This window comes from Streptomyces sp. NPDC036822 (assembly GCF_055609145.1).
The window spans coordinates 114577-169184 of record NZ_JBVJPY010000006.1; the positions used below are offsets into that span (position 1 = coordinate 114577).

General features: G+C 70.9%; 59 protein-coding genes, 4 tRNA genes and 1 pseudogene (2 of these 64 only partly in view). 28 read left to right on the top strand and 36 right to left on the bottom strand.

Features of this window, described 5'->3' with window-relative positions:
• The 9 genes from rpoB to ACZ68P_RS16275 all read right to left on the bottom strand — a co-directional run.
• Window positions 1–526 carry the start of a DNA-directed RNA polymerase subunit beta gene (gene rpoB / locus ACZ68P_RS16235; protein ID WP_471006515.1) on the bottom strand. The gene continues 2957 nt to the left of window position 1, outside the view, so only the first 526 of its 3483 coding nucleotides appear in the window; its start codon is at window positions 524–526; the stop codon falls past the left edge of the window.
• Window positions 527–1069: 543 nt separating this feature from the next.
• Window positions 1070–1453 (bottom strand): 50S ribosomal protein L7/L12, encoded by a 384-nt coding sequence (rplL, locus tag ACZ68P_RS16240; protein ID WP_471006517.1) that lies wholly within the window; start codon window positions 1451–1453, stop codon window positions 1070–1072.
• Window positions 1454–1567: 114 nt separating this feature from the next.
• Window positions 1568–2098 carry a 50S ribosomal protein L10 gene (gene rplJ / locus ACZ68P_RS16245; RefSeq protein ID WP_365715440.1) on the bottom strand — a complete coding sequence of 177 codons (531 nt, stop codon included), beginning with the start codon at window positions 2096–2098 and terminating at the stop codon, window positions 1568–1570.
• Between the two features lie 266 nt (window positions 2099–2364).
• On the bottom strand, window positions 2365–3294 hold the full coding sequence (locus tag ACZ68P_RS16250) for an SCO4651 family lipoprotein (RefSeq protein ID WP_471006521.1): 930 nt from the start codon (window positions 3292–3294) through the stop codon (window positions 2365–2367).
• Between the two features lie 147 nt (window positions 3295–3441).
• Window positions 3442–4170 carry a 50S ribosomal protein L1 gene (gene rplA / locus ACZ68P_RS16255; RefSeq protein ID WP_147980739.1) on the bottom strand — a complete coding sequence of 243 codons (729 nt, stop codon included), beginning with the start codon at window positions 4168–4170 and terminating at the stop codon, window positions 3442–3444.
• A gap of 79 nt (window positions 4171–4249) precedes the next feature.
• On the bottom strand, window positions 4250–4684 hold the full coding sequence (gene rplK / locus ACZ68P_RS16260; RefSeq protein ID WP_030208950.1) for a 50S ribosomal protein L11: 435 nt from the start codon (window positions 4682–4684) through the stop codon (window positions 4250–4252).
• A 158-nt stretch (window positions 4685–4842) separates the two neighbouring features.
• The gene (gene nusG, locus ACZ68P_RS16265) at window positions 4843–5748 is read right to left on the bottom strand and encodes a transcription termination/antitermination protein NusG (RefSeq protein WP_471006524.1); all 906 of its coding nucleotides are present in this window, start codon (window positions 5746–5748) and stop codon (window positions 4843–4845) included.
• A gap of 43 nt (window positions 5749–5791) precedes the next feature.
• Window positions 5792–6079, bottom strand: a complete 288-nt coding sequence (gene secE / locus ACZ68P_RS16270) for a preprotein translocase subunit SecE (protein WP_365715442.1) — start codon at window positions 6077–6079, stop codon at window positions 5792–5794.
• A 103-nt stretch (window positions 6080–6182) separates the two neighbouring features.
• Window positions 6183–6255: transfer RNA gene (locus ACZ68P_RS16275), tRNA-Trp, on the bottom strand.
• Window positions 6256–6514: 259 nt separating this feature from the next.
• Here ACZ68P_RS16275 and ACZ68P_RS16280 point away from each other — a divergent pair.
• Together ACZ68P_RS16280 and ACZ68P_RS16285 are read left to right on the top strand one after the other, a co-directional pair.
• Window positions 6515–7741, top strand: coding sequence for a pyridoxal phosphate-dependent aminotransferase (locus ACZ68P_RS16280; RefSeq protein ID WP_471006525.1), 1227 nt, complete (start codon window positions 6515–6517; stop codon window positions 7739–7741).
• Window positions 7742–7875: 134 nt separating this feature from the next.
• Window positions 7876–8964 (top strand): adenosine deaminase, encoded by a 1089-nt coding sequence (locus tag ACZ68P_RS16285; RefSeq protein ID WP_471006527.1) that lies wholly within the window; start codon window positions 7876–7878, stop codon window positions 8962–8964.
• Here the strand turns inward: ACZ68P_RS16285 and ACZ68P_RS16290 are convergent.
• The 8 genes and pseudogenes from ACZ68P_RS16290 to ACZ68P_RS16325 form a co-directional block, all read right to left on the bottom strand.
• Entirely contained in the window at window positions 8909–9628 is a 720-nt protein-coding gene (locus ACZ68P_RS16290; protein WP_471006529.1) for a hypothetical protein, read from the bottom strand. The two genes, ACZ68P_RS16285 and ACZ68P_RS16290, sit on opposite strands and share 56 nt — an antisense overlap.
• A 65-nt stretch (window positions 9629–9693) precedes the next feature.
• Window positions 9694–9834 (bottom strand): annotated as a pseudogene (locus ACZ68P_RS16295) (TetR/AcrR family transcriptional regulator); the annotation flags it as partial.
• Window positions 9835–9925: 91 nt separating this feature from the next.
• Window positions 9926–10981, bottom strand: coding sequence for a UDP-N-acetylmuramate dehydrogenase (locus tag ACZ68P_RS16300; protein WP_471006532.1), 1056 nt, complete (start codon window positions 10979–10981; stop codon window positions 9926–9928).
• Between the two features lie 130 nt (window positions 10982–11111).
• Window positions 11112–11540, bottom strand: a complete 429-nt coding sequence (locus ACZ68P_RS16305) for a MaoC family dehydratase (RefSeq protein ID WP_471006535.1) — start codon at window positions 11538–11540, stop codon at window positions 11112–11114.
• A gap of 4 nt (window positions 11541–11544) precedes the next feature.
• Complete coding sequence (locus tag ACZ68P_RS16310; RefSeq protein ID WP_471006537.1) at window positions 11545–11997, bottom strand: FAS1-like dehydratase domain-containing protein; 453 nt, start codon at window positions 11995–11997, stop codon at window positions 11545–11547.
• A gap of 84 nt (window positions 11998–12081) precedes the next feature.
• Window positions 12082–12246 (bottom strand): 50S ribosomal protein L33, encoded by a 165-nt coding sequence (gene rpmG, locus ACZ68P_RS16315; protein WP_003956487.1) that lies wholly within the window; start codon window positions 12244–12246, stop codon window positions 12082–12084.
• A gap of 88 nt (window positions 12247–12334) precedes the next feature.
• A tRNA-Met gene (locus ACZ68P_RS16320) sits at window positions 12335–12407 on the bottom strand.
• A 45-nt stretch (window positions 12408–12452) separates the two neighbouring features.
• Window positions 12453–12525, bottom strand: a tRNA-Thr gene (locus ACZ68P_RS16325).
• A gap of 217 nt (window positions 12526–12742) precedes the next feature.
• Here ACZ68P_RS16325 and ACZ68P_RS16330 point away from each other — a divergent pair.
• Both ACZ68P_RS16330 and ACZ68P_RS16335 read left to right on the top strand, forming a co-directional pair.
• Window positions 12743–14011 carry an amidohydrolase family protein gene (locus tag ACZ68P_RS16330; protein WP_471006539.1) on the top strand — a complete coding sequence of 423 codons (1269 nt, stop codon included), beginning with the start codon at window positions 12743–12745 and terminating at the stop codon, window positions 14009–14011.
• Between the two features lie 2 nt (window positions 14012–14013).
• Window positions 14014–14670, top strand: coding sequence for an NAD(P)H-binding protein (locus tag ACZ68P_RS16335; RefSeq protein ID WP_471006541.1), 657 nt, complete (start codon window positions 14014–14016; stop codon window positions 14668–14670).
• A 269-nt stretch (window positions 14671–14939) separates the two neighbouring features.
• Here ACZ68P_RS16335 and ACZ68P_RS16340 read toward each other — a convergent pair whose 3' ends face one another.
• Complete coding sequence (locus tag ACZ68P_RS16340) at window positions 14940–16265, bottom strand: hypothetical protein (protein ID WP_471006543.1); 1326 nt, start codon at window positions 16263–16265, stop codon at window positions 14940–14942.
• Window positions 16266–16463: 198 nt separating this feature from the next.
• Between ACZ68P_RS16340 and ACZ68P_RS16345 the strand changes: the two genes are divergently transcribed.
• On the top strand, window positions 16464–16910 hold the full coding sequence (locus ACZ68P_RS16345; protein WP_471006545.1) for a GntR family transcriptional regulator: 447 nt from the start codon (window positions 16464–16466) through the stop codon (window positions 16908–16910).
• 11 nt (window positions 16911–16921) lie between these two features.
• Complete coding sequence (locus ACZ68P_RS16350) at window positions 16922–17488, top strand: HD domain-containing protein (RefSeq protein ID WP_471006547.1); 567 nt, start codon at window positions 16922–16924, stop codon at window positions 17486–17488.
• On the opposite strand, the gene ACZ68P_RS16355 is transcribed toward ACZ68P_RS16350, so the two are convergent.
• Entirely contained in the window at window positions 17476–17949 is a 474-nt protein-coding gene (locus ACZ68P_RS16355; RefSeq protein WP_471006550.1) for an NUDIX hydrolase, read from the bottom strand. The genes ACZ68P_RS16350 and ACZ68P_RS16355 overlap by 13 nt on opposite strands.
• Complete coding sequence (locus ACZ68P_RS16360; protein ID WP_471006553.1) at window positions 17946–18716, bottom strand: helix-turn-helix domain-containing protein; 771 nt, start codon at window positions 18714–18716, stop codon at window positions 17946–17948. The genes ACZ68P_RS16355 and ACZ68P_RS16360 overlap by 4 nt, the downstream gene beginning before the upstream one ends.
• Window positions 18717–19374: 658 nt before the next feature.
• Here ACZ68P_RS16360 and ACZ68P_RS16365 point away from each other — a divergent pair.
• The 3 genes from ACZ68P_RS16365 to ACZ68P_RS16375 all read left to right on the top strand — a co-directional run bounded on the left by ACZ68P_RS16365 (window position 19375) and on the right by ACZ68P_RS16375 (window position 21277).
• Window positions 19375–19641 carry a DUF6284 family protein gene (locus ACZ68P_RS16365; protein ID WP_471006556.1) on the top strand — a complete coding sequence of 89 codons (267 nt, stop codon included), beginning with the start codon at window positions 19375–19377 and terminating at the stop codon, window positions 19639–19641.
• Entirely contained in the window at window positions 19638–20138 is a 501-nt protein-coding gene (locus tag ACZ68P_RS16370) for a Pycsar system effector family protein (RefSeq protein ID WP_471006559.1), read from the top strand. Before ACZ68P_RS16365 ends, ACZ68P_RS16370 begins: the two co-directional genes overlap by 4 nt.
• A 62-nt stretch (window positions 20139–20200) precedes the next feature.
• Complete coding sequence (locus ACZ68P_RS16375; RefSeq protein ID WP_471007140.1) at window positions 20201–21277, top strand: conjugal transfer protein; 1077 nt, start codon at window positions 20201–20203, stop codon at window positions 21275–21277.
• Here the strand turns inward: ACZ68P_RS16375 and ACZ68P_RS16380 are convergent.
• Window positions 21274–21423: a hypothetical protein gene (locus tag ACZ68P_RS16380; RefSeq protein WP_471001274.1), complete on the bottom strand. Its 150-nt coding sequence runs from the start codon at window positions 21421–21423 to the stop codon at window positions 21274–21276. The genes ACZ68P_RS16375 and ACZ68P_RS16380 overlap by 4 nt on opposite strands.
• A 39-nt stretch (window positions 21424–21462) precedes the next feature.
• Between ACZ68P_RS16380 and ACZ68P_RS16385 the strand changes: the two genes are divergently transcribed.
• The 10 genes from ACZ68P_RS16385 to ACZ68P_RS16430 all read left to right on the top strand — a co-directional run bounded on the left by ACZ68P_RS16385 (window position 21463) and on the right by ACZ68P_RS16430 (window position 29675).
• Complete coding sequence (locus tag ACZ68P_RS16385) at window positions 21463–21837, top strand: DUF6251 family protein (protein WP_471006562.1); 375 nt, start codon at window positions 21463–21465, stop codon at window positions 21835–21837.
• Between the two features lie 75 nt (window positions 21838–21912).
• Complete coding sequence (locus ACZ68P_RS16390) at window positions 21913–22074, top strand: hypothetical protein (protein WP_471006565.1); 162 nt, start codon at window positions 21913–21915, stop codon at window positions 22072–22074.
• Complete coding sequence (locus ACZ68P_RS16395) at window positions 22074–22253, top strand: DUF6257 family protein (RefSeq protein WP_471006567.1); 180 nt, start codon at window positions 22074–22076, stop codon at window positions 22251–22253. Before ACZ68P_RS16390 ends, ACZ68P_RS16395 begins: the two co-directional genes overlap by 1 nt.
• Before the next feature lie 90 nt (window positions 22254–22343).
• Window positions 22344–24416, top strand: a complete 2073-nt coding sequence (locus ACZ68P_RS16400; protein ID WP_471006570.1) for a cell division protein FtsK — start codon at window positions 22344–22346, stop codon at window positions 24414–24416.
• A 149-nt stretch (window positions 24417–24565) separates the two neighbouring features.
• Entirely contained in the window at window positions 24566–24811 is a 246-nt protein-coding gene (locus tag ACZ68P_RS16405; RefSeq protein WP_471006572.1) for a hypothetical protein, read from the top strand.
• Window positions 24812–24970: 159 nt separating this feature from the next.
• The gene (locus ACZ68P_RS16410; RefSeq protein WP_471006575.1) at window positions 24971–25159 is read left to right on the top strand and encodes a hypothetical protein; all 189 of its coding nucleotides are present in this window, start codon (window positions 24971–24973) and stop codon (window positions 25157–25159) included.
• A gap of 86 nt (window positions 25160–25245) precedes the next feature.
• Window positions 25246–26121, top strand: coding sequence for a bifunctional DNA primase/polymerase (locus ACZ68P_RS16415; RefSeq protein WP_471006578.1), 876 nt, complete (start codon window positions 25246–25248; stop codon window positions 26119–26121).
• Window positions 26122–26123: 2 nt separating this feature from the next.
• On the top strand, window positions 26124–27599 hold the full coding sequence (locus ACZ68P_RS16420) for an ATP-binding protein (protein WP_471006581.1): 1476 nt from the start codon (window positions 26124–26126) through the stop codon (window positions 27597–27599).
• A 487-nt stretch (window positions 27600–28086) separates the two neighbouring features.
• The gene (locus tag ACZ68P_RS16425; protein WP_471006584.1) at window positions 28087–28293 is read left to right on the top strand and encodes a helix-turn-helix transcriptional regulator; all 207 of its coding nucleotides are present in this window, start codon (window positions 28087–28089) and stop codon (window positions 28291–28293) included.
• Complete coding sequence (locus ACZ68P_RS16430) at window positions 28290–29675, top strand: tyrosine-type recombinase/integrase (protein WP_471006588.1); 1386 nt, start codon at window positions 28290–28292, stop codon at window positions 29673–29675. The genes ACZ68P_RS16425 and ACZ68P_RS16430 overlap by 4 nt, the downstream gene beginning before the upstream one ends.
• A gap of 179 nt (window positions 29676–29854) precedes the next feature.
• Here ACZ68P_RS16430 and ACZ68P_RS16435 read toward each other — a convergent pair.
• Window positions 29855–29936 (bottom strand) — tRNA-Tyr (locus tag ACZ68P_RS16435).
• A gap of 182 nt (window positions 29937–30118) precedes the next feature.
• Between ACZ68P_RS16435 and ACZ68P_RS16440 the strand changes: the two genes are divergently transcribed.
• From ACZ68P_RS16440 to ACZ68P_RS16450, 3 genes are all read left to right on the top strand, one after another.
• Window positions 30119–30607, top strand: coding sequence for a YajQ family cyclic di-GMP-binding protein (locus ACZ68P_RS16440; RefSeq protein ID WP_365715451.1), 489 nt, complete (start codon window positions 30119–30121; stop codon window positions 30605–30607).
• Between the two features lie 130 nt (window positions 30608–30737).
• Window positions 30738–31241 (top strand): methylated-DNA--[protein]-cysteine S-methyltransferase, encoded by a 504-nt coding sequence (locus tag ACZ68P_RS16445; protein WP_471006591.1) that lies wholly within the window; start codon window positions 30738–30740, stop codon window positions 31239–31241.
• The gene (locus ACZ68P_RS16450; protein ID WP_471006594.1) at window positions 31238–31861 is read left to right on the top strand and encodes an alpha-ketoglutarate-dependent dioxygenase AlkB family protein; all 624 of its coding nucleotides are present in this window, start codon (window positions 31238–31240) and stop codon (window positions 31859–31861) included. The genes ACZ68P_RS16445 and ACZ68P_RS16450 overlap by 4 nt, the downstream gene beginning before the upstream one ends.
• 42 nt (window positions 31862–31903) lie before the next feature.
• Here the strand turns inward: ACZ68P_RS16450 and ACZ68P_RS16455 are convergent, their stop codons facing one another.
• On the bottom strand, window positions 31904–32173 hold the full coding sequence (locus ACZ68P_RS16455; RefSeq protein WP_471006597.1) for a GlsB/YeaQ/YmgE family stress response membrane protein: 270 nt from the start codon (window positions 32171–32173) through the stop codon (window positions 31904–31906).
• A gap of 58 nt (window positions 32174–32231) precedes the next feature.
• Between ACZ68P_RS16455 and ACZ68P_RS16460 the strand changes: the two genes are divergently transcribed.
• Window positions 32232–33473 (top strand): APC family permease, encoded by a 1242-nt coding sequence (locus ACZ68P_RS16460; protein ID WP_471006599.1) that lies wholly within the window; start codon window positions 32232–32234, stop codon window positions 33471–33473.
• A gap of 32 nt (window positions 33474–33505) precedes the next feature.
• Here ACZ68P_RS16460 and ACZ68P_RS16465 read toward each other — a convergent pair whose 3' ends face one another.
• The 12 genes from ACZ68P_RS16465 to ACZ68P_RS16520 all read right to left on the bottom strand — a co-directional run bounded on the left by ACZ68P_RS16465 (window position 33506) and on the right by ACZ68P_RS16520 (window position 45449).
• Window positions 33506–33898, bottom strand: a complete 393-nt coding sequence (locus ACZ68P_RS16465) for a YccF domain-containing protein (protein WP_471006602.1) — start codon at window positions 33896–33898, stop codon at window positions 33506–33508.
• Complete coding sequence (gene htpX / locus ACZ68P_RS16470) at window positions 33895–34758, bottom strand: zinc metalloprotease HtpX (protein ID WP_471006604.1); 864 nt, start codon at window positions 34756–34758, stop codon at window positions 33895–33897. Before htpX ends, ACZ68P_RS16465 begins: the two co-directional genes overlap by 4 nt.
• A gap of 208 nt (window positions 34759–34966) precedes the next feature.
• Window positions 34967–36502, bottom strand: a complete 1536-nt coding sequence (locus tag ACZ68P_RS16475) for an NADH-quinone oxidoreductase subunit N (RefSeq protein WP_471006606.1) — start codon at window positions 36500–36502, stop codon at window positions 34967–34969.
• Entirely contained in the window at window positions 36499–38055 is a 1557-nt protein-coding gene (locus ACZ68P_RS16480) for a complex I subunit 4 family protein (RefSeq protein WP_471007141.1), read from the bottom strand. Before ACZ68P_RS16480 ends, ACZ68P_RS16475 begins: the two co-directional genes overlap by 4 nt.
• Before the next feature lie 27 nt (window positions 38056–38082).
• On the bottom strand, window positions 38083–40074 hold the full coding sequence (locus ACZ68P_RS16485) for an NADH-quinone oxidoreductase subunit 5 family protein (protein WP_471006608.1): 1992 nt from the start codon (window positions 40072–40074) through the stop codon (window positions 38083–38085).
• The gene (gene nuoK / locus ACZ68P_RS16490; protein ID WP_471006610.1) at window positions 40071–40457 is read right to left on the bottom strand and encodes an NADH-quinone oxidoreductase subunit NuoK; all 387 of its coding nucleotides are present in this window, start codon (window positions 40455–40457) and stop codon (window positions 40071–40073) included. Before nuoK ends, ACZ68P_RS16485 begins: the two co-directional genes overlap by 4 nt.
• Window positions 40457–41125 (bottom strand): NADH-quinone oxidoreductase subunit J family protein, encoded by a 669-nt coding sequence (locus tag ACZ68P_RS16495; RefSeq protein WP_471006613.1) that lies wholly within the window; start codon window positions 41123–41125, stop codon window positions 40457–40459. Before ACZ68P_RS16495 ends, nuoK begins: the two co-directional genes overlap by 1 nt.
• Window positions 41122–41841: a NuoI/complex I 23 kDa subunit family protein gene (locus ACZ68P_RS16500; RefSeq protein ID WP_471006615.1), complete on the bottom strand. Its 720-nt coding sequence runs from the start codon at window positions 41839–41841 to the stop codon at window positions 41122–41124. The genes ACZ68P_RS16495 and ACZ68P_RS16500 overlap by 4 nt, the downstream gene beginning before the upstream one ends.
• A complete protein-coding gene (locus tag ACZ68P_RS16505; RefSeq protein WP_471006617.1) occupies window positions 41841–42809 on the bottom strand; it encodes a complex I subunit 1/NuoH family protein in 969 nt (322 codons plus the stop codon). The genes ACZ68P_RS16500 and ACZ68P_RS16505 overlap by 1 nt, the downstream gene beginning before the upstream one ends.
• Complete coding sequence (locus ACZ68P_RS16510) at window positions 42806–44437, bottom strand: NADH-quinone oxidoreductase subunit C (protein WP_471006619.1); 1632 nt, start codon at window positions 44435–44437, stop codon at window positions 42806–42808. Before ACZ68P_RS16510 ends, ACZ68P_RS16505 begins: the two co-directional genes overlap by 4 nt.
• Window positions 44434–45051, bottom strand: coding sequence for an NADH-quinone oxidoreductase subunit B (locus ACZ68P_RS16515; RefSeq protein WP_471006622.1), 618 nt, complete (start codon window positions 45049–45051; stop codon window positions 44434–44436). Before ACZ68P_RS16515 ends, ACZ68P_RS16510 begins: the two co-directional genes overlap by 4 nt.
• On the bottom strand, window positions 45042–45449 hold the full coding sequence (locus tag ACZ68P_RS16520) for an NADH-quinone oxidoreductase subunit A (protein ID WP_471006625.1): 408 nt from the start codon (window positions 45447–45449) through the stop codon (window positions 45042–45044). The genes ACZ68P_RS16515 and ACZ68P_RS16520 overlap by 10 nt, the downstream gene beginning before the upstream one ends.
• A gap of 200 nt (window positions 45450–45649) precedes the next feature.
• Between ACZ68P_RS16520 and ACZ68P_RS16525 the strand changes: the two genes are divergently transcribed.
• The 5 genes from ACZ68P_RS16525 (at window position 45650) to ACZ68P_RS16545 (ending at window position 52575) form a co-directional block, all read left to right on the top strand.
• Window positions 45650–46819: a sensor histidine kinase gene (locus ACZ68P_RS16525; RefSeq protein ID WP_471006628.1), complete on the top strand. Its 1170-nt coding sequence runs from the start codon at window positions 45650–45652 to the stop codon at window positions 46817–46819.
• Window positions 46820–47214: 395 nt separating this feature from the next.
• Window positions 47215–48501, top strand: a complete 1287-nt coding sequence (locus ACZ68P_RS16530) for a sensor histidine kinase (RefSeq protein ID WP_471006630.1) — start codon at window positions 47215–47217, stop codon at window positions 48499–48501.
• Window positions 48502–48656: 155 nt separating this feature from the next.
• Window positions 48657–49316, top strand: a complete 660-nt coding sequence (locus ACZ68P_RS16535; RefSeq protein WP_471007144.1) for a response regulator — start codon at window positions 48657–48659, stop codon at window positions 49314–49316.
• Window positions 49317–49592: 276 nt separating this feature from the next.
• Complete coding sequence (locus ACZ68P_RS16540; protein ID WP_471006632.1) at window positions 49593–51530, top strand: 2-oxoacid:acceptor oxidoreductase subunit alpha; 1938 nt, start codon at window positions 49593–49595, stop codon at window positions 51528–51530.
• Entirely contained in the window at window positions 51523–52575 is a 1053-nt protein-coding gene (locus ACZ68P_RS16545; RefSeq protein WP_471006635.1) for a 2-oxoacid:ferredoxin oxidoreductase subunit beta, read from the top strand. The genes ACZ68P_RS16540 and ACZ68P_RS16545 overlap by 8 nt, the downstream gene beginning before the upstream one ends.
• Window positions 52576–52624: 49 nt before the next feature.
• Here the strand turns inward: ACZ68P_RS16545 and ACZ68P_RS16550 are convergent, their stop codons facing one another.
• Window positions 52625–54608 carry the 3' portion of a protein kinase domain-containing protein gene (locus tag ACZ68P_RS16550; protein ID WP_471006638.1) on the bottom strand. The gene runs 314 nt beyond the window's last position, so only the last 1984 of its 2298 coding nucleotides appear in the window; its start codon lies off the right edge, out of view; its stop codon occupies window positions 52625–52627.

The window sequence follows — 54608 nt, forward strand, 5'->3', positions numbered from 1 at the left end:
AGTCGAAGTAGACGCCCGGCGAGCGGACGAGCTGCGACACGACGACACGCTCGGTGCCGTTGATGACGAAGGTGCCCTTGTTCGTCATGAGCGGGAAGTCGCCCATGAAGACCGTCTGGGACTTGATCTCGCCGGTTTCGTTGTTGGTGAACTCGGCCGTGACGAAGAGCGGGGCGCCGTACGTGAAGTCACGGTCCTTGCACTCGTCGATCGAGTTCTTCGGCGGCTCGAAACGGTGGTCGCGGAAGGTCAGCGACATCGACCCGGAGAAGTCCTCGATCGGCGAGATCTCCTCGAAGATCTCTTCCAGACCCGACTTCCTGGGGACGTCCTGTCCCGACTCGAGAGCTGCCTCGACGCGAGCCTTCCAGGCGGCGTTACCGAGCAGCCAGTCAAAGCTCTCGGTCTGCAGCGCGAGGAGGTTCGGAACCTCGAGGGGCTCCTTGATCTTTGCAAAGGAGATGCGCAGCGGGGCGGTGCTGGCGCCGTTGTTCGTATTGGTCGAGGCGTTGCGCGAGGCGGCCAAGAGGGGGTCCTTCCGAGGGCTCGGACTCACTACGCGCGTACCGGTCCCAAGCGGTGCACAGAGACGGACGTTCCGGACAGAGGCCGAAAGGCCAGGTCAGGGCGGTCGTGTCCACGATGCTTTTGCGAGGGGATGCCCCTGGTGACGGGCAGGGGGCAGCTAACAGGCAGCGCAAAGGGTCAGTGTAGCCACTCGGCTCACTGATGTCCAGGGCGTGCTTTTCTCGACCCTCGTTGTTCTCAACTCCGCGGTACCACGCGCCGTGTGGCGCACCTCGATACTGCCCGTTCCGTCGTCGATCCATGCCTCGGAGACGGATCGTTGTGACGACGCGTCCTGAGAATTGCGCGCTGCGTGCGGTTCGTCAAGGCCCCCCGGTCAGCGGGTGCGCACGGCGAAGATCACCATACTCCGCCACGGACGGGCCTCACGCCCCCCGACGCGCCCGTCCGGGGAACGCCGAAGGGCGACCACCCGGATGGGTGATCGCCCTTCTGAAGGCGCCTGAGCGGCGCCTGAGCGAGTCAGGAGACTCGCGAGGTGTTACTTGACCTCGACGGAGGCGCCGGCGCCCTTGAGGGACTCGGCGGCCTTCTCCGCGGCCTCCTTGGCGACCTTCTCGAGGACGGGCTTCGGCGCACCGTCGACGAGGTCCTTGGCCTCCTTCAGGCCGAGGGAGGTCAGCTCGCGCACGACCTTGATGACCTGGATCTTCTTGTCACCGGCGGCGGTGAGGATGACGTCGAACTCGTCCTGCTCCTCAGCAGCCTCGGCCGGGGCACCCGGGCCGGCGGGGCCGGCGACGGCGACGGCCGCGGCGGCGGTGACGTCGAACTTCTCCTCGAAGGCCTTCACGAACTCGGAGAGCTCGATGAGGGTCATCTCCTCGAACTGGGCGAGGAGGTCGTCCTGAGAGAGCTTCGCCATGATGGGCGATCCTTCCACTAATTCGGCTGGTGCCGATGTACATGTAGGCGGGCGTACTGTCGGCCCGCTGCGACCGTCCCCCCTGGTGGGGAGATGGTCATTGCGCGAGCCGAGTTACTCGGCACCGCCCTGCTCGGCGAGCTTGACGCGAAGCGCTTCCGCGGTGCGGACGAACTTCGACGGCAGCGCCTGGAAGAGCGAGGCAGCCTGAGACTGCTTGCCCTTGAAGGCACCGGCCAGCTTGCTGAGCAGAACCTCGCGGGACTCGAGGTCCGCAAGCTTCTTGATCTCGTCGGCGGACAGCGCCTTGCCGTCAAGGACACCGCCCTTGATGACGAGGTTCGGGTTGTCCTTGGCGAAGTCACGAAGACCCTTCGCCGACTCCACCGGGTCACCGGTGATGAAGGCAGCGCCCGTCGGACCGGTGAACTGGTCGTCGAGCGAAGTGATCCCGGCCTCGTTGGCCGCAATCTTGGTCAGCGTGTTCTTCACCACGGCGTACTGGGCGTTCTCACCGAGCGAACGACGCAGCGTCTTCAGCTGCGCCACGGTGAGACCCCGGTACTCGGTCAGCACGACGGCGCTCGAGCTCTGGAACTTGTCCTTGAGCTCGGCTACCGCGGCAGCCTTGTCGGGCCTTGCCATGAGCGTCGGCCTCCTTCCGGGTGATGAGGACCGCTCAGAAGGGGCTGAACAAAACAAAACGCCCCGGCGCAGGCGCACGGGGCTCAGCTCGACCGGATCGAACGATCCGGGAACTCTTCCACGGTCACCTGCGCGGGTCGCTCGCATCTCAGCGAATCCTTCGGCCGCCGCACCCTCTGACGAGAGAACGGCAACGACCAGCGGTCTTTGGCTTCTACGGAAGAGTACGCGAAGGGATCGGCGGTGAGCAAATCCGCCCGTACGGCTCAGCTCTCGCCGAGGCCGCCCATCATCTCGGCCAGGTCGAACGTGTCCTTGGCCGGCGGGGCCTGGACGGAGGCCGTGGTGCTGTAGTCGGTGTAGTCGGCCCTCACCTGGAGCGTCCCCACGGCCATGGTCATCCCGACGACCATGCGCGACGGGTAGCCGTTGGCGTCGACCCAGACCTCGGTGTCGTAGCCCTTCATGCCGGCCGCCTCGACCTTGGCGAGGAGTTCCTTGCGCTCCTTGTCGGAGAGAACCGCGGACTTCGCCTGGTTGGCGTCCAGCATCTGCTCGACGCTGAGCGTGCCCTTGTAGTGCTGGGTCTCGACGCCGTTGACCTTCTCGGCGCCCACGTGCTTAAGGTTCGGGGACTCCAGGAGCAGCGCGAGCTGCTTGGCCGGGTCCTGGTTCATCTGCCCGAGGCTGCCGTTCATCGGCTTGCGGAGCTCGGCGTCCCCGCTCTTCGCGGCGGCGCCCATGTCGATCTTCATCCAGCGCTTGCCGTCCATCGCGGCGGCCCGCTCGGCACCCATATCCATGTACATGACGTTGTCGAGCATGATCATGCGCATCCGCTCGGGGGCGTCCGGGTCGCCGGCCTCGAGCATGGAGCCCTTCATGGTGATGTCCATGACCCCGGGGTTCCACCCCTGGACACCGGTCATCTCCATGGTGCCGCCGCCTTTCAGGCCGGTCGGCATCGTCATGGTCATCTTCAACTTCGCCGACTTCGCGGCCGACGTCTTCCGGTACGCGGCCTGGATGACCTTCGTGACGGCGTCGTGGCTCTGGAGCTGCGGCTCCGGCTGCGTCTTCGCGGGCGCCTCGGCGGCCTTCCCGCCCCCGTCGCCGTCCTGGCAGCCCGCGACTCCGGCTATGACGGCCACGGCCGTCAGAGAGACGCCCGCGCGCTTCCATGCGGACATGCTCATGAGTCCCCACCCCTTGATCTTCAGTTCGTCGGTCGTCTGCACGGTAACCCACGGCACCGACGAACCCGTACACGAAAAAAACCGGCCCCCCCAGCCCCTCCGAGGAGGGGCTGGGGGGGCCGGTGACCACTCAGTGAGCTAGGACGCTCAGACCGCGGCCGGGTCCTCCTCGACGAGGAGGTTGCGGGTGCGGTTGGAGTCCAGCGGGATGCCGGGGCCCATCGTCGTCGTCAGGGTCGCCTTCTTGATGTAGCGGCCCTTGGCGGCGGACGGCTTCAGACGGAGGATCTCCTCCAGAGCCGCGGCGTAGTTCTCGACCAGCTTCGTCTCGTCGAAGGAGACCTTGCCGATGATGAAGTGCAGGTTCGAGTGCTTGTCGACGCGGAACTCGATCTTGCCACCCTTGATGTCGTTGACAGCCTTGACGACGTCGGGGGTGACGGTGCCGGTCTTCGGGTTCGGCATGAGACCACGCGGGCCGAGGACGCGGCCGAGGCGGCCGACCTTGCCCATGAGGTCCGGGGTGGCCACCACGGCGTCGAACTCGTTCAGGCGGTTGCCCTTGGAGATCTCGTCGATGAGCTCGTCGGAGCCGACGATGTCGGCGCCCGCGGCGATCGCGGCCTCGGCACGGTCACCGGTCGCGAAGACCAGGACCCGGGCGGTCTTACCGGTGCCGTGCGGGAGGTTCACGGTGCCACGGACCATCTGGTCGGCCTTGCGCGGGTCGACACCCAGGCGGAAGGCGACCTCGACGGTGCCGTCGAACTTGGTGGCGGCGGTGTCCTTGGCGAGACGGACGGCCTCGAGGGGGGCGTAGTTCCGCTCCCGGTCGATCTTGGCGTCCGCGCTGCGGAGAGCCTTGCTGCGCTTCACTTCTTCTCCTGTTGGTTCAGGTGTGGAGTCGTGGTGCGGACCAGCGCTGGTCCTACCACTGAGGTCACGAGGGGGGTGATCAGCCCTCGACCGTGATGCCCATGGAGCGGGCGGTGCCGGCGATGATCTTCGACGCGGCGTCCAGGTCGTTGGCGTTCAGGTCCGGCAGCTTGACCGAGGCGATCTCGCGGACCTGGGCGGCCGTGAGCTTGGCGACCTTGGTCTTGTGCGGCTCGCCGGAGCCCTTGTCCACACCCGCGGCCTTGAGGATCAGCTTGGCGGCCGGCGGAGTCTTGGTGATGAAGGTGAAGGAACGGTCCTCGTAGACCGTGATCTCCACCGGCACGACCATGCCACGCTGCGACTCGGTCGCGGCGTTGTAGGCCTTGCAGAACTCCATGATGTTGACGCCGTGCTGACCGAGCGCGGGGCCGACCGGCGGGGCCGGGTTGGCCGCACCGGCGTTGATCTGGAGCTTGATAAGCCCCGTGACCTTCTTCTTCTTGGGAGGCATTGCTCTCTCCGGGTCCTAGTGAGAGTGTTCAGCCCGCCATCCGGTCATCCGGATGGAGGCATACCGCACAACGATAACGGGTATAGACGCGCGGCTAAAAACCGAGCAGGTCAGAGCGGCTGCGAGAGCCACTCTGACCTGGTCGGAAACTGTGTGGGTCAGTTCTTCTGGATCTGGTCGAAGCTGAGCTCGACCGGGGTCTCTCGACCGAAGATCTCGACGAGGCCCTTGACCTTCTTCGAGTCGGCGTTGATCTCGTTGATCGTCGCCTGGAGGGTGGCGAAGGGGCCGTCGGTGACGGTGACCGAGTCGCCGACCTCGAAGTCCAGGACCTGCACCTCGACCTTGCGGGCCGGAGCCGGCTTGCCCTCGGCCTCGGCGGCCTCGCGGGCGGCCTTCTCCTCGGCCTCGGGGGCGAGCATCTTGACGATCTCGTCCAGGGTCAGCGGGTACGGGTCGTAGGCGTTGCCCACGAAGCCGGTGACGCCGGGGGTGTTGCGGACGACGCCCCAGGACTCGTTCGTCAGATCCATGCGGACGAGAACGTAACCGGGCAGCTTGTTCTGCCGGACGTTCTTGCGCTCGCCGTTCTTGATCTGGACGATCTCTTCCTCGGGGACCTCGGCCTGGTAGATGAACTCCTCGACGTTCAGCGAGACGGCACGCTGCTCGAGGTTGGCCTTCACCCGCTTCTCGTAGCCGGCGTAGGTGTGGATGACGTACCACTCGCCGGGCAGGCCGCGGAGCTCGTCGCGCAGGGCCTGGACCGGGTCGACGGGAGCGGCGGGCTCCTCCTCGGCCTCCTCGGCCTCGTCCTCGCCGGTCTCGTCGGCGGAGTCCTCGACGTCCTCGTCGGCCTCTTCGGAGGCGTCCTCGTCGGAAGCGTCCTCGTCGAGGTCCTCGGAGGCGTCCTCGTCGATCTCCAGCGCGGCCTCTTCGGCCGCCTCGCCCGCAGCGGCGTCAGCAGCCTCAGCCTGGTCCTCGTCGGCCGCCTCGACGATGTCGAGCTCGTCCTCAACGGACTCGACAGAATCGACGGGGTCGTTCAGGTTCGGGTCAGACACGGTGGCTGCTTCTTCCTGGATACAGATGGGGTGGAACAAGAAGTCAGCCGAAGACGTACTTGACTGCTTCCTGGAAGCCATAGTCAATCACGGTCACCAGACCGATCATGATGACAACGAAGACAATCACTACCGTGGTGTACGTCGTCAGCTGGCTGCGAGTAGGCCAGACGACCTTGCGGAGTTCCGCGACGATCTGGCGGTAGAAGAGCGCGAGGCGGCCCAGAGGGCCCTTCTTCCCGCGCTTGCCGCCCTTGCGAGTCTTCTTCTGAGACTCCGGCGCTTCGTCCTCGGCATCAGGCATGTCGATGGAGCCCACGGCGTCCGTCACGCTTCTCACCTGATCCCGGGTCATGGCAGTGCCGTGCCGGGTGGATCCGCACGGCGGTGCATCGAAGTACGTACATGCGCACACATCCTGGCGGTGTGTGTAGCAGGGCCGGAGGGACTTGAACCCCCAACCGCTGGTTTTGGAGACCAGTGCTCTACCAATTGAGCTACGACCCTTTGCGGCTTCCCCAACCTACCGCATCGTGAGATGTGGTCGGTGAGGGCCAACGAGCAGTGAGTGTACGTGTTCATGAGCGCTGCGTCGAACAGAAAGCACGTCGGAGGCTCACGGGCCCGCCGGAAGACCTCCGCCGGACCGGCCGTGAGGGGGCCGGGGCGGCCTGCCGGGCCCCGCGTTCGACCGGGAATGACCGTTCCTGTCCGCTCCCTGAAACCTGTGTGCCGGGCCGCGAGAGGGTCTGGGACGATGGGCCGTATGAGCGCTGCAACCCCTCCGACCGAGCGCCGGGTCTCCGCCCGCGTCGGTGCGATCTCCGAGTCCGCGACCCTCGCCGTCGACGCCAAGGCCAAGGCCCTCAAGGCCGCCGGCCGTCCGGTGATCGGCTTCGGCGCGGGTGAGCCCGACTTCCCGACGCCGGACTACATCGTCGACGCCGCCGTCGAGGCGTGCAAGAACCCGAAGTACCACCGCTACACCCCGGCCGGCGGTCTGCCCGAGCTGAAGGCCGCGATCGCCGCCAAGACGCTGCGCGACTCCGGCTACGAGGTCGACGCCTCCCAGGTCCTGGTGACCAACGGCGGCAAGCAGGCGATCTACGAAGCGTTCGCCGCGATCCTCGACCCGGGCGACGAGGTCATCGTCCCGGCCCCGTACTGGACCACGTACCCCGAGTCGATCCGTCTCGCCGGCGGTGTCCCGGTCGAGGTCGTCGCCGACGAGACCACCGGCTACCGCGTCTCCGTCGAGCAGCTGGAGGCGGCACGGACGGAGAGGACGAAGGTCGTCCTCTTCGTCTCCCCCTCCAACCCGACCGGCGCGGTGTACAGCGAGACCGAGACCGAGGCGATCGGCCGCTGGGCCGTCGAGCACGGCCTGTGGGTGCTGACCGACGAGATCTACGAGCACCTGGTCTACGGCGGCGCCTCCGCCGTCTCGCTGCCGTCGGTCATGCCCGAGCTGCGCGACAAGTGCGTCGTCGTCAACGGCGTCGCCAAGACGTACGCGATGACCGGCTGGCGGGTGGGCTGGATCATCGGCCCGAAGGACGTGGTCAAGGCCGCGACCAACCTCCAGTCGCACGCCACCTCGAACGTGAGCAACGTGGCGCAGATCGCCGCGCTGGCCGCCGTCTCGGGCAACCTCGACGCGGTCGCGGAGATGGGACGCGCCTTCGACCGGCGCCGCCAGACGATCGTGCGGATGCTGAACGAGATCGAGGGCGTCCTCTGCCCGACGCCGGAGGGCGCGTTCTACGTCTACCCCTCGGTGAAGGCCCTGCTGGGCAAGGAGATCCGCGGGAAGCGTCCGCAGACCTCGGTCGAGCTGGCCGCGCTGATCCTGGACGAGGCCGAGGTCGCGGTCGTCCCGGGCGAGGCCTTCGGCACGCCGGGCTACCTGCGCCTGTCCTACGCGCTCGGTGACGAGGACCTCGTCGAGGGCGTGTCCCGGATGCAGAAGCTGCTGGCGGAAGCGCGCGACTGACCACACCTCGACGTTCGTGTGTGAGGGGCGGGCCCCTGGTTCTCCGGAACCAGGGGCCCGTTTTTGCGTTCGGGCAAGGTCCCGATCGGGGAAAGGGGCTGTATTCGTCCATTCGGGTGCGGCAAGATCTTTCAATGCTGGCCTCTTCGGCGGGACACCCCCCGCACCCCCCGTACGTTTCCGAGCACGCGTCCCGGCCCGCCTTCCGCGCGATCGACCTGCTGCCCAAGGCGCATCTGCATCTGCACTTCACCGGTTCGATGCGGCCCACGACGCTCATCGAGCTGGCCGACAAGTACGGCGTCCATCTCCCCGAGGCGCTGAGCAGCGGCACACCGCCCAAGCTGCGGGCGACCGACGAACGCGGCTGGTTCCGTTTCCAGCGTCTCTACGACATCGCCCGGTCCTGCCTGCGCGAGCCCGAGGACATCCAGCGGCTGGTCCGCGAGGCGGCCGAGGAGGACGTCCGGGACGGTTCGGGGTGGCTGGAAATCCAGGTCGACCCGACCTCGTACGCTCCCCTGCTCGGCGGGCTCATCCCGGCGATGGAGGTCATCCTCGACGCGGTCGACGCGGCCTCGCGGGACACGGGGCTCGGCATGCGGGTGCTGGTGGCGGCGAACCGGATGAAGCACCCGCTGGAGGCCCGCACCCTGGCCCGGCTCGCGGTGCGGTACGCGGACCGGGGTGTGGTCGGTTTCGGGCTCTCGAACGACGAGCGGCGGGGTCTGGCCCGCGATTTCGACCGCGCCTTCGCGATCGCCCGCGAGGGCGGGCTGCTCGCGGCACCGCACGGCGGCGAGCTGACGGGCCCCTCGTCGGTACGGGACTGCCTGGACGACCTCAGGGCGGCCCGGGTGGGCCACGGGGTGCGGGCGGCGGAGGACCCCCGGGTGCTGCGCAAGCTGGCGGAGAAGGGCGTGACCTGCGAAGTCTGCCCGGCGTCCAACGTGGCGCTCGGGGTCTACGAGAAGCACGAGGACGTGCCGCTGCGGACGCTCTTCGAGGCGGGGGTGCCGATGGCGCTGGGGGCGGACGACCCCCTGCTGTTCGGTTCCCGGCTGGCGGCCCAGTACGAGATCGCCCGCCGCCACCACGCCTTCACCGACGCGGAACTGGCCGAGCTGGCCCGCCAGTCGGTGCGGGCCTCGGCCGCGCCGGAGGACGTCAGGCGGAAGCTCCTCTCCGGAATCGACGACTGGCTGACGGGCCCGGGCGACTGAAGCGGTGCAGGGGCGGGTGGGCCTGGAAACCGAGGTCGATCTCGGCGCGGTCCCCCCGGTGGTCGGGCTCCAGGTAAGGGGTGAGCGAGGCGACCAGGGCGTCATGGCCCTGGCGGGCGCGCTCCCGCAGCGGCCCGAAGCCCGCGGCGGTCTCGCAGGCGGTCGAGGCGGCGGAGAAGACCTCACGGCCTCCGTAGAGGAAGAGCGTGCGGGCGTGGACGGCCGGCCGGAGCCATGCTCCCGCCCGCCAGTGTCGCCGTTCCCGCTCCTCGTGCCAGACGGCGGCGTGTGCGGCGGTGCGCGCCTCGTTCGTACGGAGGGTGAGCGGGGCGCCGGCGCGCAGCCGGGAGCGCAGGGCGGGCCAGGCGGAGGGGCGCAGGCCGGGCGAGCGGTGGACGAGGACGAGGTCGACCGGCTCGCCGGGGGCGTAGGCGCGGGGCAGGCTGTCGCGGAGCGGCACGTGGACGATCGTGTGCGGGGAGAAGGCGGCGAAGGAGAACAGCGCCGCGAGGCGGGAGAGTCCGTCGTGGTCGCCGAGGAGATAGCCCCAGTGCGAGCCGAGCGGGTCGTTGAGGGTGGTGTGCCGCAGGGGTGGCCAGGGCTGGACGATCCGGTACGCGTGCGGTCCCGTACGGGGGGTGAACGCGCGGGCCTTCAGAAGCATCCGGTCAGCGTGGCCGCTCTCGGGCAAGCCCCGCAACGCCATTTGCGTACCACCGCCGCTCACAGTCATACGGCGATCTCGGCGAGGAGCGTGCGGGCGAGGGAGGCGGCGAAGGCGGGGAGGTCCTGGGGCGGTTCCTCGCCGACCTCGGCGTCGTGGGCGAAGGCGCGCGGAGCGCGAGCCCCGCGCAGGAGTGAGGCCGCCGCGAGGGCGTGAGGCTCGTTTACTGAGCCGCATGAAGCCGGGGACCCGCCACGCGGGCACGTGCGCGCGCCGGCCGGTGGGCGCCGCGCAGGCTCAGAGGCTGACGCCGACCGTCACCGGCTCGTTCACCAGCGTGACCCCGAAGGCCTCGCGCACCCCGGCGACGACCTCGCGGGCGAGCGCCAGGAGGTCCTCGGTGGTGGCCTCGCCCCGGTTGGTCAGGGCGAGGGTGTGCTTGGTGGAGATGCGGGCCGGGCCGGAGCCGTACCCCTTGGTGAAGCCGGCCTTGTCGATCAGCCAGGCCGCCGAGGTCTTGACGAAGGCGTCGCCCACCGGGAAGGCGGGCGCCTTCGCGTCCGGGCCGAGACGCTCCTCCACGCGCGCGTGGAAGGCGGCGAACTCCTCGGCCGTGAGGATCGGGTTGGTGAAGAACGATCCGGCCGACCACGTGTCGTGGTCCTCCGGGTCGAGCACCATGCCCTTGCCCGCGCGCAGCTTCAGGACCGTCTCGCGGACGGTCGCCAGCGGCACCCGGTCGCCGACCTCCACCCCGAGGGCGCGGGCCGTCTCCGCGTACTGGATCGGCATGCTCAGGCCATCCGCGTCCTCCAGCTCGAAGCGGACGCGCAGCACCACGTAGCGGTCCGGCAGCCGCTTGAAGAGGCTGTGCCGGTACGAGAAGTCGCACTCCTCGTTCGTCAGCGTCACCACCCGGTGGTCGGCCGTGTCGTAGGCGACCACCTCGGTGACGGTGGAGGAGACGTCCTGGCCGTACGCCCCGACGTTCTGGATCGGGGTGGCACCGGCCGATCCGGGGATGCCGGCCAGGCACTCGATCCCGGCGAGACCGGCCTCGACGGTCCGCTCCACCGCGTCCGTCCAGACCTCTCCCGCGGCCAGCTCCAGCCGGGTGCCGTCGAGCTGGAAGCCCCGGGTGGCGATGCGCAGGGCGGTGCCGTCGAAGCCCTTGTCGCCGATGACCAGGTTGGAGCCGCCGCCGATGACCAGCAGCGGGGTGCCGTCGGTGTCCGCCGCGCGGAGGGTGGCGATCACCTCGTCGTCGGTGGTGGCCGTGACGAGCCGGGTGGCGGGGCCGCCGAGCCGGAAGGTGGTCAGGGGGGCGAGGGGGGCGTCGTGGAGTTCCTGCACGGGCTCAAGAGTACGGGGACGGCCCCGCCGGTCAGGGCGGGGCCGTGCGCGTCGGTGTGGTGCGGGCCGTGGGGCCCGGGGCAGGTGTGGTCGGGGGGCGAGCGGGTCGCGCGGGGCGGGCGCCTTCCCGCTACGCGAGCCTGACCACGGCCCGGGACATGCCCAGGACCTTCTGGCCGGCGGCCATCGCCGTCAGGTCCACCCGGACCCGCCCGTCGTCCAGCTTGGCCGCGACCTTGGCGCTGACCTCGACGACCGCGCCCTCGTCGTCGTTGGGCACGACGACCGGCTTGGTGAAGCGCACGCCGTACTCGACCACGGCGCCCGGGTCGCCGGCCCAGTCGGTCACGACCCGGATCGCCTCGGCCATGGTGAACATGCCGTGGGCGATGACGTCGGGGAGACCGACCTCACGCGCGAACTTCTCGTTCCAGTGGATGGGGTTGAAGTCCCCGGAGGCGCCGGCGTACCGCACCAGCGTGGCGCGCGTCACCGGGAAGGACTGGGCGGGCAGCTCCGTGCCGACCTCGACCTCGTCGTAAGCGATCTTCGCAGCCATGACGTCAGGCCTCCTCGGGCGCACGGGACACGATCTTGGTCCAGCCGGTCACGACGTGCTCGCCGCTCTCGTCGTGCACCTCGCCACGGATGTCGAGGATGTCGTTGCCCGCGAGGGACTTGACCGCCTCGATGGTGGAGGTCACCGAGAGCCGGTCCCCCGCGCGCACCGGCCTGCTGTACGCGAACTTCTGGTCGCCGTGCACCACACGGCTGTAGTCCAGGCCCAGCTGCGGGTCCTCGATGACCTGCCCCGCCGCCGCGAACGTGATCGAGAACACGAACGTCGGGGGAGCGATCACATCGGGGTGACCGAGCGCCTTCGCCGCTTCCTGATCGGTGTAGGCGGGATTCGCGTCACCCACCGCTTCCGCGAACTCGCGGATCTTTTCGCGGCCGACCTCGTAGGGCGCGGTGGGCGGATAGGTCCGGCCCACGAAGGACTGGTCGAGCGCCATGGACTCGATACCTCCTGGATTTGTTGCCGATACAAACGACACGAGGCCGCCCCCTGGTGGGGACGGCCTCGTGTACGAGCCTGATTAGCGAGTCTCGCGGTGCGCAGTGTGCGAGTTGCAGCGAGGGCAGTGCTTCTTCATCTCAAGACGGTCCGGGTTGTTACGCCGGTTCTTCTTGGTGATGTAGTTCCGCTCCTTGCACTCCACGCAGGCCAGCGTGATCTTCGGGCGGACGTCGGTGGCAGCCACGTGAGTGCTCCTTGACGGACGGATGGACGGATGAACGCATAAAAGAGTAGCCGATCGAAGGACCGACCCCACAATCGGCTACCGTGTGTAGCGGTGACCGGACTTGAACCGGTGACACAGCGATTATGAGCCGCTTGCTCTACCGACTGAGCTACACCGCTTTGATGATCCGGATCCCGCCCGAAGGCGGGGGTCCTTCTCACCAGAGCCCCAATACGGAATCGAACCGTAGACCTTCTCCTTACCATGGAGACGCTCTACCGACTGAGCTATTGGGGCGAGCGATGAAGACATTACACGGTCCTCCGCCGATCGCCCAAATCCGTTTCGCCGCCCTCCTCGCGGTCGCGCGCGCGGGGTGATCACTCCTGCCCCGTACGCCACTCGTGGCCTCATCAGTACGACTATTGCGCTCCTCCTCGAAGGGCGGCCGGACCGCCCCTAGGCTCGGCCCCACGCTGCGTGATCTTGATCTTGAGGAGCCTTGAGGAGCCCGATGTCAGCCGACAGCAAGCAGCCCCAGCCGCCCGACGACTGGGCCGCCGACACCGCCGACTCCACCACGCTCCTGCTCTCCAACGCCCGGCTCACCGACGGACGGACCGTCGACGTACGCCTCGGCGGCGGCCGGATCGAGGCCGTCGGCACCGCCGGCAGCCTGACCGCCGTCGGCGCCCGCGTCGACCTCGCCGGCTACCTCCTGCTGCCCGCGCCCGCCGAACCCCACGCCCACGCCGACACCGCCCTCAGCGCCGACACCCCCGGGCCCGTCTCGTACGCCCCCGAGGAGGTGCAGCGCCGGGCCACCGAGGCCGCGCTGCTCCAGCTCGGCCACGGCGCGACCGCGCTGCGCGCGCACGTCCGGATCGGGGACGTCCAGGGGCTCGGCACCCTCGGCGCCGTCCTCCAGGCCCGGCGCTCGCTGCGCGGCCTGGCGGACCTGACGGCCGTCGCCGTGCCCCGCCTCCTCACCGGCGTGGCGGGCGCCGACGGCCTCGCGATGCTGAGGGACGCGCTGAAGATGGGCGCCGGGGTGGTCGGCGGCTGCCCGGACCTCGACCCGGACCCGGCCGGATACGTGGAGGCGGTGCTGGAGCTCGCGGCGGAGCACGGCTGCCCGGTCGACCTGCACACGGACGGTGACGATCCGGCGCGCCTGGCCCGGCTCGCCGCGATGGCCGGCGGACTGCGGCCCGGGGTGACGATCGGGCCCTGCGCCGGGCTCGCCCGGCTGCCCTCCGACACGGCCCGGCGCGCGGCCGACCAGCTCGCGGCGGCCGGGGTGACCGTGGTCTGCCTGCCGCAGGGCGGCTGCGGCGCCACCGAGACGCGCGGCGCGGCGCCGGTCCGGCTGCTGCGGGCGGCGGGCGTGCGGCTCGCCGCGGGCGGCGGGGCGCTACGGGACGTCTCCAACCCGGTGGGACGCGGGGACCCGCTGGAGGCGGCCTACCTGCTGGCGTCCCTGGGGGGCCTGCCGGCACCCGACGCGTACGGCGCGGTGAGCGCGGCGGCCCGGGCCGCGATGGGGCTGCCGGAGGTGCGGGTGGAGGCGGGGTTCCCCGCCGAACTGCTCGCGGTGCGCGGCGAACGGCTCACCGGCGTGCTGTCCCTGGCGTACAGCCGGATCGTGGTGCACCGGGGGCGGGTGGTGGCCCGCACGAGCGCGGTGCGCGAGTACTGCGACTCGGCGGCGGCGCTCGATCTTCCGCGCCAGTCGCGGCCGGATTCGGAGGGCCCTCCGGGCGGTCCCGTCGTACGGTCGTGAGTATGCGCATCGTCATCGCTGGAGGACACGGACAGATCGCCCAACGCCTGGAGCGCCTGCTCTCGGCGGGCGGGCACGAGGCCGTCGGGCTCATCCGCAGACCGGAACAGGCCGACGCCCTGCGCGCGGCGGGCGCCGAACCCGTCGTCCTGGACCTGGAGTCGGCCTCCGTCGACGAGGTCGCCGAGGCCCTGCGCGGCGCCGACGCGGCCGTCTTCGCCGCCGGGGCGGGGCCGGGCAGCTCGGTGGAGCGCAAGGACACCGTGGACCGCGCGGCCGCCGTCCTCTTCGCGGACGCGGCCGAACGGGCGGGCGTACGGCGCTATGTCGTCGTCTCCTCGATGGGGGCGGACGCCGGCCACCCGGGCGACGAGGTCTTCGACGCCTACCTGCGCGCCAAGGGCGCGGCGGACGACTCCGTCCGCTCCCGCGCGGCTCTGGACTGGACGATCCTGCGCCCCGGCATGCTGACCAACGACGCCGGCACGGGCCTGATCCGCCTGGAGGCCCACACGGGCCGAGGCCCGGTCCCCCGCGACGACGTCGCCGCGGTCCTCGCCGAACTCGTCGAGACCCCGGCCACGGCGGGCCTGACCCTGGAACTGGTGAGCGGCTCGGTCCCGGTCTCCGTGGCGGTGAAGGCCGTGGCGGGCGACTGAGGAACGCCCCCGGAAACGAGGAAGGTCCCCGGTGCACGCACCGGGGACCTTCTCTATCGCGTGGCGGCGCCAGGATTCGAACCTGGGTAGGCTAAGCCGACGGATTTACAGTCTTCTGACGCGCACCAAGTGGCAGCGGTACTGACCTGCGCTGCAAGCTCCGGACCTATAGCAGGTCACGGTCGCCGTCCGCACCTCGTCCAGAGAAGGCCACGGCGGAAGCGAGTGACTGCCTCAACGAGACTTGGCAGACTCGCCGTGCTGCAGATCTACTTGGGAGCACGGTACCTCCCAGACGCAGCTCTCAAATCGGAACGAATTTCACTAGCTGTTCGAGTGCCATCCTGCACAATCCTCAGGGCCTTGAAGAGTTCGACCGTGTCGATCACTAGCCCTCCCGCCTGCCCAAATGCAGCGACATCCTCCTCCTTTCCATGGAGTACAGGTTGACGCGTCGACGGGTCCCGCTTGATGAACTGGTTGACGATGTACCAGCAGGCATCCGGATTGCGGTTATTTCTGGCCGCATATCGCATATTGAACCGAATGAACTGCGCGATCCCTTCGGTTTTTGCACCCTTGCCGTATCCCTTCACTTCTCCCAAACACGCCCACCCAGGAGCATCCGGATCACTGATATGCAAATCCTCCAGATGATCGTCCGAGGCCGCGCTTTGGTCGGCGTCTTCCACGAGAAAGCCAATCTCTCCCAGTGCGGCGATAACAGCCTCCTTGAGCTCGTCCGACTGCGCAGTCAAGAGCGCCCTCTCGTAGCGGTCAGCCGCCTGGCGAACCTCACGAAGCTCCGCTGCGATGCGCGCCTCCTCTGTAGCCAACCGTTGGAGTTCGGCCTCTCGACGGCGGCCGATATCGGCAATCTCCGCAACCAGTTTCACCTCCCGGGGCACAAGCCAGGCCGGTGTCTGGGACCAATCAGGCACACCAGGAAAGCGGTCTGGAGCGAGCTTGTGCCACTCCGCCAAGGCAGCCCTCACCCATGCAACAAAATCTGGCGCGTCATGGGGGATAAGCCACGTCTCTGCCGCATCACCCCTGGGGTATCGACCGGCCAGAACATGGTTGTCAGGCGTCTGAATGAAGGGCGCAATGTCCGGGGCTGGTGCGGGGGCCCGCGGGGGGACACAAAAGAAGTGCTGATGACTCTCACGCACCTTCATGACAGGCTCAAGCTGCTCATGAGTGAGGATGGAAATCCTTTCAGGCAGATTGCGGACCCTCATGATTTCTTGTGAAATCAGTCCCGAGAACACAACAACTCTCGAATTCCAAGCTTCGCGCCTCTCGATGTCAATTGAATAGGGGCTCAATTGTGCGCGATACACGACGCTAATATGTTCGGCAAGCGCGATGACGACACGACTGCGAGCGTGATCGTATTTCCCCAGCGCATCGTCCGTGACGAGAACGTCCCATTCCGCCTGACGAACATCTCTCAAGCTTTCGATGTGCTTGACTGTGGGGCAGAGATCGGAAAGCTCTGCGACTAGTTGCGGAGAATCCGCAAACCCTTTGATGAGCATCCGAGGGCGAGCGGCGGTATTGATAATCCCACCAGGATGTACCAGGTCAGCCATAAGGTCCTCCTGTATCCACGCGACGGAGCACTAGTCTGCCTACCTCCCACGGACCGCGCCCCGGTTTTCCGCTGAACCGGCCAAACACTCAACAGCCTTGCGACGGCATCACGCTGTACCCGTCCGATGCCTGCTCGGTTCCCGGCACCCATGGGAACCTGTACCGCAGGACTTAACAGCGACGTTCGAGGAGCGAGTGTGTCGGATGCCAGTCCTCGCGGAACATATTTGGTCGTCTCGGAGGCACTCCGCAGGGGGATCAAGGCAGGCAAGATCACTGACGCGCTACCGTCAGAGGCTGAACTCATGGGAAGCCATGGCGTCTCCCGGAACACGATCCGTCGCGCTCTCAAGGTCCTCGAAGCCGAAGGCATCGTGGAGTCTGCGACCGGAATCGGCTGGCGCGTGGCCCGGGGCGGAGACCGTCGTACCCTCGCCGAGCGCATGACCGATCTGATCGCCGAAGACTCGCTGGCCGTCGGCGACCCGTACCCGTCCGAGGCAAGGCTCTGTGAACGCTTCGGCGCTTCACGGACCGCCGTGCGCCGTGTCCTTGCCCTGATGGAGGGAACGGGCCTAATCAACACGGTCCAGGGCAAGGGCCGTACGGTACGTTCCCTCCCGGCTTCCTCGGGGCAGCCGTAACCTTGGCACGCATGGGGCTTACTGCGTGGGCGTACTCGCTCTCCGAATCGCTGCTGTCCGAGCCGTTGCCGCGTCGGTGGGCGCACTCCCTGGGTGTCGCCGGGCGGGCTCGCTCCTTGAGCCCGATTCTCGGCAGGGACGCTGAGCTGCTGGAGGCCGCCGCCGTTCTGCACGACGTCGGCTACTCCCCCTCCATCGCAACTACGGGCTTTCACCCCCTCGACGGGGCCCGGTTCCTGCGGGACCAGGAGAACGCCGACGAGCGGGTCGTGCGGCTCGTCGCTCACCATTCCTGCGCGCTCCTCGAGGCCGAGGAGCGCGGGCTCCGGCATGAACTGGAGACAGAGTTCGAGTTGGAGCGGCCCGAGCTGGTGGACGCGCTCATCGTGGCCGATATGACGACGACGCCGACTGGCGAGCACACGACGCCGGCCGCGCGGCTGGACGAGATCGTGCAGCGGTACGGCCCGGACACGATCGTGGGCCGGTTCATCCAGCGGGCGGCGCCGGAAATTTACGCCGCCAATGAGCGGGTGGAAGGTCGGATGGCCGCCGCGGCCGGCAATCAGCCGATGTAGGGCTCACGACGTGACTTGTCCAGGCCGTGCTGGATGCGCAACCGCATGGACGGGTGGATGTCGAGGGCATCGAGGTCCGCTGGGTCCACCCAGCGGACCTCTTTCGACTCGCTGCTCGTACGGAGAGAGCCATCGACCGGGTGGGCCCGGAAGCAGATCGAGAACTGTTGCCGCACCTCACCGTCGTCGTACGCGAGGACGTGCTCAGGGTCGGTGTAGAGCCCGACAATGCTGTCCACCTCGACCTTGATCCCGGTCTCCTCCTCGACCTCCCGCACGGCAGTGTCACTGATCCGCTCGCCGATGTCGTGGCCACCCCCGGGGAGCGCCCACAGGTCGTTGTCGGTTTTGTGGATCAGCAGGATCCTCCCGTCACCGGCGCGTACGACGACCGTGACCGAGGGCACGACCGAGTTGGCCTTCGGGGCGTCCGGGTCGCGGAAGTAGTCGATGCGGCTCATTCGTCTGTCCCTCTCAGGTCCGTGGGCGAGGAGACGCGCCGGGCGCTCTCCCAGACTCGTTCGACACTCTCAGCGTAGGCGTCGAACAGTTCGCCACCGGGGACGCGCTGGATGTGCAAGACCGGCGCCATGTACGCGCCCACGCCGTACAGGTGGCCGTTGGCCAGCATCTCGTCATCGGCCCGGTAGATGGAGTTGTAAAGCGTGGTGGAGTGGAGCCGGAACTCGACGCCGGGGAGCCCGAACAACGGCGCGTAGTTGACCAGCGCGTTCCGAATCTTGCTCGCCATCGCGCCACCGATGCCTTCGTCGGCTCCACGGACGGCGACGGCGGCAGAGTCGGGGTCCCCGAGCATGAAGCGGACCGGAACGCCGGCAGCGGACTTCTCCTTGACCACCTGGTGGAAGGCGGCGTCCTCGGTCAGCCAGAACCCGGAGTACACGAGGACATCGAACTGCCGCGTCGCTCCCGCGTAGAGCTGCGGCCAGAGCCGGTTCGGTACGACCGATCGGTGCGGGTACAGCTTGACCAGCTCCGCGCCGCCCGCTTCCGCGACCTCGGCTGACGTCCGCTCCTCCGGCCACAGGTACGACATCTCCCGCTGGAGGAGCGAGGCCGTCGCGTACTTGAAGCGACGGTACGGCTGGCGCTTGGGCTCATTGATCCAGCGCTCCACTGTCTTGGCCGAGACCCCGAGCCGCTCCGCGACCTGATCAAGGGTCATACCGCTTTCGATGATGGCGCCGCGCAGCCGCTCATTGGCCATGTCGTGCTCTCCCCCCCCCGACGGGACGACTTGGGACGACTTCACCGTAGCGAGTCGTCTCGGAGTCGTGCATCCACGAAGTCCAGCGTCTGCCCTGATCAGGCCACGCTTGGGACATCAAGCGGAACGGACTCGCGACATCGCCCGACGCTAAGGGACTTGACGACGCGAATCCTCCTCCCCATGATGAGGAACAGGTAATACATGTACCTCAACGGACTGTGGTCCGTCGCGAGGTGCTGCGCACGAGCAGAGGGCGGGGACGCTGCAATCCCGCTAAAGGCCAGGTAGGACGCAATGGGCTTCGGCCCGACTGGCGAGGTGGCCCGGCGACCGCGAGCAACGGCCGGAGAGTGGGGACATAGGTCCCCCTTGCAGTGCTTGTACCCGTCCGACCGACCTGAAGGGGGCTCGATGTACCGACGAAGTACCTGGGTGCCACCGGCGCGCTAAACCGGCACGCCGGCCGCGACCACCGCGTCTTTTGAGCACCGCAGTCCTTGAGCTGCGGCCGGTTGCCTCCCCCGCCCGTCCGGCCCTCGGGTCGTACGGGCGGGGTGGCGGGGAGCCGGATAGCTGGTTCCTACGGCGTGAGCCCCCGGAGCGGTAACTCCGGGGGCTCTGTTCGGGCCGCTCTCTTGGAAGGGAACACGACCCAATGAAGTTCATCGCTGCACTTCAGGCCGTTGTTACGGCCACCGGGTTCGACGGTGAGCCGTCGGACGCGGAGCTGGACGCGATCGAGAGTGAGATGCCGCTGATCCTGGCGGAGGTCGAGCTGCTCGACGTGCAGATCATGACCATCGATCGGCCGGCCACCGAGCTGGACACCCGCCGGATCCGCAGGGCCCGAAACCGGGTCATGGCAGCCCGCCGGGACCTGACCAACCGCGCTGGGATGGCGCAGTCGGGCGGTGCCGCATGAGCACCCTCCCCGACGTTCCGCTCACGCCCGAGGCGCGGGTGGAGGCGAACCTGACCGCCGCGCACGCGGAGGTGAAGGCGGAGATCGCCCGCACCGACACCAAGGCATCGCTGCTCCTGGCGTTCGACGGCGCGGCCCTCGCCGCGTGCTGGACAGCCGTCACCGGCCTCCGCCTCCCCACGGCCACGCTGGTCGTGGCCGGGGGCGGGGTCGCGCTGCTGGTGGGCGCCGCCGGCGTGCTGCTCGCGGTGGTCCGCCCCCGGCTCGGCGGCCCTGCACCGGTCGGCTTCCCCCGCTGGGCGACGCTGACGGCCGAGGAGATCCGCACGGAGCTGCGCGGCGATCACCGGCCGCAGGACATCGCGGCCCTGGCCCGGATCGCGGTGGCGAAGTTCGCCCGGCTCCAGCGGGCCGTGGACCTCACCCGCGTCGCTGGTGTCGCGTTCGCGCTCGCCGCCGTGATCGCCCTGGCGGCGCGGATCGGCGGTGCGGCGTGAGTACGCAGACGCGGGAGCTGTCCAAAGCGCAGCGGATCGTCCTGGCGGCCGCGTTCGTGCCGATGGCCGGCACCGGTGTAGCGGGCGGGATCGGGACGTTCTCCAACATCGAGGCCGCCTACGGGCGGGGCACGGCGGTGGGTGCGGTCGCGGCCGGCGAGGGCGCGACCGCCGTCCTGGCGATCGTGCTGCTCGGGCTGACGATGCTGGGGCAGTCCTCCCCGCGCGTGATCCGGGCCGGGTTGTGGGCTCTGCCTGCCGCCGCCTCGGCCATGTCCGCCACCGCCGCGACCGGCCCCGGCGAGATGGTCATCTACGCCCTGACCCCGATGGGCATGACCGCCTCCGCTGAGGGCGCCGCGTTCCTGGCACGCAGGATCGTGGTCTACCGCGACGGCCGCGATGCCGAAGCCGAAGCACACGCAGCGGCGATCGTGCAGTCACTCGCCTACCACCAGGCCATGGCAGCCAACCACCCCGACGAGAAGGTCCGGCGCAAGTCAGAACTGGAGTCGTGGAAGCTGGCGAAGAAGGGCGGCACCGGCGACCTCTCCTTGGGGAATCGGCTGCTCGACGTCCAGCGTGAGCGGGTCACCGCAGGAGCCGATGCGGCCCTGGCAGCCATGTTCGGCGCCACGATCGACGCCCCCAACGTCGTGGACCGTTCGGCTCCGGTCGTGGAGCTGGAGGTCGACCGGTCTACCCGACCGATCGACTCCGCGAATGCGGAAGAATCTACCCAGTCCACAACGGAACGGTCTATCTCTGACCTGCCCGTACCGGCCCTGAAGCCCGCCCCGGTCGACCCCGTCCCGGCCGAGGAGGAAGAGTCCACCCCGGCCGCTCCCGACCGCTCGACTGGTCGGGCCGTAGTCCATGCGGTGGCGGCCGAGCAGGCGCCCCGCCGCCGGGCGACCGGTCGGGTCCCTGCCGCCGCAAAGTCGACTCAGCCCCGGCGCACGAAAGACGAACTGCTCGCCGAGGCACGGCAGCTCACCGAGGCGTGGCCGGCCGAGCAATTGACCGCCGACCGCATCCGGCGGGCGGTCCGCACATCGCCGGAAAAGGGCCGGTGGCTGCGCGAGGCCCTGCGCGCTGAGCGAGGCGGGGCCACCTCCACCGCGCCGCATGGTGCCTAGCCGAACAAGGCGTCGGCGATCTCTTCCACCCAGTACCGCACCTGGTGCCGCCGGCGGCAGAACCGCTTCGGACGCCTCCACCGGCGGCCGTCGAGCGGTCGGTGGCACTGCTTGCACTGCTTCACACGCGTCTGTCGTTCCCCCATGGCCGTGACTCTAGCGGCCCCTCTGACCAGGGAGAACCCGTGAACAACCTTCCCGAGCCCGCGCCCGTGGTGCGGCTCCCCGACGGCACCCACGTCTACGCCGACCACCTGCCCGCCCTCCACGAGCCGGCCGCGCCGCAGGTGGTCCACCAGCACATCCACCAGGCCGCCCCGGACCGCACGGTGCAGCGGCTCGCGCTCGGCTCTGGAGTCGGCGCCGGCGCGGTCGCCGCCGGGGTCTACTTCGGCCCGCTGCTCGTTGGCGCGCTCACCGCGATCGCCGCGAACCTCGCGATCCTCGCGTTCCTCGCCGTCGCCCTCGCGTGGGGCGTCGTGTCGGTCGTGAAGACCGTGGGCGGCACGGACGGCAAGGCCGCCGCCAAGAGCGTGCGCAGGGCCCGCCGCCGTCGCTGACGGCTGCCTGTCCGCCCCGGATACCCGGGGCGGGCGGGGAGCCGGACAGCCCGGCCCCGGAAGGGAACGTCCGCTGTGACCAGCAACGAGTACCGCGAACGCGCCGAAAAGGTCCTGGCCGCGCAGGTCTACCGCGACCAGTGGCCCGGGATCGTCGCGGAGGCCGCCGTGTGGGCCCAGCTCGCCCTCGCCGCCGCCCTCACCGAGACCGCCGAGCTGAAGGCGGAGGGCAAGTGATGGCCGATCACCCGAAGCTGACCGCCGGCGAGCACGCCCGGATCGCGTGGAACGTCGCCCGCATGGCCAAACGCTCCCTCGCCGGGGAGAACGTCCACCAGCGCGACCTGGAACGCAAGGTCGAGCGGGTCATCGACAAGGCGCGTAAGCGCGCCGAGGAGAACGCCAAGCGCAAGTAGCTGTGCCCCGGGGCGGCCGACAGCCGCCAAGCATCCCGACCGCCCCGGGCCCATCCCTCCGCCCCTATCGAGCAGCAGGAGAACCCCAGCATGACCGATACGCCCGTGGCCGCCCACCTGCGGCCGGTCCCCGACATGGACGAAGAGACCGCCCCGGCCCCGGTGGCGGTCGACAACCCGGCCCTGCCCGAGCCGAAGGTGACCATCGAGAAGCGCAAGCCGGTCCTGGCCGGATGGCTGACCAACCGGCGTGACTTCCTGGCCACCGCCCGCCACACCGGCGCCAACGTCGGCTACGCGGCCCTGTTCCACGGCGTACGCCTGCCCGTCTACGCCGGACGCCTCACGCTGATGTCCCCGCGGGGCGCCTGCCGGTTCATCGCCTCCACCAACCGGTGGGTGTGGGACCGCGAGGCCGCGCCGCTGCGGGACTACGCGGTGCGCACCGAGGACGTCGAGGAGTACATGCGCCTGGCCAAGCTGCGGGCCGGCCGCATCCGGCTGCGCGGCCTGGTCACCCTCGTGGCGGCCGTATTCGGTGCCTCCTTCGCCCTATGGCTCTACGTCGTCGCCCCCGCCTACCTGTACGCGTTCGCCGCCGGCGGCGTCCTCCTCCTCGGCTTCGCAGGTCAGCAGCCGGACGCCCCCGTGGTCGGCCCGGCCGTGCTCAAGACCGAGATCCAGAAGCTCACCGGGTCCATCGTGCTCCGGGGTCTGGACTCGATCGGCAACGCGAAGATCTCCGCCGCCATCAAGAAGGGCGGCGACATGAACGGGCTCCGGTTCGTCTCCGAGATCGTCCGGGACGGGCCCGGATACCGCGCCGACCTGGACCTTCCCTACGGCGTGACACCCGAGGACATCATGGAGGCCCGCAAGCCCCTCGCCTCCGGACTCCGCCGCAAGACCGGCTGCGTATGGCCCTCCCCGGACGCCGAGCAGCACGAAGGACGCCTCGTGCTGTGGGTCGGGGACAAGCCGATGAACGAAACCACGAAACCGGCCTGGCCGCTGCTGAAGACGGGCACGGTCGACCTGTTCAAGCCGGTCGTGTTCGGCAACGACCAGCGCATGCGGGACGTCTCCGTGACCCTCATGTTCGCCGCGATCGTCGTCGGCTCCATCCCCCGCATGGGCAAGACGTTCCTGATGCGGCTGCTCCTCCTCATCGCCGCACTCGACCCCCGCGCGGAGATCCACGCGTTCGACTTCAAGGGCACCGGCGACTTCGGCGCCCTGGAACCGGTCTGCCACCGCTACCGCGCCGGCGAGGAGGACGAGGACATCGACTACGTCCTGGCCGCGCTGCGCGAGCTGAAGGAAGAGCTGCGGCGCCGGGCGAAGGTCATCAAGTCCCTGCCGCGCTCGCGCTGCCCGGAGTCGAAGGTCACCCCGGCGCTGGCCGACGACAAGTCCCTCGGGCTGCACCCGATCGTGGTCGGGTTCGATGAGTGCCAGGTGCCCTTCGAGCACGAGGAGTACGGCAAGGAGATCGAGGCCATCTGCACGGACCTGGTCAAGCGCGGTCCCGCGCTCGGGATCGTGGCCATGTTCGGCACCCAGCGCCCCGACGCCAAGTCCCTGCCCACCGGCATCTCCGCGAACGCGGTGCTGCGGTTCTGCCTGAAGGTCATGGGCCAGCCCGCCAACGACATGGTTCTCGGCACGTCGATGTACAAGTCGGGGTACCGGGCAACGATGTTCTCCCGCTCCGACCGGGGCATCTGCTGGATGGCCGGCGAGGGAGACGATCCCCGCATCGTCGCTTCCGCGTTCGTCGATGCGGTCGCCGCCGAGCAGGTCGTGGGCCGCGCGCGTCAGGCGCGTGAGGAGTACGGCAACGTCACCGGCCACGCCATCGGCAAGGGCCCAGACAAGACCACCGGATCCGACGTTCTCGCCGACGTCCTCGACGTCATCGCCGACGGGGAGAAGGCCGTGTGGTGCGAGCGCATCGCGACCCGGCTCGCCGCACTGCGCCCCGACACCTACGCGGGGTGGAAGGGCGAGAACGTCACCGCCGCACTCAAGCCCTGGGGCATTAAGACCGGACAGGTCTGGGGCACCACCGACGACGGTAAGGGCGCCAACCGGCGCGGCATCGACCGAGCCGACATCACCGCCGCCATCACACGCCGTAACGCCGATCGGGCCGCCGCCTGACCCCAGCACCACCGCTAGACCTAGCACCCGCCGCTGCTAGGTCTAGCACTCTCGCTAGCACCCCAAGGTGCCGCTGACCTGCGAACTAGCGTCTAGCGACCCACCTGCGAAAACCCCCGCCCCGCCCCCTGGAGAGGGAAGGACCGCTCATGCTCGCCGCTAGCACCCTGCTCCTGCTCGGCATCCTTGCCGGTTACGCACTGTTGTGTGCGGCCTCGCCGTTCGGCACCTGCCGCACCTGCGAGGGCGTCGGCGCCAAGCTCCGCCTCGACCGCAATGGCCGCGTCAAGAAGGTCAAGCCCTGCCGCCGCTGCAAAGGCCACGGCAAGCGACTGCGCCTCGGCCGCCGCCTGACCAACCACAGCCGCGCCGTCCACCGCGACGGCACCCGCTGACCCCGGACACCAAGCAGCCGACGGCGCACGTCATGAGACGTACCCCGCTCCGTGCAGGAGCTAGGCGGACGCGCCGTCGGCTATGCCCCGAGCTTGTCAGCACCCGGGGCCCGCGCAGCCTACACACCCGCCCCACCCAGTGATCAAGGGAGTTTCGGCATGGCCATCACGGTCTCGCTCGTCGCCCTGTTCGGGCTCGTCCTGTTCTTCCTCCTGCGCTCCGGCAGCCTCGGCCCCGGTGCTGCGTTCACCGCCGCCGGGTTCGGCTTCTTCCTCGCCTCCACCGGAGCCGCCGAACCCATCAACCAGCTCGCCACCGCCGTCGTACAGGCCATCCCCCACCTCTAGGCACGCCAAAGGGCGGCCCGCGTCTCGCCAAAGCCTCGGGCCGCCCTCGCCTGCCAGCACCATCTACAGAACTGGAGACACCCAGCATGACCCATGCGACCTCGATCCGGCGAGACGCCCGGATCGGCCGACACATCGACGTCGCCCTGGCGCTCGCCGCTGACGGACTGCCGGTCCTGCCGCTGCGGGCGGGGAAGGTGCCGTTCGGCAACTGCCGCACATGCACCGCCAACGCGTGCGGCGGACGGCCGAACATGAAGACCCCCGGCCCCTGCGCCTGCTCCCTGCCGTGCCACGGTTGGGCCGCCGCCACCACCGACCCCGCCGTCCTGTCGTCTCCGGCGTGGACGGCCGCGTGGCAGCACGCCGAGACCGTTGCCTACCACCCGGGCGGCGCCGGCGTCACTGTGGTCGACCTGGACGACACCGACGCCATGGTGTGGGCACGCGAGAACCTGCCACCGACCCGGACCGTCCCGACAACGCGGGGCGAGCACTGGATCTACCGAGGCGCGATGCCCTCCGCCAACGGTGTCCGGCCGGGCGTGGACATCAAGTCGTCCATGGCCTACGCCCGGTGGCTCGGCCCCGGAAGCGGCGCGATGACTTCGCTTCCGGCGGTCGTCCGCGCCCTGATCGTCAAGGCGCCTGCCGTCGTCCGCCTGACGCGGTGCACGGTCACCGTGCCCGCGCCGGCCGGGGGCGGGCAGTGCCCCCACCGCTCTCCAGTGTTCCTGGAGCGCGGTATCGCCATGGCGGAGCAGCGCATCACCGACGCCACCAGCACGGTGCACGCCACGGTGTACCGCACCTTCCTGGCGGTGCTGTCCGCGCACGGCCGATGCGGCTGCCTCACCGAGCCGCACATCGACCGGCTGTTCACCGCCGCGCAGGCCAAGGGCGAATCCGCCCGGCACTGCACCGACGCCTGGACCAACGCCCGCACAGCTCTGGGGATGTGACCATGTCCGACGACGAGAAGACCCCGGCCCGCGAGATCATCACCGACTACGCGCAGGAGCATTTCCGGTACTTCCGCACCGCCGACGGCACCGTCTACGCGCAGAGGAACGGCCACCCCGTCGCCCGCCCGATCCGCTCCCAGGGGACGACGGGCAGCCACCGGCAGGAACTCATGGTCGGGCTGTTCAAGGACGGGTACGGCGTGTTCAACGGCACCGCGCTCAAGGAAGCGCTCGACCTGATCGAGGCCTTGGCGCTGACCGAGGACGTGCAGCCGGTCCATATCCGCGTTGCGCCCGGGTTCGACGGCGCGACGTGGCTGGACCTGGGGCGCAACGATGGACAGTCCGTCCGTATCCACCCCAGCGGCTGGGACATTACCGTCCCCGACCCCCGCGAGGTGTGCTGGCGGCGCACCCAGCTCACCGGGGAGCTGCCCCTGCCGGCCAAGGACACCAGCGGCAAGGGCATCGATCTGCTGATGCGGCTGTGCAACTTCGCCAATGCGGAGACCGAGTGCTTGGCCATCGCGTGGCTGATCGGCTGCCTCGGGCCGTCCGTGCCCGTCCCCGCACCCTTCCTCACCGGCCCCCAGGGCGCGGGCAAGTCCACTGGCGGGCGGATGCTGGTGCGGATCATCGAGGGTATGAGCGGGGACCTGCGACGGGCACCGAAGGACGAGGAGAACCTGATCGCGGCTGTCGCCGCCGGATGGGTCACCGCTCTGGACAACCTCTCCCACATGACCCCCGACCTGTCCGACGCCATGTGCTGCATCGTCACCGGCGCCGAAAGCGTCAAGCGTGCACTGTTCACCGATGGCGACGTCGTCCGCTCGCGCTACCGGCGCCCGATGCTCCTGACTGGCATCGACGTCGGGGTGATCCGCCCCGACCTCGCCGAACGACTGCTTCCGCTGCGCCTGGAGCGCCCCCGGGTGCGGCGGACCGAGGCGGAGTTGTGGGCGGAGTACGACGAAGCCCTGCCGGTCATCCTCGGCTCGCTCCTCGACCTGACGGTCAAGGTCCGCGCCGCCCAGGCCGATATCCCGACCGATCTGCGGATGGCCGACTTCGCGCACCTGTGCGCGCAGCTCGACGCCGCGACCGGGCTGGGGGCGCTGGACGCCTACCGGGCCAGCCTGGACGATCTCAACGACGACGTCATCGAGGGCGACCTTCTGGCGCAGACCGTCCTCAAGCACGCCGCCGGCCTCACCCCGGGAGCGGAGGTACGGATGACGTCCTCGGAGTGGCTGCACGCCCTCACCGCCCTCTACAGCGGCGAGGAATGCCGTCCCCTGCCCAAGGGGTGGCCCACCACCGGCAAAGTCCTCTCCGACCGACTGAAGCGTCTCCAGCCGACGCTCGCCGCCCGGGGCGTTTTTGTCGACTGGGGCCGCACCAACACCGCCCGCTATGTCGAAATGACCCGCCGCGCCGCCCCGGCCCCGGAGCAGCCGAACCCGATGTTCTGACCCGACCCGCCGCGACGGCTCACGCACAAGCAAGAGGAGCACCCCAGCCCGCCCAAGGGGTGCTCCTCTTGCTGTTCGGCGGCTCGCCGCCGCCCAACGGACGCGCCGCGAAGCGGCTCCCCTTTCACGCCCTGAGCCGCGCACAACCACAGACACCAACCCCTTCTCTTTTCCTAAGAAGGGAAGCGCTGCGTCACCCGCGTCACCGGCACACGCCGGACGGCCCATGACCTGCGGCTCCACCAGTGACGCAGCGGCCTCGTGCCGCGTCACCCCACGTCACCCGCGTCACCAGTGACAGACGCAGCGACGCTCCGGTGACACATGCCCCGCCCCTCTGCGACACACAAACCCACAGGTCAGGCGCGCGAGGGACGCAGATGACGCAGTGACGCAGAAATCCCCACCTCGGACAGGCGCAGGCCTCCGCGTGCCCCGAGGCGACAACCGACCAACACCCCGACTTCTCGTCCCGAGGAGGGACACGATGGCCCGCTCTCCCCGCCGCCGTCAGCCTGCTGACGAGCTGATCCCTCTCACCGACGTCCTCGCCGAAATCGGCATCACCCGAGCCACCTACTACCGCTGGCGCAACCGCGGCTACGGCCCCGAGGTGAAGCGCCTTCCCAACGGGCACCTGCGGATCCGCCGCAGCGCGCTCGACGCCTTCCTGAACGAACTGGAGACTGCGTGACCGACTGGAGCTACACCGTACGGATCTGGAGCATCCGCAAGCGGCCGTACCGCAAGCCGTACCAGCTCCGCTGGCAGGTCGGTACGAAGCCGTTCTCCGAGTCCTTCCTAACGCTCGGGCTCGCCGAGAGCCGGCGGGCGCAGTTCATCACCGCGACGCGCGAGGGCGAACCCTGGGACGCCGAAAGCGGCCTGCCCAAATCGATGGTGCAGAAAGCCAAGGACATCTCCTGGTACCAGCACGCCAGGAACTACGTGCAGATGAAGTGGGACCACTCCCCCGCCTCCACGCGCCGGAATCTCGCGGAGGCCATGGCCACCGTGACGCTGGCGCTGGTGAAGGACACGAAGGGGATGCCCGACCACAAGGCCGTGCGCCGCGCTCTGTACACCTGGGGTTTTAACGTGAACCGCTGGAAGGAGGAGACGCCGGAGGACATCGCCGGCCTGCTCGCCTGGGTGGAGCGGAAGTCCGTCCCGACATCCAGCCTGGCCGACCGACTGCGCGTGCGGCGGGCACTGGACGCCTGCGCCCGCCGGCTGGACGGCAAGACGTCTTCGGGGGCGGTCATCGCCCGGAAGCGGGCCATCTTCCACCAGGCACTCGGTCTCGCCGTGGACTCGGAGCTGCTGAGCGAGAACCCCCTCACCGCGATGAAGTGGAAAGCCCCGGAGAAGGTCGAGGAGGAGGTGGACCCCGAGGCCGTGCCGGACCCGGTGCGAGCCGCCGCGCTCCTGGCCGCCGTACGGAAGCAGGGAGCCCGCGGGCGTCATCTGGAAGCGTTCTTCGGGTGCATCTATTACTCGGCCGCCCGGCCTGGCGAGCTGGTCGGGCTGCGGCTTCTGGACTGCGAGCTGCCCCGGCGCGGCTGGGGTGCCATCCGGCTCCGCGAGAGCCGGGCCCGCTCGGGAAGCTCCTGGACCGACACGGGCGAGGCACACGACCAGCGCGGCCTGAAGCACCGGACCCGGAAGGCCGTCCGGCACGTGCCGATCCCGCCCGAGTTGGTGGCCATGCTCCGCTGGCACGTCACCGCGTACGGCACTCACGCGGACGGCCGGCTGTTCCGTACGGCCCGGGGTGGCATGGTCCAGGAGAGTGGCTACGGCGAGGTCTGGGCGAACGCCCGGGCCGAAGTCCTGTCGCCCTCCGAACAGGAAACCAAGCTGGCCAAGCGCCCGTATGACCTTCGTCACGCGGCCGTCTCGACCTGGCTCAGCTCGGGCGTCGAGCCGCAGCTCGTCGCCCAGCGCGCCGGCCACTCCACGGGTGTCCTCTTCCGGGTCTACGCGAAGTTCCTCAAGGGCGGCGACGAGGCGGCAAACGCCAAGATCTCCGCCCGGCTGAATCAGCACCGGGCCGGTGGGCCGGCCACGGCCTGAATCGCTCTGCGCCGTCGGAGCAGGTGAGGCGCGCGGACGCCCGTCCACGGGTCGTCCACAACGCCTGGTAGACCCCGTGATCGGGCGGCATACGGCGAGACAGTTGGGCCTTGTCACACTTACACAGCAGAACGGCCCCTGATCAGCGTTTCCGCAGATCAGGGGCCATTCTTATCGCGTGGCGGCGCCAGGATTCGAACCTGGGTAGGCTAAGCCGACGGATTTACAGTCCGCTCCCATTGGCCACTCGGGCACACCGCCATGGGATGTCGCTGCCGGGAGCCGCTTTTCGGCGGTGCTCCGTGGCAACGACGTAAACGATACCTGATGCGCGGGGGTGGTCCGCCACCGGATTGATCAGCGGTTCGGGCGGGTGCGGGTGACTAGGCTTGCCCCGTACGTCCACGCAACCGCAACGCATTCGACGCAAGGAGCCACACGTCATGGCCGACTCCAGTTTCGACATCGTCTCCAAGGTCGAGCGGCAGGAGGTCGACAACGCCCTCAACCAGGCCGCGAAGGAGATCTCGCAGCGCTACGACTTCAAGGGCACCGACGCCTCGATCTCCTGGCAGGGCGAGAAGATCCTGATGCAGGCCAACGGCGAGGAGCGGGTCAAGGCGATCCTGGACATCTTCCAGACGAAGCTGATCAAGCGCGGGATCTCGCTGAAGTCGCTGGACGCGGGCGAGCCGCAGCTGTCCGGCAAGGAGTACAAGATCTTCGCGTCGATCGAGGAGGGCATCTCCCAGGAGAACGCCAAGAAGGTCTCCAAGGTCATCCGCGACGAGGGCCCCAAGGGCGTCAAGGCGCAGGTCCAGGGCGACGAGCTGCGGGTCAGCTCGAAGAGCCGGGACGACCTGCAGGCCGTGCAGGCGCTGCTCAAGGGCAAGGACTTCGACTTCGCGATCCAGTTCGTGAACTACCGGTAGGGCGCCGGGAGGAGCGGCCGACGGGGCGGTCGGCAGGGCCCCGACCTGGGCGTCCGAAAACCGCCAGCGCCGCCTCGGGGCGCCTCGCAGACTGGACGGCGGATCGAGCGTGCGAGGAGAGGAAGCAGCCATGACGCCGCAGAGCGTGTACGCCCGTTTCGACAGCCCTCTCGGGGAGATGCTGCTGGTCGGCCGGGTCGCCGAGGACGGTTCCACGCGGCTCGCGTCGCTGTCGCTGCCCGGGCAGAAGGGTGCCGTCGCCGTCGAGGACGGCCGGCGGCACGCGCCCGAGCGGTTCGTGGGGATCATCGGGCAGCTGGGCGAGTACTTCGCCGGGCGGCGGGACCGTTTCGACCTCGTGTACGAGCGGAGCGGTACGGAGTTCCAGCGGCGCGTCTGGCGGGCCCTGGAGGACATCCCGTACGGCTCCACCGTCTCGTACGGGGACATCGCGCGGACCGTCGGGGTCTCCGGGGCCGGGGTGCGGGCGGTCGGCAGCGCGATCGGGCGCAATCCGCTGCTGGTGGTGCGGCCGTGTCACCGGGTGATCGGCGCGGATGGCAGCCTGCGCGGGTACGCCGCCGGCCTGGAGCGCAAGGAGCGGCTCCTCGGGCTCGAGGGCGCGCACGTGTGACCGAGGGGCTGTTCCCGCGCGAGCGGGCCGTGGTCGCGCCGGGCGCGGTGCACGTGCCCGGGTGGCTGTCGCCCGCCCGGCAGCGGGAGTTGGTCGCCGCCTGCCGGGAGTGGGGGCGCGGGCCCGTCCCGTACCGGCACACCGTGCTGCCGGGCGGCGGGGTGATGTCCGTGCGGTCGCTCTGCCTGGGCAGGCGCTGGGAGCCGTACCGCTATCTGTCCGACGTGGCGGTCGAAATTCCGGACTGGCTGGCGGAGTTGGGGCGGGAGGCGCTGGTCGAGGCGTACGGGGAGCACGGCGGTTTCGCGCCGGACACGGCGCTGGTGAACTTCTACGACGCCGGCGCGAGGATGGGGATGCACCAGGACAAGGAGGAACGGTCCGGGGCACCCGTGGTGTCGTTGAGCCTGGGGGACAGCTGCGTGTTCCGGTTCGGGAACACCGAGAGCCGTGGACGGCCCTATACGGACGTGGAGTTGGTCTCCGGTGATCTCTTCGTCTTCGGCGGCCCGTCGCGCTTCGCGTACCACGGGGTGCCGAAGGTGTACCCGGGGACGGCCCACCCCGGGCTTGGCCTGACCGGGCGGCTCAACATCACCCTGCGTCACACGGGTCTGTAGGGCCGCGCCCGGGCGCGCGTGGCGGCGGCGGTACGCGCCGACTCAGCGCGAGCGCGAGTGGCCGAAGAGGATCCGGTACGCGATCAGCAGGACCAGCGCGCCGCCGATGGCCGAGAGCCAGGTGGCGCCGTCGTAGAACTCCGTGGAGATCGGGCGGTCCAGGAACCGCGTGGAGATCCAGCCGCCGACGAAGGCGCCCGCGACCCCGATGAGGGTCGTGCCGATGAGGCCGCCCGGGTCCCTGCCGGGCAGCAGGATCTTGGCGATGACGCCGGCGAGCAGGCCGAGAACGATCCAGCTGATGATGCTCATGCCAGGAAGGACGCCCCTGCGACCGGGTCCGGTTGCGGAGCTCACTAGGGTGCGTCGCATGACACAGGAACTGCGGCGGTCGCTCGGGGTGTTCGACGCCGTCGTGATCGGGCTCGGGTCGATGGTCGGCGCCGGGATCTTCGTGGCGCTCGGGCCGGCGGCGGGAGCGGCCGGGTCCGGGCTGCTTCCGGCACTGGCGGTCGCCGCGCTCGTGGCGTACTGCAACGCCATGGCGTCGGCACGGCTCGCGGCCCGTCATCCGGCCTCCGGTGGCACCTATGTGTACGGCCGGGAACGGCTCGGCCCCTTCTGGGGGTACCTGGCCGGCTGGTCGTTCGTCGTCGGCAAGACGGCGTCGTGCGCGGCGATGGCGCTGACGGCCGGGGCGTATCTGTGGCCCGAGCAGGCCCACGCGGTGGCGGTCGCCGCCGTGGTGGCGCTGACGGCCGTGAACTACGGCGGGGTGCGGAAGTCGGCGCTCGTGACGCGCCTGATCGTGGCGTTCGTGCTGGCCGTCCTCGCGGCGGTGGTCGTGGCGTCCGCCACGTCCGGTGCCGGGGACTTCGGGCGGGTGGCGCCCGGCGCCGACATGACGGCGGGCGGCGTCCTCCAGGCGGCCGGGCTGCTGTTCTTCGCGTTCGCCGGGTACGCGCGGATCGCCACGCTCGGCGAGGAGGTGCGCGATCCGGCCCGTACGATCCCCCGGGCCGTGCCGCTCGCGCTCGGCATCGCGCTCGTCGTCTACGCGGCGGTGGCGGTGTGCGTCCTGGCCGTGCTGGGACCGCAGGCGCTGGCGGCCTCCCCCGCCCCGCTCGCGGACGCGGCGCGCGCGGCCGACGCGGACTGGCTCGTGCCGGTGGTGGGTGCGGGGGCGGCCGTCGCGGCCCTGGGCTCGCTGCTGTCGCTGATCCTCGGGGTGTCCCGTACCACGCTGGCGATGGCGCGGGACAGGCACCTGCCGGTCGCGCTCGCCGCCGTGCACCCCCGTTTCGAGGTCCCGCACCGGGCGGAGCTCGCGGTGGGTGCGGTGGTGGCCGTGGTGGCGGCGACGGCGGACGTGCGGGGCGCGATCGGCTTCTCGTCCTTCGGCGTGCTGGTCTACTACGGCATCGCGAACGCCTCCGCCTGGACCCTGGGCCGGTCGCACCGGCCGCTCGCGGCGCTGGGCCTCGTGGGGTGCGCGGTGCTCGCGTTCGCCCTGCCGTGGCCGTCGGTCGTGGCCGGCGCGGGGGTCGTCGCGGCCGGCGCGCTCCTCTACGCGGTCACGGCGGCGCGGCGCGGGCCGGGCCAGGTCGCGTAGAGCCCTGGACGCTTCCCGGCCGGACGCGGGTCCTATCGGGCCACGAAGGGCTGGTCGGTGGGGACGATCTCCTTGCCGAGGGGCAGCAGCGAGACCGGGACCAGCTTGAAGTTCGCCAGGCCCAGCGGGATGCCGATGATCGTGATGCACAGCGCCACACCGGTGACGATGTGGCCGAGCGCCAGCCACCAGCCCGCGAGGACCAGCCACAGGACGTTGCCGACGCACGAGGGCGCGCCCGCGTCACGGCGGTCGACGACGGTGTAGCCGAAGGGCCAGAGGGCGTAGACGCCGATCCGGAAGGCGGCGAGCCCGAAGGGGACGCCGATGATCGTGATGCACAGCAGGACGCCGGCCAGTACGTAGCCGAGGAACATCCAGAGGCCGCACAGGATCAGCCAGATGATGTTGAGGACGGTGTTCACGGGCGACGACCTGCCATCTGCTCGAGTCGGGCGATGCGCTCCGCCATCGGCGGATGCGTCGAGAACATCTTGGTCAGCCCCTGCCCCGGCCGGAAGGGGTTGGCGATCATCATGTGGCTCGCGGTCTCGATCCTCGGCTCGGGCGGCAGCGGAAGCTGCTTCGTCCCCGCTTCGAGCTTGCGCAGGGCGCTGGCCAGGGCGAGCGGGTCGCCGGTGAGCTGGGCGCCCGAGGCGTCCGCCTCGTACTCCCGGGAACGGCTGATGGCGAGCTGGATGACGGAGGCGGCGACGGGCCCCAGGATCATGATCAGCAGCATGCCGAGGAGGCCGGGCCCGTCGTCGTCGCTGGAGCGGCCGACGGGGATCAGCCACGCGAAGTTGACCAGGAAGAGGATCACGGAGGCGAGCGCTCCGGCGACCGAGGAGATCAGGATGTCCCGGTTGTAGACGTGGCTCAGTTCGTGGCCGAGGACGCCGCGCAGCTCGCGTTCGTCGAGGATGCTCAGGATGCCCTCGGTGCAGCACACGGCGGCGTTGCGCGGGTTGCGGCCGGTGGCGAAGGCGTTGGGCGCCTGGGTGGGCGAGATGTAGAGCCGGGGCATGGGCTGGCGGGCCTGGGTGGAGAGCTCGCGCACCGTCCGGTACAGGGCCGGGGCCTCGAACTCGCTGACCGGCCGGGCCCGCATGGCGCGCAGGGCCAGCTTGTCGCTGTTCCAGTAGGCGTACGCGTTGGTGCCGAGCGCCACGACGAGCGCGACGATCAGTCCCGTACGTCCGAAGAAGCTGCCGATGACGATGATGAGGGCCGAGAGCCCTCCGAGGAGGACGGCGGTCCTCAGCCCGTTGTGCCGGCGGTGCACGGTACGCCCTCCAAGTGGTGCGGCAGGGGAACCCTTTGCCTGGTGCTGGTCCACTCGTCCAGTGGACCCTCCCGTACGGGTCAACGCCAGGCGGGAGGCGCGGGTTCCCCGGGCCGTACCGGGGGGCGGTGTGGGCCGTTCGGGTGGCGGACGCCGAGGCGGGCGCGGGCCGGGGCGGCCCGCCCCGTGGTCCGGGGCCGTCCCGGCGTCAGAAGAGGCTGTTCGCCGCGAAGCGGAGGGCGATCTGCGGGTAGCCCGAGAGCACGACGCCGGCGACGGCGGTCAGGGCGATCGCCGCGGTCAGCGGGGCGGGGACACGGAAGCGGACCGGTTCGCTCCGCGGCGCGCGGAAGAGGAGCGCGGTCCACCGGAGGTAGTAGAAGAGGCCGATCACGACGTTCACGCCCATGACCACGGCGAGCCAGCCGAGGCCCGCGTCGACGGCCGCCGAGAAGACGGTGACCTTGGCGAAGAGGCCGATGATGCCGGGGGGCAGGCCGGCCAGGTTGAGCAGGAAGAAGCCCATGACGAGGGCGGTGAGCGGCCTGGTGGCGTACAGGCCGCGGTAGTCGGCGATCCGGTTCTCGGGGTGGCTGCGGGCGACCAGCGCGGCCACCGCGAAGGCGCCGAGGTTCACGACGGCGTACATCAGGGCGTACGCGACGGTGGCGCCGATCTGGTCGTCGCTGGAGTACGCGGCGGCGGCGATCGGCACCAGGAGGTAGCCCGCCTGGGCGACGGAGGACCAGGCGAGCAGCCGGACCGCGCTCCACGCGCGCGTGGGGGCCTGCCGCAGGGCGGCGACGTTGCCGACGGTCATCGTGAGCGCGGCGAGGACGGCGAGGGCCGGGCCCCAGACGTCCGCGTACGAGGGGAACGCGACGACGGTCACCAGGATGAGGCCGGTGAAGCCGACGGCCTTGCCGACCACCGAGAGGTAGCCGGCGACGGGCAGCGGGGCGCCGACGTAGGTGTCGGGGACCCAGAAGTGGAAGGGGACGGCGGCCGTCTTGAAGGCGAAGCCGACCAGGGTGAGGACCACGCCCGCCTCGGCCAGGGTCTGGAGCTGTCCGGGGACGTCGTCGAGGCGCTGGGCGATCTCGGTGAGGTGGAGGGTGCCGGTCGCCGCGTAGACGAAGCTGACGCCCAGCAGGGTGACGGCGGTCGCGGTGACCGAGGAGAGGAAGAACTTCAGCGCGGCCTCGCTGGACATCCGGTCGCCGCGGCGCAGGCCGACGAGCGCGAAGGCCGGAAGGGAGGCCACCTCCAGGGCGACGACCAGCGTGGCGAGGTCGCGGGAGGCGGGCAGCAGCGCGGCTCCGGCGGCCGAGGAGAGCAGCAGGAACCAGTACTCCCCCGCCGGCAGCTTCTCCTTGGTGTCCGAGAGCGAGAGCAGGGCGGTCAGGAGCGCCCCGCCGAGCACCAGGAACTGGATGACCAGGGTGAAGTGGTCGGCGGTGTAGCTGCAGCCGGCGAGGCCGGCCGCGTCCTGCGCCACGCCCGCGGCCTCCGCCGCCCCCGGGGTGAGGCAGAAGGTCGAGCGGTCGCCGGCGCGCAGCGGGACCAGCAGGGCCATCGAGACGACGAGTCCGGCGATCGCCGTCCAGCCGAGGAGCTGCTTGTGCTTCGCGGGGACGAAGAGGTCGGCGACGAGCACGACGAGCGCGACCACCGCGGTGAGGGTGGGCGGCGCGATCGTGAGCCAGTCGACGGACTGGACGAGGCTCGCGGCTGTAGGGGTCACTGCTTGCCTCCGGCGAGGAGCTGCTGCACGGCCGGGTCGGTGAGGCCGAGGAGGACCGCGGGCCACAGGCCGGCGAGGACGGTGAGGGCGACGAGCGGGGTCCAGGCGGCGAACTCATAGCCCTGGACGTCGGCGACGACGACCGTCTCGTCGTCGGCGCGGGGCGCGCCCATGCAGACGCGGCGGACGACGACGAGGAGGTAGGCGGCGGTCAGGAGCGTGCCGAACGCGCCGATCGCCATGAAGGTGAGGAAGGCGGGGCGGCTGAGGCCCTCGGCCGGTTCGAAGGCGCCGAACAGGGCCAGCATCTCGCCCCAGAACCCGGCGAGGCCGGGCAGGCCGAGGGAGGCGACGGCGGCGAAGGCGAGCAGGCCGCCCAGGCGGGGCGCGCGGCCGTAGAGGGCGGCCCCGGTGGCGCCGGCGAGGGTGTCGAGGTCGGCGGTGCCGTAGCGGTCCTTGAGGGCGCCGACGAGGAAGAAGAGCAGGCCGGTGATGAGGCCGTGGGCGATGTTGGCGAAGAGCGCGCCGTTGACCCCGGTGGGGGTCATGGTCGCGATGCCGAGGAGCACGAAGCCCATGTGGCCGACGGAGGAGTACGCGATCAGCCGCTTGAGGTCGCCCTTGTTGCCGGTCCTCGCGAGGGCGAGGCAGGCGAGGGATCCGTAGATGATGCCGGCGACGGCGAAGGCGGCGAGGTAGGGCGCGAAGACGCGCATGCCGTCGGGGGCGACCGGCAGGACGATCCGGACGAACCCGTACGTGCCCATCTTCAGCAGGACGCCCGCGAGGAGGACGGAGCCGACGGTCGGGGCGGCGGTGTGGGCGTCGGGGAGCCAGCTGTGCAGGGGCCACATCGGGGTCTTCACCGCGAGCCCGACTCCGATCGCGAGAACGGCGGTGACCTGCACGGACGTGGTCAGTCCACGGCCGTTGTCAGTGGCCAGTGCCACCATGTCGAACGTGCCCGCCTTCAGGCCGATGAGGAGCAGGCCGAGCAGCATGACGACGGAGCCGAGGAGGGTGAAGAGGATGAACTTCCAGGCGGCGGCCTGCCTGCCCTCGCCGCCCCACCGGGCGATGAGGAAGTACATCGGGATGAGGACCATCTCGAAGGCGAGGAAGAACAGCACGAGGTCGAGGACGGCGAAGGTCGCCAGGGTGCCGGACTCGAGGACGAGCAGCAGGGCGACGAAGGCCTTCGGGGACGGGCCCGCGGGCATCTTGAAGTAGCTGTACAGCGCGCAGAGGAAGGTCAGCAGCGCCGTCATGACCAGGAGGGGGAGGGAGATGCCGTCGACACCGAGGTGGATGCGCACGTCGAGTGCGGGGATCCAGCTGATGTCCGTGCTCGCCTGCATCCTCGACGGCCGGTCGTGGTCGAAGCCGAGGGCAAGGGCGATCGTGGCGGCCAGGACGACGCCGGTGACGGTCACGCCGTGGCGGAGCACGGCTTGGGCGGGTGAGGCGCCCTTGAGTCCGGGGGGTGCCGGCAGGAGAGCGGCGGCGGCGCCGACGAGCGGCCCGGCGACGATCAACGCGAGAAGAAGCTGCATCACGGATTCGCTGATATCGATCACGGCTCACGCTCCGGCGGCGACGAGGACGGCGGCGATCGCCAGGACGACGGAGCCGGCGAGCAGGGCGCTGAGGTAGGTCTGCACGTTGCCGGTCTGGGCGCGGCGGACCAGCCATCCCAGCCAGCGGGTGCCGGTGCCCGCGCCGCCGACGTAGGTGTCGACGACCTCGCGGTCCAGGAAGCGGACCAGGGAGGCGCCGGCCAGGACGGGGCGGACGAAGAGGGCGCTGTAGACGGCGTCCAGGTGGAAGCCGGTGGCGGCGTGGCGGTGCAGCGGGCCGAGGAGGACGCGGCCGGGGTCGGCGGGGTCCTGGGCGGAGGCGACGTCGCCGTAGGCGGGGGCGTGGGTGGCGATGGCCTCGGCCTCGACGAGCCCGGCGTCGCCCTCGGGGTGGGCGGCGACGGCGCCGAGCGGGGTGCGGGCCGCGAGGGCGCGGGTGCGCTGCCAGACCGCGAAGGTGATCAGGCCGCCGGCGACGGCGAGGCCCGAGCCGACGACGGCGGTGGTCACGGTCGGGGTGAGGGCGTGGCCGTCGAACCAGTCGTCGAGGTACGTGACGGAGAGACCGAACCCGAGGGAGGGGACCGCGAGCACCCACAGGACGGTGGTCATGGTGAGCGGCTGGCGGCCGTGGTCGGGGGCCTCGGCCCCGCGGCCGCGGAACGCGAGGAGCCAGAGGCGCGTCGCGTAGGCGGCGGTGAGCAGGGCGGTGATCAGGCCCGCGACGAGGACGGTCCAGCCGGCCCCGGCGGGGGCGACGGTCCGGTCGCCGAGGGCGGTGTGCTCGGCGGCCACGAGGACGGCTTCCTTGGAGAAGAAGCCGGCGAAGGGCGGGATCGCGGCCAGCGCGAGGAGGGCGATGGTCATCGTCCAGTAGGCGTCGGGGACCCGCTTGGTCAGGCCGCTCATCCGGGACATGGCCGAGAGGGAGTTCGTGCCGGCCGCGTGGATGACCGCGCCGGCGGCGAGGAAGAGCAGCGCCTTGAAGGCGCCGTGCGAGATGAGGTGGAAGACGGCGGCCCCGCGGTCGGCGACGGCCAGGGCGCCGGCCATGTAGCCGAGCTGGCCGATGGTCGAGTAGGCGAGGACCCGCTTGATGTCGTCCTGGGCGAGCGCGGCGAGCGCCGAGCCGACCATCGTGATCGCGGCCATCACCGCGAGCACGGTCAGCGCGGCGGCGGAGGCGGCGAAGACGGGGAGGAGGCGGGCCACGAAGTAGATGCCGGCGGCGACCATCGTCGCCGCGTGGATCAGGGCGGAGACGGGGGTGGGGCCGGCCATGGCGTCGGGGAGCCAGGTGTGCAGGGGGAACTGCGCGGACTTGCCGGCGACGCCGGCGAGGAGCAGCAGCGCGATCAGCGTGGGGTGTTCGAGCCCGCCGGCGGCCACGGTGGCGAGGATTCCGCCGATCCGGAAGGTGCCCGCGTCGATGGCGAGGGCGAAGAGCCCGATGAGGAAGGGGACGTCGCCGAGCTTGGTGACGAGGAACGCCTTGAGGGAGGCGGCGCGGGCCTCCGGGGTCTCCCAGTAGTGCCCGACGAGGAAGTACGAGCAGATGCCCATGATCTCCCAGCCGACCAGCAGCACCATCAGGTCGCCGGAGTAGACGACGAGGAGCATGGCGGAGGTGAAGAGGGAGACAAGGGAGGCGTACGAGGGGTAGCGCGGGTCGTCGCGGAGGTAGCCGGTCGAGTAGATCTGCACGCAGGTGGCGACCACACCGACGAGGACGGCGGCGAGGGCGGCGAAGCCGTCGATGCGCAGGGCCAGGTCGATGGGGACGGAGCCGGTCGGGGTGAGCTGGGTGGCGGCCTCGATGGTCCTGCCGCCGCCCTGGCGGACGGCGACGACGACGGCGAGGACGGCGGCGGCGAGGGCCGGCAGGACGGCGAGGGGGCGGACGAAGCCGGGCGCGGTGCGGCCGAGGAGGAGACCGGCGACGGAACCGAGGAAGGGCAGGAGGGGGACGAGGACGGCCAGGGTCGTGGTGGTCACGCGGTGGCCTCGGCCTTCTCGTCGCCGGACGCGGGGGCCTGGATGCCGGTCCGGGGGCTGTCGGTCTCGGGTCCGGTGGGCTCGGCGGTGTCGCGGAGGCGGTCGACGTCCGAGGTGCCGCGGTTGCGGTAGACCATCAGGACGATGGCGAGACCGATGCCGATCTCGGCGGCGGCGATGGCGATGACGAACAGGGTGAGGGCCTGGCCGGCGTGCAGGGTGTCGCGGAGCCAGACGTCGAAGGCGACCAGGTTGAGGTTGACGGCGTTGAGCATCAGCTCGACGGACATCAGGACCAGGATCGCGTTGCGGCGGGCGAGGACGCCGTAGAGGCCGACGCAGAAGAGGAGGGCGGCGAGGACGGCGGGGTAGGCGAGGTGCATCAGTTCGCGTTCCCGTCCTTCTGCGTGGTCTTCGAGGGCGCGGTCCTCGTCGGCGGGGTCGCCGTGGGCCGGCTCCTCGGCGGCGGGGTCTTCGCGGCACGCCGGGCGGCGCCGTTCGGGGCGGCCGGGGTGTCGGTGTCCCTGCGGGAGAGCACGATCGCGCCGACCAGGGCGGCCAGGAGAAGCACCGACAGGGCCTCGAAGGGCAGCACCCAGTGGCGGAAGAGGATCTGCCCGGACACCGCGGTGGAGCCCTGGGCGGGTCCGTCGAGGTCGATCCAGGTCGTACGGAACGCGTCGACGACGACCCAGACGAGCGCGGCGGCCGCGGCGAGGGCGACGACGAGGGCGACCGGCCGGTTGCCGGAGTCGGCGTCCGGGGAGCGGCCGATGGGGGCCTTGGTGAGCATGAGACCGAAGAGGAGGAGGACGACGACGGAGCCGACGTAGATCAGCACCTGGACCCAGGCGATGAACTCGGCGGTGAGGAGGAGGTACTCGACGGCGATGCCGCCGAGCGCGACGACCAGCCACAGCGCGGCGTGGACGAGCTGCCGGGTGGTCACCGTGATCAGGGCCGCGCCGAGGGTGACGAGACCGACCAGCAGGAAGGCGATCTCGACGCCGGAGGGCGAGAGGAAGCCGGGGTGGGCGGCGGCGAGGTTCACGCCGGGCCTCCCTCGGTGGGGCCGGAGGGGCCGGAGCGGCCGGGGGCGTCGGGTCCGGGGGGCCCGTCCTGGGGCGCGGCGCCGGTTCCTTCCGCGGTCTCCGGGGCCGCCGGGGGCTTCGTGGCGTCCCCGTCGTTCGTGGCGCCCGTGTGCTGCGCGGCCTGGGCGGCTTGAGCCGCTTGGGCGGCGGCCTCGGCGGCGGCCTGCTTCTCGACGGCCTTGCGGGCGGCGGCGATCTCCTTCGGCTCCTCCGCGCCGGGGTCGAGCGCGGGCGGCTCGGGGACGGTCCACATCCACTCGCGGAGCTTGTCCCGCTCGTGGGTGAGTTCGTGGATGTCCGTCTCCGCGTACTCGAACTCCGGCGACCAGAACAGGGCGTCGAAGGGGCACACCTCGATGCAGATACCGCAGTACATGCAGAGCGAGAAGTCGATGGCGAAGCGGTCGAGGACGTTACGGCTGCGCTCGCGGCCGCCGGGGGTGGCGGCCGGGACGGTCTCCTTGTGGGAGTCGATGTAGATGCACCAGTCGGGGCACTCGCGGGCGCAGAGCATGCAGACCGTGCAGTTCTCCTCGAACAGCCCGATGACCCCGCGGGAGCGGGGCGGAAGCTCGGGCTGCGCGTCCGGGTACTGGGCGGTGTGGGCGCGCCGGGTCATCGTGCGCAGGGTGACGGCGAGGCCTTTCGCCAGGCCACTGCCGGGGATCGGAGCCATCAGACGATCGCCACCTTCACGATTCCGGTGAGCGCGATCTGCGCGAGGGCGAGGGGGACGAGGGTCGTCCAGGCGAGCTTCTGGAGCTGGTCCTCGCGCAGGCGGGGGTAGCTCACGCGCAGCCAGATGACGACGAAGGCGAGGAGCGCGGTCTTGAGCAGGGTCCAGACCCAGCCGAGGCCGTCGGCGCCGAAGGGGCCGTGCCAGCCGCCGAGGAAGAGGACGGTGGTCAGACCGCAGAGGACGACGATGCCGGCGTACTCGGCGAGCAGGAAGAGCGCGAAGCGCAGGCCGGTGTACTCGGTGTACGCGCCGAAGATGATCTCCGAGTCGGCGACGGGCATGTCGAACGGCGGGCGCTGGAGTTCGGCGAGCCCCGCGACGAAGAAGACGAGGGCGCCGACGATCTGCCAGGGCAGCCACCACCACTCGAAGGCGTCGAGGATGCCGGGGAGGGAGACGGTGCCGGCGGCCATCGCGACGGAGGCGGCGGCGAGGAGCATCGGGAGCTCGTAGGCGAGCAGCTGGGCGGCGGTGCGCAGTCCGCCGAGGAGGGAGAACTTGTTGGCCGACGCCCAGCCGGCCATCAGGCTGCCGAGGACGCCGACGCCCATGACGGCGAGCACGAAGAAGATGCCGGCGTCGACGAGCTGACCGACGGCTCCCTCGCTCGGGCCGATGGGAATGGCGAGCAGGACGAGCAGGTACGGGAGGAGGGCGACGGCGGGGGCGAGCTGGAAGACGCGGCGATCGGCGTTGGCCGGGACCACGTCCTCCTTCTGCGCGAACTTCACGCCGTCCGCGACGAGCTGGGCCCAGCCGTGGAAGCCACCGGCGTACATGGGGCCGAGGCGGCCCTGCATGTGGGCCATGACCTTGTGCTCGGTCTGCCCGACGACGAGGGGCAGCACGAGGAACACGGCGAAGACGACGAGCAGCCGGAGGGCGACGTCGAGTGCGTCGTTCACGCGGGATCGCCTCCGGCGGGGTGGTCGGTGTCTGCGCGCTCGCCCGGGGGGCGGCGGGTGGGCTCGGAGCGGGGGCCGTGGGGACCCTCGGACGCCGGGCCGGAGGAGCCGTCCGGGCCCTCGGACGCCGGGCGGGAGGGGCCGTCCGGGCCCTCGGACGCCGGGCCGGCCTCCGTGGTCGGGGCCGGTCCGCCGGGCTCGGGCTCGGCGGTCGGCGGTGTGGCGGTCGGCGGTGTGGCGGTGGCCGACTCAGCGGCCGGCGGGCCGGCAGCCGGTGCAGGGCCGGCGTCGGCCGGCGGCTCGGCAGCCGGGGCGTTCTCGGAAGCCTGCCCGGCAACACGGTCCGGCGCCGTCCGACTCTCGGGAGCCTGCTCGGCAACACGGTCCGGCGCCGCCGGGCGCTCGGAAGCCTGCTCGGCGGCGGTCTCCGCTGCCGGTCCGGCCTCGGAGGCCGGGCGGGACTCGGGCGCCTGCACCGCGTCGGCCTCGGGAGCCGAAGCGCCCTCGGAAGCCTGCTCGGCGGCGCGGTCCGGTGTCGCTTGCGGCTCTGCGGATGTCGCGGCCTCGGGGGTGGCGGGGTCCGGGGCGAAGGCGGGGCGGGCGTGGTGCCAGGGGGCGTCCGTGCTGCGGGTGCGGGGTGGCGGGGTCGGGGCGGGGGCGGACTGGCTCGCCGAGCCGTCCGCGGCGCTGCGGGAGCGGCGCGGGGGGCGCGGCGGGGCGGGCGTCTCCTCGCCGGCCGTGGGCTCCGCCGCCTCGGCGCGCTGCGTCGCCGAGCCCTCGCTCACCGAGCGGGACCGACGGACCGGGCGGGCCGCCCCGCCTTCCGGACCGGCCGCCTGGCTCGCCGAGCCCTCCGATACCGAGCGGGAACGGCGCGGCGCAGCCGCCTCGGAAGAGGACGGCGACACTTCCGGACCGGCCGCCTGGCTCGCCGAGCCCTCCGATACCGAGCGGGAACGGCGCGGCGCAGCCGCCTCCGGACCGGCCGGCTGGGGCTCGGGGGTGGGGCGAGGGGTGCGGGCGGGGCGGGGGGTACGGGCGGGGGCAGGGGGGAGCTGGCCCTTGAGGGGGCCCCAGTCGTTGGGGTCGGGAACGCCCGGCGGGAGCATCTGGCGGCGCTTGGGGCCGCCGTGCTCCGACTCCCCCGGCTCCTTCGCGCCCGGCCACGCCTTGGCGACCCGCGCCGCCAGGACGAAGTCCTTGCGGAGCGGGTGGCCCTCGAAGTTCTCGGGGAGCAGCAGCGGAACCAGGTTCGGGTGGTCGGTGAAGGCCACGCCGAACATCTCGTGCGTCTCGCGCTCGTGCCACTCCGCACCGGCGTAGACGTCCACCGCCGTCGGCAGGGACGGGGCCTCGTGCGGGACGGTCGTACGCACGAGCAGGCGGCGGACGGAGCCGGCCTCCAGGGCCACGACGTGCGCGCAGACCCGGAAACCGGTGCCCGGCTCGTCGACCGCGCTCAGCCAGTCGAAGAAGGTGCAGCCCAGCTTGTCCCGGGCGATCTCCAGCGCGGCGATCCACGAGCCCACCGGCACGTCGACCGTCAGCAGGTCGTACGCCCGTTCCGCCGTCGCCTCCTCGCCGAAGACCTCGGTGACGGAGTCCGGCAGGGTGTCGTACGCGTTCACTTCTCACCGCCCGGCGGGGTGACCAGGCCGCTGGTCAGCTGGCCCACGGAGGGGCCCGAGTACCGCTCGCCCAGGGACTCCCGGGCGATCTTCTCCTGGAGCTTCAGGATTCCCTGGAGCAGCGCCTCCGGCCGCGGCGGGCAGCCGGGGACGTAGACGTCGACGGGGATGATCTGGTCGACGCCCTTGGTCACGGAGTACGAGTCCCAGTACGGGCCGCCGCAGTTCGAACAGGCGCCGAAGGAGATGACGTACTTCGGCTCGGGCATCTGCTCGTACAGGCGTCTCACGGCGGGCGCCATCTTGTCCGTCACCGTGCCGGAGACGATCATCAGGTCGGCCTGGCGCGGGCCGGGCGCGAAGGGGATCACGCCGAGGCGGATGAAGTCGTGGCGGGCCATCGACGCGGCGATGAACTCGATCGCGCAGCAGGCGAGGCCGAAGTTGAAGACCCAGAGGCTGTAGCGGCGGCCCCAGTTCAGGACCACCTTCATCGGCTCGGGGGCGAGCCGGGCGAGGGGGCCCAGAGTGGGGGCCGGCAGCGGCGTCGGTCCCTGCGCCTGCGCCTGCGAAGCGGCCCGGGCGGTCTGGGCGGTCTGCGGGGTCACGTCCATGACAGGACGCCCTTCTTGTACGCGTAGAGCAGTCCCACGGCCAGGAAGCCGAGGAAGACGAACATCTCGACCAGCGTCGTCGCGCCGTAGCCGGGCGCCGCGAAGATCGTCGCCCAGGGGAAGAGGAAGATGGAGTCGACGGCGAAGATGACGTACAGAAAAGCGTAGACGTAGTAGCGGACCTGGGTGTGTGCCCAGCCCTCGCCCACCGGGTCGACGCCGCACTCGTACGTCAGCAGTTTCTCGGGCGTCGGCGCGACGGGCCGCAGCAGCCGGCCGGCGCCGAAGGCGACGGCGACGAAGAGCACGCCGAGAACGGCGAGCACCCCGACGACGGAGTACGTCTGGAAGTAGTCCGCCGCGAGTCCCGCCCGTACGGTCGGATCCGGCACGTCCACCCCTCGCTCCCTGCCCGTGTCGACGATCTGTACGCACGGGAGTCTAGGCCCTGTTAAAGAGCAGGTAAGCGGTCGTGTCAAGGAGTGGGCGGCGCGGCGGCCGGGGTGGGGCCCGGGGAATCCGGGTGGGGATATCCCTACCTGGGCTCACCCACGAACCCCATGGCGTGGCCGGACCCCCGACCGGCAGGCTGGGGGCCATGAGCGTCGACACCGATAGCCCCGACAGCGACAGACTGCCGCCCGCGCGCCTCACCTACGGCCGGCAGACCTGGAGGGAGGTCTCCTTCCTCCTCGTCAATCTGCCGTACGCCCTGGTCGGCTTCGTCTACACGGTGGTCTCGGTCCTCCTCGGCGTGGGCCTGTCCGTCACCGTGATCGGACTGCCGCTCCTCGCCCTCGGTCTGGCGGGGGCGCGTGTGATCGGCCGGGCCGAGCGGGCCAGGGCCCGTGCGCTGCTGGGGGTCCGGGTGGACGAGCCCAGTCCGCTGCCCCGCCGGCACGGTTTCCTCGCCTGGCTGTGGACGACGCTGAAGGATCCGGTCGCGTGGCGGACGGTCCTGTACGGCTTCATCCGGCTGCCCTGGGGCGTCCTGACGTTCGCGGTGACGCTGGTGGCGCTGATCGTGCTCTGGCCCGTGCTGCCCTTCATCGCGCGGGGTCTGACCAACGCCGACCGGGCCATGGTCCGCGGTCTGCTCTCGCCCTCCGACGAGCTGGAGCGGCGGGTCGCCGAGCTGGAGTCGGACCGGGGCGTGGTCGTGGACACGGCCGCCGCCGACCTGCGCCGGATCGAGCGCGATCTGCACGACGGCGCCCAGGCCCGGCTCGTGGCGCTCGCCATGGGGCTCGGCCTGGCGAAGGAGAAGCTCCTCGAGGACCCGGAGGCGGCGGCCGCGATGGTCGACGAGGCGCACGGCGAGGTGAAGCTGGCCCTGCAGGAGCTGCGCGACCTGGCCCGTGGCATCCACCCGGCGGTCCTCACCGACCGCGGCCTGGACGCGGCCCTCTCCTCCATCGCGGCCCGCTGCACGGTCCCGGTGACCGTGACCGTCGACCTGGACCGGCGCCCGGCCGAGGCCATCGAGGGCATCGCGTACTTCACCGTCTCCGAGCTGCTCCAGAACGTGTCCAAGCACGCGCGGGCCCGTTCCGCCTCGGTGGAGGTCTGGCGCCGGGGCGACCGGCTGCTCCTCCAGGTCCGCGACGACGGCCGGGGCGGGGCCCGGCTGGACGGCGGCACGGGGATGGCGGGACTGGCGGAGCGGCTGGGGGCGGTCGACGGGCTGTTCGTCCTCGACTCTCCCGAGGGCGGCCCGACGACGGTCACGGCGGAGCTGCCATGGCGGGAGCGGTCCGCCGTCTCCTGAGCGCGTCAGCGGTCCGCCGTCTCCCGAGCACCGGCGGCCCGGGCGAGCTGGGGCCGGAGGCGCGACCACCTCGGGCGCCACAGCCCGGGAGCGCCACGGCCCGGGGCACGAAGGTCCCGGAGCGCCACGGCCCGGGGGCCTCGGCCTCGGAACGCCACAGCCCGGAAGGTAGGGGAAACCCCCGTCTGAGGACGCCCACTCTCCTCATGGTCCGGCGCGTCCCGGACCGGAAGTCTTGAGCCAGGGGGACGGGGCGTCTGCCGAGGACCCCGGCCCGGGCCCGCCGGGCCCGAAAGCCAGGTCCCGCACGCCCGACCCCACGGCCCCACCGCCCGGCCCGACCGCAAGGCCCGCCCCACCCACCGACCTCTCCCGAGCAGAAACGGACATCAGCGATGGCCACCCCTCGTCTCCCCGCCGCGATCCGCGCGCCGTTCGAGGCCCGTACCTGGCGCGAGTTCGGCTACCTGATGCTCGGGCTGCCCCTCAGCGTCCTGTACTTCTCCCTCTCGATCGCCATGGTCGCGGCGGGCGCCGGTCTGCTGATCACCTTCCTGGGCATCCCGGTCCTGGCCGGCGGGCTCGCCATGTGCCGGGGCTTCGGCGCGGTGGAGCGGGCCCGGGCGCGCGGTCTGCTCGGGCTGCGCGTGGGGGCGCCCGAGCCCGTGCGGGGCCGTACGGGCGGGGCGATGTCGTGGATGGGGGCGACGCTGAAGAGCGGGGCCTCCTGGCGGCACCTGCTGTACGCGGTCCTCCACTTCCCGTGGGCGGTCTTCGCCTTCTCGGTGTCGCTGGCGCTGTGGGCCTGGGGCTGGTCCCTCTTCACGTACCCGCTGTGGCAGTGGGTGTTCCCGATGTACGCGGGACAAGACGGCCTCCAGCTGTACGGCGACGGAACGCACGACTTCTATCTGGACTCGCCCTTCGAGATCGCGGTCACCAGCGCCGTCGGCCTGCTCTTCGTGCTGGTCGGGCCGTGGGTGATCCGTGCGCTGGCCGCCATGGACCGGCTGATGGTGTCCGGCCTGCTCGGCCCGTCCCGGCTGGCGACCCGGGTCACGGAGCTGGAGTCGGACCGGGGCGTGGTCGTGGACACGGCCGCCGCCGACCTGCGCAGGATCGAGCGGGACCTGCACGACGGCGCCCAGGCCCGGCTCGTGGCCCTCGCCATGGACCTGGGTCTGGCGAAGGAGAAGCTGGCCGAGGACCCGCGGGCGGCGGCGCGGATGGTCGAGGAGGCCCACGGCGAGGTGAAGACCGCGCTCCAGGAGCTGCGCGACCTGGCCCGGGGCATCCACCCGGCGGTCCTGACCGACCGGGGCCTTGACGCGGCCCTGTCCTCCCTCGCGGCCCGCTGCACGGTCCCGGTCTCGGTGGAGGTGGATCTCCCGGCCCGCCCGGTCCCGGCGATCGAGGGCATCGCGTACTTCACCGTCTCCGAGCTGCTCCAGAACGTGTCCAAGCACTCCGGGGCGCGACGCGCCTCGGTGGAGGTCTGGCGGTCGGGCGACCGGCTGCTGCTCCAGGTCCGGGACGACGGCCGGGGTGGCGCGGACGTCGCCGTGGGCCGTGGTCTCGCCGGGCTGACGGAGCGGCTCGACGCGGTCGACGGCATCCTGGCGGTCGACTCGCCGGGCGGCGGTCCGACGACGGTCACGGCCGAGCTGCCGTGGCGGGCGTGAGACCCGCACCCGATCCGGCCGCGAGGCCCTGAACCCGATCCCGCTCCCCCGCGTCCCTCTTCCTGCGATGCTGGAACCGCATCGGAAGATCGCACCATCGCAACATCGGAACTGAGGGCGGCGGGGTCGTGGGCGTGGAAGACGTGTCGGACAGAGTGCGGGTGGTCATCGCCGAGGATTCGGTGCTGCTCCGGGAGGGGCTGACCCGGCTCCTGACCGACCGGGGGCACGAGGTCGTCGCCGGGGTCGGGGACGGCGAGGCGTTGGTGAAGACCGTGGCCGCGCTCGCCGGCGAGGACACGCTGCCGGACGTGGTCGTCGCGGACGTGCGGATGCCGCCCACCCATACGGACGAAGGCGTACGGGCGGCGGTGCGGCTCCGCAAGGAGTACCCGGGGGTCGGGGTGCTGGTCCTCTCGCAGTACGTGGAGGAGCAGTACGCGACGGAGCTGCTGGCGGGTTCGAGCCGGGGCGTGGGCTATCTGCTGAAGGACCGGGTCGCGGAGGTCCGCGAGTTCGTCGACGCGGTGGTCCGGGTCGCCAGGGGCGGTACGGCGCTGGATCCGGAGGTCGTCCAGCAGCTGCTGGGCCGCAGCCGCAAGCAGGACGTCCTCGCCAACCTCACCCCGCGCGAGCGGGAGGTGCTGGGCCTGATGGCGGAGGGGCGGACGAACTCGGCGGTCGCGAAACAGCTGGTGGTGAGCGACGGTGCGGTGGAGAAGCACGTCAGCAACATCTTCCTGAAGCTGGGGCTCTCGCCGAGTGACGGGGATCACCGCCGGGTACTCGCGGTGCTGACCTACCTGAAGTCCTGAGGAGCTGACACCCTGTCAGACAGGGGGAGCGAAAACGGCACCCCGGGGCGTGAAAATAAACGGAGCGTGACGCTCCAGCAACACAGCGGGAGTGACAGAACGGCATAATCCAGGGCAAGAGGGCGTCTCACGAAGAGGTCCACCATGCGAGAAGTCCCGGGAAGGCCCACCTCACCGTCGTAGGGTGGGCCACGGGACGACCGGTCGCCGGCCGTCCCCCGAGCCTTCTCCCGCCTCTGGCGGAGAAGACCCTTGCCGCGAGGGAGGTCCAGTTCAGTGACCAGCCAGGTCAGCAACGAGGCCGGTGAGGCCCTGGTCGGGGAGCAGCGCAGCGCCCCGGCGGCGCCCCACCACGGCACAGACAAGGAAGTACGCCGACTCGATCGGGTGATCATCCGCTTCGCGGGCGACTCCGGTGACGGCATGCAGCTCACGGGTGACCGGTTCACCTCCGAGACGGCGTCCTTCGGGAACGACCTCTCGACGCTGCCGAACTTCCCCGCCGAGATCCGCGCCCCCGCCGGCACGCTGCCGGGCGTCTCCTCGTTCCAGCTGCACTTCGCCGACCACGACATCCTGACCCCGGGCGACGCCCCGAACGTCCTGGTCGCGATGAATCCGGCCGCGCTGAAGGCCAACATCGGGGACGTGCCGCGCGGCGGCGAGATCATCGTCAACACCGACGAGTTCGCCAAGCGCGCCATGGCCAAGGTCGGCTACGACACCTCGCCTCTGGAGGACGGCTCGCTGGCCGGCTACCGGGTCCACCCGGTGCCGCTGACCACGCTGACGGTCGAGGCGCTCAAGGAGTTCGGCCTGTCCCGGAAGGAGGCCGAGCGCTCCAAGAACATGTTCGCGCTCGGGCTGCTCTCGTGGATGTACCACCGGCCGACCGAGGGAACCGAGACCTTCCTGCGGCAGAAGTTCGCCAAGAAGCCGCAGATCGCCGAGGCGAACGTGGCGGCGTTCCGGGCCGGCTGGAACTTCGGCGAGACGACCGAGGACTTCGCCGTCTCCTACGAGGTCGCCCCGGCGACCACGGCCTTCCCGCCCGGCACGTACCGGAACATCTCCGGGAACCTGGCCCTGTCCTACGGCCTGATCGCGGCCTCCCGGCAGGCGGACCTCCCGCTCTACCTGGGCTCCTACCCGATCACGCCCGCGTCGGACATCCTGCACGAGCTGTCCCGGCACAAGAACTTCGGCGTCCGCACCTTCCAGGCCGAGGACGAGATCGCCGGCATCGGCGCCGCGCTCGGCGCCGCCTTCGGCGGATCGCTGGCCGTCACCACCACCTCCGGCCCCGGCGTGGCCCTGAAGTCCGAGACCATCGGCCTCGCGGTCTCCCTGGAGCTGCCGCTGCTGATCGTCGACATCCAGCGCGGCGGCCCGTCGACCGGTCTGCCCACCAAGACCGAGCAGGCCGACCTGCTCCAGGCCATGTACGGCCGCAACGGCGAGGCCCCCGTGCCGATCGTGGCACCGAGGACGCCCGCCGACTGCTTCGACGCGGCCATCGACGCGGCCCGCATCGCGCTCACGTACCGCACACCGGTCTTCCTCCTCTCCGACGGCTACCTCGCCAACGGCTCCGAGCCCTGGCGGATCCCGGACATCGACGAACTGCCCGATCTGCGCGTGCAGTTCGCCTCCGGACCCAACCACGAGCTGGCGGACGGCACCGAGGTCTTCTGGCCGTACAAGCGCGACCCGCGCACCCTCGCCCGGCCGTGGGCCGTGCCCGGCACCCCCGGCCTCGAACACCGCATCGGCGGCATCGAGAAGCAGGACGGCACCGGGAACATCTCGTACGACCCCGCCAACCACGACTTCATGGTCCGCACCCGCCAGGCCAAGACCGACGGCATCGAGGTCCCGGACATCGAGGTCGACGACCCGGACGGCGCGACGACCCTCGTCCTCGGCTGGGGCTCCACCTACGGCCCGATCACGGCGGCCGTCCGCCGGCTGCGCCGCGCGGGCCGCCCCATCGCCCAGGCGCACCTGCGCCATCTCAACCCCTTCCCCCGCAACCTCGGCGACGTGCTGAAGCGGTACGACAAGGTGGTGGTCCCCGAGATGAACCTGGGGCAGCTCGCCACGCTCGTCCGGGCCAGGTACCTCGTCGACGCCCGCAGCCACACCCAGGTGAACGGCATGCCGTTCAAGGCCGAGCAGCTCGCCACGGCACTCGAGGAGGCCATCGATGACTGAGTCACTCCTGAAGCTCGTGCCCAAGGCCGAAGCCGCCCAGTCGATGAAGGACTTCAAGTCCGACCAGGAGGTGCGCTGGTGCCCGGGGTGCGGTGACTACGCCGTCCTCGCCGCCGTGCAGGGCTTCATGCCGGACCTGGGACTGGCGAAGGAGAACATCGTCTTCGTCTCCGGAATCGGCTGCTCCTCCAGATTCCCGTACTACATGAACACGTACGGGATGCACTCGATCCACGGCCGCGCCCCCGCCATCGCCACCGGGCTGGCGTCCTCGCGGCGCGACCTGTCGGTCTGGGTCGTCACGGGCGACGGCGACGCGCTGTCCATCGGCGGCAACCACCTGATCCACGCCCTGCGGCGCAACGTCAACCTCAAGATCCTGCTCTTCAACAACCGGATCTACGGCCTGACCAAGGGGCAGTACAGCCCCACCAGCGAGGTCGGAAAGATCACCAAATCGACGCCGATGGGGTCGCTCGACGCCCCCTTCAACCCGGTGTCGCTGGCGATCGGCGCGGAGGCGTCGTTCGTGGCGCGGACGGTGGACTCCGACCGCAAGCACCTCACCGAGGTGCTGCGCCAGGCCGCCGACCACCCCGGCACGGCGCTCGTGGAGATCTACCAGAACTGCAACATCTTCAACGACGGCGCCTTCGAGGTCCTGAAGGACAAGCAGCAGGCCGAGGAGGCCGTGATCCGCCTGGAGCACGGCCGGCCGATCCGCTTCGGCGCCGACCTGGCCAAGGGCGTCGTCCGCGACCCGGCGACCGGCGACCTGAAGGTCGTCGCGGTCACCCCCGAGAACGAGAGCGCCGTCCTCGTCCACGACGCCCACGCCACCTCCCCGACCACCGCGTTCGCGCTGTCCCGCCTCGCGGACCCGGACACGCTGCACCAGACGCCGATCGGGGTGTTCCGGTCGGTCGAGCGGCCGGTGTACGACACGCTGATGGCCGACCAGCTGGACGCAGCGATCGAACAGCACGGCAAGGGCGACCTGGGCCAGCTGCTGGCGGGCAACGACACCTGGACCGTCATCGGATAGCGGCGGCGGGTACGTCCCGAGGGGCGCGGCAGCTCGGCTGCCGCGCCCCTCACGTCTTCTTCTGCTCCTGCGCCGCCTTCTCGAACTGCCCGAGGAAGCGCGGGACCCCGCGCTCGACCCGGTACAGGAACATCTCCTTGGTCTGCGTGAAGAAGATGGGGTTGGAGCGGTCGAAGCCGTACGTCTTGGTGATGCCCTGGTAAGGGAACACCCGCAGCCTCTCCCGTACGGCGCCCCGCTCGATGCCCTGGTGGGTGTCCACCAGCTCCCGCAGCGCGTCGCCGAGGCCGAGGACCACGTCGTACGCCTCCGCCGCGTACCGCTCGACCGGCGCGGAGGACGCCAGGCCCCACCGGGCCCGGTACGCGGCGGTGAACGCCTTGGCCTTGGGAACGAGGGCCGGGTCGACGTACGTGGTGCCGAAGTACCAGCCCTCGGCGGCCGGACCCGCGACGGAGAGGAATTCGGGGCCCAGGGCGTACTCGACGCTGCCGCGCAGTCCGGTGTAGCCCTGGCGCGCGAGTTCCCTCGCGCAGAGGCCGGCCCGGCGCGGGGAGGCGCCCGCGTAGAACACGGCGTCGGGGCGGGTGGCGAGGGCCTCGCGGACCGCCGGTGCGAAGTCCTCGCCTGCTGCCGGCACCCGGTGCTCGGTCGTCGTCCCGTCGATCTCGGGCATGGTGCTCCGGATGGACTTGACGGTCCGCCAGGCGAAGTCGCCCGCCGCGCGGTCGTGGACGACCGCCATCCGCCGGGCGCGTCGGACGATGACCACGCTGACGTACGGCATGAGCAGCATGTCCTGGTGGACGCGCAGCTCACGGTAGGTGGGGGTGGTGGTCTGGCCCCCGACGTCAACCTGGTCGACGCCGACGGCGACGTTCAGCAGGGCCACCCGGTTGGAGTGGTACGTCCCCGCGCCGGCGACGACGGTCTCGCGGCTGGTCGGGCCGACGACCGCCATGACGGCGGCGTCCCCGACGAAGGCCTTCGCCGCCTCGGCCGCGCGGCGGGGATCCCCGGCGTCGTCGCGCACCGTCAGCGACAGGTCGAAGAGCCGGTCGGCGCGGGCGTTGAGGGTCTCGACGGCGAGCCGCACCCCGCGCTCCTGCGCGCGGCCGTCGGCCTTGCGGGGGCCGCTGAGGTCGGTCTGGACGCCGATGCCGTACGTCCGCCGGGGGCCGGGCGGGCCGCCGGTGGCGGGGGCGGACGGCGGCCGGTTCGCCAGCCAGGCGGTGAGGCCGCCCGCTCCGGCGACGGCGGCCGCCGAGCCGAGGACGAGGATGCGGCGGCGCGACGGCGTGCCGGCGGCGGGGCCGGGCGGGTCGGTCATCACGGTCGGTTCCGCCACCGGCAGGTCCAGGACGCGGGACGAGCGCTGGGCGATCAGGGCGGGCAGTCCGGGCGGCAGCCAGTCCCCGGCCGGCCCCTCAGGCCCGGTGTCGGGAGAGGTCCCGGACACCGAATCGGACGAGCCGGCGGTCGGGGCGGCGACCGCGGGGTAGGCGATCCTCGGGTCGCGGGGCGCGTCGGGGCCGGGAAGCGAGCCGCTCAGGGCGGCCCGGACCTCCGGGGCCGTGGGCCGGGAAGCCGGGTCCTTGGCCAGGCAGGCCCGCACGAGGGCGGACAGGCGGGGCGGCAGGCCGTCGAGGTCGGGCTCCTCGTAGACGGTGCGGTAGACGACAGCGGCCACCGATCCCGTACCGAAGGGGCGGCGGCCGGTCGAGGAGTGGGCGAGGACGCAGCCCAGCGCGAAGACGTCGCTCGCCGGGCCGACCTCGCCCGCACCCGCGACGCGGGCCTGTTCGGGCGAGAGGAAGCCGGGGGTGCCGATCATCGCGCCGGTGGCGGTGAGGGCGGTCGCCCCGGCGGAGCGGGCGATGCCGAAGTCGATCAGGCGCGGGCCGTCGAGGGCGAGCAGGACGTTGGCGGGCTTGACGTCGCGGTGGACGAGTCCGGCCCGGTGCAGGTCCCCCAGCGCCTCGGCGAGCCGGCGCCCCAGGGCCCGCACGGTCGCCTCGGGCAGGGGCCCGTGC

What these genes read in the sequence shown, in the direction of transcription:
- rplL (WP_471006517.1), bottom strand. Translation starts at nt 1,453, where the DNA reads ATGGCGAAGCTCTCTCAGGACGACCTCCTCGCCCAGTTCGAGGAGATG.
- rplJ (WP_365715440.1), bottom strand. Translation starts at nt 2,098, where the DNA reads ATGGCAAGGCCCGACAAGGCTGCCGCGGTAGCCGAGCTCAAGGACAAG.
- ACZ68P_RS16250 (WP_471006521.1), bottom strand. Translation starts at nt 3,294, where the DNA reads ATGAGCATGTCCGCATGGAAGCGCGCGGGCGTCTCTCTGACGGCCGTG.
- rplK (WP_030208950.1), bottom strand. Translation starts at nt 4,684, where the DNA reads ATGCCTCCCAAGAAGAAGAAGGTCACGGGGCTTATCAAGCTCCAGATC.
- ACZ68P_RS16280 (WP_471006525.1), top strand. Translation starts at nt 6,515, where the DNA reads ATGAGCGCTGCAACCCCTCCGACCGAGCGCCGGGTCTCCGCCCGCGTC.
- ACZ68P_RS16285 (WP_471006527.1), top strand. Translation starts at nt 7,876, where the DNA reads ATGCTGGCCTCTTCGGCGGGACACCCCCCGCACCCCCCGTACGTTTCC.
- ACZ68P_RS16290 (WP_471006529.1), bottom strand. Translation starts at nt 9,628, where the DNA reads ATGCTTCTGAAGGCCCGCGCGTTCACCCCCCGTACGGGACCGCACGCG.
- ACZ68P_RS16305 (WP_471006535.1), bottom strand. Translation starts at nt 11,540, where the DNA reads ATGGCTGCGAAGATCGCTTACGACGAGGTCGAGGTCGGCACGGAGCTG.
- ACZ68P_RS16310 (WP_471006537.1), bottom strand. Translation starts at nt 11,997, where the DNA reads ATGGCGCTCGACCAGTCCTTCGTGGGCCGGACCTATCCGCCCACCGCG.
- ACZ68P_RS16330 (WP_471006539.1), top strand. Translation starts at nt 12,743, where the DNA reads ATGTCAGCCGACAGCAAGCAGCCCCAGCCGCCCGACGACTGGGCCGCC.
- ACZ68P_RS16335 (WP_471006541.1), top strand. Translation starts at nt 14,014, where the DNA reads ATGCGCATCGTCATCGCTGGAGGACACGGACAGATCGCCCAACGCCTG.
- ACZ68P_RS16340 (WP_471006543.1), bottom strand. Translation starts at nt 16,265, where the DNA reads ATGGCTGACCTGGTACATCCTGGTGGGATTATCAATACCGCCGCTCGC.
- ACZ68P_RS16350 (WP_471006547.1), top strand. Translation starts at nt 16,922, where the DNA reads ATGGGGCTTACTGCGTGGGCGTACTCGCTCTCCGAATCGCTGCTGTCC.
- ACZ68P_RS16355 (WP_471006550.1), bottom strand. Translation starts at nt 17,949, where the DNA reads ATGAGCCGCATCGACTACTTCCGCGACCCGGACGCCCCGAAGGCCAAC.
- ACZ68P_RS16360 (WP_471006553.1), bottom strand. Translation starts at nt 18,716, where the DNA reads ATGGCCAATGAGCGGCTGCGCGGCGCCATCATCGAAAGCGGTATGACC.
- ACZ68P_RS16365 (WP_471006556.1), top strand. Translation starts at nt 19,375, where the DNA reads ATGAAGTTCATCGCTGCACTTCAGGCCGTTGTTACGGCCACCGGGTTC.
- ACZ68P_RS16370 (WP_471006559.1), top strand. Translation starts at nt 19,638, where the DNA reads ATGAGCACCCTCCCCGACGTTCCGCTCACGCCCGAGGCGCGGGTGGAG.
- ACZ68P_RS16375 (WP_471007140.1), top strand. Translation starts at nt 20,201, where the DNA reads ATGGCCGGCACCGGTGTAGCGGGCGGGATCGGGACGTTCTCCAACATC.
- ACZ68P_RS16380 (WP_471001274.1), bottom strand. Translation starts at nt 21,423, where the DNA reads ATGGGGGAACGACAGACGCGTGTGAAGCAGTGCAAGCAGTGCCACCGA.
- ACZ68P_RS16395 (WP_471006567.1), top strand. Translation starts at nt 22,074, where the DNA reads ATGGCCGATCACCCGAAGCTGACCGCCGGCGAGCACGCCCGGATCGCG.
- ACZ68P_RS16400 (WP_471006570.1), top strand. Translation starts at nt 22,344, where the DNA reads ATGACCGATACGCCCGTGGCCGCCCACCTGCGGCCGGTCCCCGACATG.
- ACZ68P_RS16405 (WP_471006572.1), top strand. Translation starts at nt 24,566, where the DNA reads ATGCTCGCCGCTAGCACCCTGCTCCTGCTCGGCATCCTTGCCGGTTAC.
- ACZ68P_RS16410 (WP_471006575.1), top strand. Translation starts at nt 24,971, where the DNA reads ATGGCCATCACGGTCTCGCTCGTCGCCCTGTTCGGGCTCGTCCTGTTC.
- ACZ68P_RS16415 (WP_471006578.1), top strand. Translation starts at nt 25,246, where the DNA reads ATGACCCATGCGACCTCGATCCGGCGAGACGCCCGGATCGGCCGACAC.
- ACZ68P_RS16420 (WP_471006581.1), top strand. Translation starts at nt 26,124, where the DNA reads ATGTCCGACGACGAGAAGACCCCGGCCCGCGAGATCATCACCGACTAC.
- ACZ68P_RS16425 (WP_471006584.1), top strand. Translation starts at nt 28,087, where the DNA reads ATGGCCCGCTCTCCCCGCCGCCGTCAGCCTGCTGACGAGCTGATCCCT.
- ACZ68P_RS16440 (WP_365715451.1), top strand. Translation starts at nt 30,119, where the DNA reads ATGGCCGACTCCAGTTTCGACATCGTCTCCAAGGTCGAGCGGCAGGAG.
- ACZ68P_RS16445 (WP_471006591.1), top strand. Translation starts at nt 30,738, where the DNA reads ATGACGCCGCAGAGCGTGTACGCCCGTTTCGACAGCCCTCTCGGGGAG.
- ACZ68P_RS16455 (WP_471006597.1), bottom strand. Translation starts at nt 32,173, where the DNA reads ATGAGCATCATCAGCTGGATCGTTCTCGGCCTGCTCGCCGGCGTCATC.
- ACZ68P_RS16460 (WP_471006599.1), top strand. Translation starts at nt 32,232, where the DNA reads ATGACACAGGAACTGCGGCGGTCGCTCGGGGTGTTCGACGCCGTCGTG.
- ACZ68P_RS16480 (WP_471007141.1), bottom strand. Translation starts at nt 38,055, where the DNA reads ATGCAGCTTCTTCTCGCGTTGATCGTCGCCGGGCCGCTCGTCGGCGCC.
- nuoK (WP_471006610.1), bottom strand. Translation starts at nt 40,457, where the DNA reads ATGCACCTCGCCTACCCCGCCGTCCTCGCCGCCCTCCTCTTCTGCGTC.
- ACZ68P_RS16500 (WP_471006615.1), bottom strand. Translation starts at nt 41,841, where the DNA reads ATGGCTCCGATCCCCGGCAGTGGCCTGGCGAAAGGCCTCGCCGTCACC.
- ACZ68P_RS16515 (WP_471006622.1), bottom strand. Translation starts at nt 45,051, where the DNA reads ATGGACGTGACCCCGCAGACCGCCCAGACCGCCCGGGCCGCTTCGCAG.
- ACZ68P_RS16525 (WP_471006628.1), top strand. Translation starts at nt 45,650, where the DNA reads ATGAGCGTCGACACCGATAGCCCCGACAGCGACAGACTGCCGCCCGCG.
- ACZ68P_RS16530 (WP_471006630.1), top strand. Translation starts at nt 47,215, where the DNA reads ATGGCCACCCCTCGTCTCCCCGCCGCGATCCGCGCGCCGTTCGAGGCC.
- ACZ68P_RS16545 (WP_471006635.1), top strand. Translation starts at nt 51,523, where the DNA reads ATGACTGAGTCACTCCTGAAGCTCGTGCCCAAGGCCGAAGCCGCCCAG.